Origin of the sequence: Vibrio sp. AH4, assembly GCF_030710545.1 — a bacterium.
In the GTDB taxonomy this organism is placed as follows: Bacteria; Pseudomonadota; Gammaproteobacteria; order Enterobacterales; family Vibrionaceae; genus Vibrio; species Vibrio metoecus.
Genome location: NZ_JALAIV010000001.1, coordinates 1 through 57671, shown reverse-complemented (window position 1 = coordinate 57671; position 57671 = coordinate 1). Strand labels below are relative to the sequence as shown.

58 protein-coding genes (1 of these 58 running past the window's edge) are annotated in these 57671 nt (G+C 47.0%); 33 read left to right on the top strand and 25 right to left on the bottom strand.

The annotated features are described in order from the left end of the window. Nucleotides 1-1084, top strand: the final stretch of a protein-coding gene (gene adhE / locus MKA69_RS00290; protein WP_305847338.1) for a bifunctional acetaldehyde-CoA/alcohol dehydrogenase. The gene continues 1601 nt to the left of window position 1, outside the view; 1084 of the gene's 2685 nt are visible here — the last part of the coding sequence; its start codon lies off the left edge, out of view; it ends in the stop codon at nt 1082-1084. A 164-nt stretch (nt 1085-1248) separates the two neighbouring features. Here adhE and MKA69_RS00285 read toward each other — a convergent pair whose 3' ends face one another. From MKA69_RS00285 to rne, 3 genes are all read right to left on the bottom strand, one after another. Then, complete coding sequence (locus tag MKA69_RS00285) at nt 1249-2124, bottom strand: DMT family transporter (protein ID WP_055065032.1); 876 nt, start codon at nt 2122-2124, stop codon at nt 1249-1251. Nucleotides 2125-2241: 117 nt separating this feature from the next. Continuing rightward, nucleotides 2242-3801 carry a SulP family inorganic anion transporter gene (locus tag MKA69_RS00280; RefSeq protein WP_055032937.1) on the bottom strand — a complete coding sequence of 520 codons (1560 nt, stop codon included), beginning with the start codon at nt 3799-3801 and terminating at the stop codon, nt 2242-2244. A 293-nt stretch (nt 3802-4094) separates the two neighbouring features. Beyond that, complete coding sequence (gene rne / locus MKA69_RS00275; RefSeq protein WP_305847337.1) at nt 4095-7196, bottom strand: ribonuclease E; 3102 nt, start codon at nt 7194-7196, stop codon at nt 4095-4097. Between the two features lie 610 nt (nt 7197-7806). Between rne and rluC the strand changes: the two genes are divergently transcribed. Then, nucleotides 7807-8754: a 23S rRNA pseudouridine(955/2504/2580) synthase RluC gene (gene rluC, locus MKA69_RS00270; RefSeq protein WP_055029982.1), complete on the top strand. Its 948-nt coding sequence runs from the start codon at nt 7807-7809 to the stop codon at nt 8752-8754. Between the two features lie 51 nt (nt 8755-8805). Here the strand turns inward: rluC and MKA69_RS00265 are convergent, their stop codons facing one another. After that, a complete protein-coding gene (locus tag MKA69_RS00265; protein WP_305847336.1) occupies nt 8806-9387 on the bottom strand; it encodes a nucleoside triphosphate pyrophosphatase in 582 nt (193 codons plus the stop codon). A 147-nt stretch (nt 9388-9534) separates the two neighbouring features. Between MKA69_RS00265 and yceD the strand changes: the two genes are divergently transcribed. The 15 genes from yceD (at nt 9535) to MKA69_RS00190 (ending at nt 22608) form a co-directional block, all read left to right on the top strand. Continuing rightward, entirely contained in the window at nt 9535-10059 is a 525-nt protein-coding gene (gene yceD / locus MKA69_RS00260; RefSeq protein WP_001174444.1) for a 23S rRNA accumulation protein YceD, read from the top strand. 34 nt (nt 10060-10093) lie between these two features. Next, nucleotides 10094-10264 carry a 50S ribosomal protein L32 gene (rpmF, locus tag MKA69_RS00255; RefSeq protein ID WP_000290732.1) on the top strand — a complete coding sequence of 57 codons (171 nt, stop codon included), beginning with the start codon at nt 10094-10096 and terminating at the stop codon, nt 10262-10264. A 9-nt stretch (nt 10265-10273) separates the two neighbouring features. Further along, complete coding sequence (plsX, locus tag MKA69_RS00250) at nt 10274-11299, top strand: phosphate acyltransferase PlsX (protein ID WP_055027827.1); 1026 nt, start codon at nt 10274-10276, stop codon at nt 11297-11299. A gap of 5 nt (nt 11300-11304) precedes the next feature. Next, nucleotides 11305-12255 (top strand): beta-ketoacyl-ACP synthase III, encoded by a 951-nt coding sequence (locus MKA69_RS00245; protein ID WP_055027826.1) that lies wholly within the window; start codon nt 11305-11307, stop codon nt 12253-12255. 69 nt (nt 12256-12324) lie between these two features. After that, nucleotides 12325-13248, top strand: a complete 924-nt coding sequence (gene fabD, locus MKA69_RS00240; RefSeq protein ID WP_055044368.1) for an ACP S-malonyltransferase — start codon at nt 12325-12327, stop codon at nt 13246-13248. Nucleotides 13249-13275: 27 nt separating this feature from the next. Continuing rightward, nucleotides 13276-14010 carry a 3-oxoacyl-ACP reductase FabG gene (fabG, locus tag MKA69_RS00235; RefSeq protein WP_055027837.1) on the top strand — a complete coding sequence of 245 codons (735 nt, stop codon included), beginning with the start codon at nt 13276-13278 and terminating at the stop codon, nt 14008-14010. Between the two features lie 232 nt (nt 14011-14242). Continuing rightward, the gene (acpP, locus tag MKA69_RS00230) at nt 14243-14479 is read left to right on the top strand and encodes an acyl carrier protein (RefSeq protein WP_000065130.1); all 237 of its coding nucleotides are present in this window, start codon (nt 14243-14245) and stop codon (nt 14477-14479) included. 88 nt (nt 14480-14567) lie between these two features. Beyond that, complete coding sequence (fabF, locus tag MKA69_RS00225; protein ID WP_000044696.1) at nt 14568-15812, top strand: beta-ketoacyl-ACP synthase II; 1245 nt, start codon at nt 14568-14570, stop codon at nt 15810-15812. A 77-nt stretch (nt 15813-15889) separates the two neighbouring features. Then, entirely contained in the window at nt 15890-16693 is an 804-nt protein-coding gene (gene pabC / locus MKA69_RS00220; RefSeq protein ID WP_000289952.1) for an aminodeoxychorismate lyase, read from the top strand. Beyond that, complete coding sequence (gene mltG / locus MKA69_RS00215) at nt 16690-17706, top strand: endolytic transglycosylase MltG (protein ID WP_055029987.1); 1017 nt, start codon at nt 16690-16692, stop codon at nt 17704-17706. The genes pabC and mltG overlap by 4 nt, the downstream gene beginning before the upstream one ends. After that, nucleotides 17703-18341, top strand: coding sequence for a dTMP kinase (gene tmk, locus MKA69_RS00210; protein WP_055034726.1), 639 nt, complete (start codon nt 17703-17705; stop codon nt 18339-18341). The genes mltG and tmk overlap by 4 nt, the downstream gene beginning before the upstream one ends. A gap of 1 nt (nt 18342) precedes the next feature. After that, the gene (locus MKA69_RS00205) at nt 18343-19308 is read left to right on the top strand and encodes a DNA polymerase III subunit delta' (RefSeq protein WP_371131790.1); all 966 of its coding nucleotides are present in this window, start codon (nt 18343-18345) and stop codon (nt 19306-19308) included. After that, nucleotides 19299-20066, top strand: coding sequence for a TatD family hydrolase (locus MKA69_RS00200; RefSeq protein ID WP_305847334.1), 768 nt, complete (start codon nt 19299-19301; stop codon nt 20064-20066). The genes MKA69_RS00205 and MKA69_RS00200 overlap by 10 nt, the downstream gene beginning before the upstream one ends. A 443-nt stretch (nt 20067-20509) precedes the next feature. Continuing rightward, a complete protein-coding gene (gene ptsG, locus MKA69_RS00195) occupies nt 20510-21940 on the top strand; it encodes a PTS glucose transporter subunit IIBC (RefSeq protein ID WP_055029990.1) in 1431 nt (476 codons plus the stop codon). Between the two features lie 269 nt (nt 21941-22209). After that, nucleotides 22210-22608, top strand: a complete 399-nt coding sequence (locus MKA69_RS00190) for a hypothetical protein (protein WP_001053544.1) — start codon at nt 22210-22212, stop codon at nt 22606-22608. 44 nt (nt 22609-22652) lie between these two features. Here the strand turns inward: MKA69_RS00190 and MKA69_RS00185 are convergent, their stop codons facing one another. The 3 genes from MKA69_RS00185 to MKA69_RS00175 form a co-directional block, all read right to left on the bottom strand. Then, on the bottom strand, nt 22653-22745 hold the full coding sequence (locus tag MKA69_RS00185) for a MetS family NSS transporter small subunit (protein WP_000155613.1): 93 nt from the start codon (nt 22743-22745) through the stop codon (nt 22653-22655). Further along, nucleotides 22745-24205 (bottom strand): sodium-dependent transporter, encoded by a 1461-nt coding sequence (locus tag MKA69_RS00180; protein ID WP_000818000.1) that lies wholly within the window; start codon nt 24203-24205, stop codon nt 22745-22747. Before MKA69_RS00180 ends, MKA69_RS00185 begins: the two co-directional genes overlap by 1 nt. A 490-nt stretch (nt 24206-24695) precedes the next feature. Next, nucleotides 24696-25286 (bottom strand): outer membrane beta-barrel protein, encoded by a 591-nt coding sequence (locus tag MKA69_RS00175; RefSeq protein ID WP_055029993.1) that lies wholly within the window; start codon nt 25284-25286, stop codon nt 24696-24698. 136 nt (nt 25287-25422) lie between these two features. Here MKA69_RS00175 and MKA69_RS00170 point away from each other — a divergent pair, with 136 nt between their 5' ends. Beyond that, a complete protein-coding gene (locus MKA69_RS00170; protein WP_141237765.1) occupies nt 25423-25512 on the top strand; it encodes a YnhF family membrane protein in 90 nt (29 codons plus the stop codon). A gap of 18 nt (nt 25513-25530) precedes the next feature. Continuing rightward, complete coding sequence (locus MKA69_RS00165; protein ID WP_055034725.1) at nt 25531-26676, top strand: patatin family protein; 1146 nt, start codon at nt 25531-25533, stop codon at nt 26674-26676. Nucleotides 26677-26727: 51 nt separating this feature from the next. Here the strand turns inward: MKA69_RS00165 and pyk are convergent, their stop codons facing one another. Then, nucleotides 26728-28173, bottom strand: coding sequence for a pyruvate kinase (gene pyk, locus MKA69_RS00160; RefSeq protein ID WP_055032943.1), 1446 nt, complete (start codon nt 28171-28173; stop codon nt 26728-26730). Nucleotides 28174-28483: 310 nt separating this feature from the next. Here pyk and MKA69_RS00155 point away from each other — a divergent pair, with 310 nt between their 5' ends. Further along, nucleotides 28484-29701, top strand: coding sequence for an ROK family protein (locus tag MKA69_RS00155; protein ID WP_055029996.1), 1218 nt, complete (start codon nt 28484-28486; stop codon nt 29699-29701). A gap of 98 nt (nt 29702-29799) precedes the next feature. After that, nucleotides 29800-30744, top strand: a complete 945-nt coding sequence (locus MKA69_RS00150) for a chemotaxis protein CheV (protein ID WP_000017254.1) — start codon at nt 29800-29802, stop codon at nt 30742-30744. Between the two features lie 53 nt (nt 30745-30797). Here MKA69_RS00150 and MKA69_RS00145 read toward each other — a convergent pair whose 3' ends face one another. The 9 genes from MKA69_RS00145 to gap all read right to left on the bottom strand — a co-directional run bounded on the left by MKA69_RS00145 (nt 30798) and on the right by gap (nt 37757). Beyond that, a complete protein-coding gene (locus MKA69_RS00145) occupies nt 30798-31088 on the bottom strand; it encodes a putative quinol monooxygenase (protein WP_095458593.1) in 291 nt (96 codons plus the stop codon). 19 nt (nt 31089-31107) lie between these two features. Then, on the bottom strand, nt 31108-31503 hold the full coding sequence (locus tag MKA69_RS00140; RefSeq protein ID WP_000163720.1) for a VOC family protein: 396 nt from the start codon (nt 31501-31503) through the stop codon (nt 31108-31110). 102 nt (nt 31504-31605) lie between these two features. Continuing rightward, nucleotides 31606-31923, bottom strand: coding sequence for a ribbon-helix-helix domain-containing protein (locus MKA69_RS00135; protein ID WP_305847333.1), 318 nt, complete (start codon nt 31921-31923; stop codon nt 31606-31608). Between the two features lie 123 nt (nt 31924-32046). Beyond that, complete coding sequence (locus MKA69_RS00130) at nt 32047-32403, bottom strand: hypothetical protein (protein ID WP_305847332.1); 357 nt, start codon at nt 32401-32403, stop codon at nt 32047-32049. A 139-nt stretch (nt 32404-32542) separates the two neighbouring features. Continuing rightward, entirely contained in the window at nt 32543-33463 is a 921-nt protein-coding gene (locus MKA69_RS00125; protein ID WP_305847331.1) for a ChaN family lipoprotein, read from the bottom strand. Between the two features lie 77 nt (nt 33464-33540). Further along, nucleotides 33541-34359, bottom strand: coding sequence for a 23S rRNA (guanine(745)-N(1))-methyltransferase (gene rlmA, locus MKA69_RS00120; RefSeq protein ID WP_305847330.1), 819 nt, complete (start codon nt 34357-34359; stop codon nt 33541-33543). Nucleotides 34360-34501: 142 nt separating this feature from the next. Further along, nucleotides 34502-35497, bottom strand: coding sequence for a DUF2860 domain-containing protein (locus MKA69_RS00115; RefSeq protein WP_305847329.1), 996 nt, complete (start codon nt 35495-35497; stop codon nt 34502-34504). A 229-nt stretch (nt 35498-35726) separates the two neighbouring features. Beyond that, a complete protein-coding gene (locus tag MKA69_RS00110) occupies nt 35727-36617 on the bottom strand; it encodes a D-hexose-6-phosphate mutarotase (RefSeq protein ID WP_305847328.1) in 891 nt (296 codons plus the stop codon). 144 nt (nt 36618-36761) lie between these two features. After that, a complete protein-coding gene (gene gap, locus MKA69_RS00105; protein WP_055027818.1) occupies nt 36762-37757 on the bottom strand; it encodes a type I glyceraldehyde-3-phosphate dehydrogenase in 996 nt (331 codons plus the stop codon). 338 nt (nt 37758-38095) lie between these two features. Here gap and msrB point away from each other — a divergent pair, with 338 nt between their 5' ends. Next, nucleotides 38096-38500 (top strand): peptide-methionine (R)-S-oxide reductase MsrB, encoded by a 405-nt coding sequence (gene msrB / locus MKA69_RS00100; protein ID WP_305847327.1) that lies wholly within the window; start codon nt 38096-38098, stop codon nt 38498-38500. Between the two features lie 45 nt (nt 38501-38545). Here the strand turns inward: msrB and MKA69_RS00095 are convergent, their stop codons facing one another. Beyond that, on the bottom strand, nt 38546-39364 hold the full coding sequence (locus tag MKA69_RS00095) for a DUF2989 domain-containing protein (protein ID WP_305847326.1): 819 nt from the start codon (nt 39362-39364) through the stop codon (nt 38546-38548). Between the two features lie 103 nt (nt 39365-39467). Between MKA69_RS00095 and MKA69_RS00090 the strand changes: the two genes are divergently transcribed. Further along, on the top strand, nt 39468-39755 hold the full coding sequence (locus tag MKA69_RS00090; protein WP_000381014.1) for a YeaC family protein: 288 nt from the start codon (nt 39468-39470) through the stop codon (nt 39753-39755). Nucleotides 39756-39849: 94 nt separating this feature from the next. On the opposite strand, the gene ansA is transcribed toward MKA69_RS00090, so the two are convergent. Together ansA and sppA are read right to left on the bottom strand one after the other, a co-directional pair. Beyond that, nucleotides 39850-40863: an asparaginase gene (gene ansA / locus MKA69_RS00085; protein ID WP_000101382.1), complete on the bottom strand. Its 1014-nt coding sequence runs from the start codon at nt 40861-40863 to the stop codon at nt 39850-39852. 116 nt (nt 40864-40979) lie between these two features. Beyond that, nucleotides 40980-42830: a signal peptide peptidase SppA gene (gene sppA / locus MKA69_RS00080; RefSeq protein WP_000838313.1), complete on the bottom strand. Its 1851-nt coding sequence runs from the start codon at nt 42828-42830 to the stop codon at nt 40980-40982. A 229-nt stretch (nt 42831-43059) separates the two neighbouring features. Here sppA and MKA69_RS00075 point away from each other — a divergent pair, with 229 nt between their 5' ends. Beyond that, entirely contained in the window at nt 43060-45060 is a 2001-nt protein-coding gene (locus tag MKA69_RS00075; protein WP_305847325.1) for an NADPH-dependent 2,4-dienoyl-CoA reductase, read from the top strand. A gap of 73 nt (nt 45061-45133) precedes the next feature. On the opposite strand, the gene purU is transcribed toward MKA69_RS00075, so the two are convergent. Continuing rightward, a complete protein-coding gene (gene purU, locus MKA69_RS00070) occupies nt 45134-45967 on the bottom strand; it encodes a formyltetrahydrofolate deformylase (protein WP_055065019.1) in 834 nt (277 codons plus the stop codon). 272 nt (nt 45968-46239) lie between these two features. On the opposite strand from purU, the gene MKA69_RS00065 reads away from it, so the two are divergent. From MKA69_RS00065 to rnd, 8 genes are all read left to right on the top strand, one after another. Then, nucleotides 46240-46443 carry a hypothetical protein gene (locus MKA69_RS00065; RefSeq protein WP_000356700.1) on the top strand — a complete coding sequence of 68 codons (204 nt, stop codon included), beginning with the start codon at nt 46240-46242 and terminating at the stop codon, nt 46441-46443. A 91-nt stretch (nt 46444-46534) separates the two neighbouring features. Then, complete coding sequence (locus MKA69_RS00060; RefSeq protein ID WP_055030006.1) at nt 46535-48475, top strand: ATP-dependent DNA helicase; 1941 nt, start codon at nt 46535-46537, stop codon at nt 48473-48475. Next, nucleotides 48472-49170: a tRNA (adenosine(37)-N6)-threonylcarbamoyltransferase complex dimerization subunit type 1 TsaB gene (tsaB, locus tag MKA69_RS00055; protein WP_305847324.1), complete on the top strand. Its 699-nt coding sequence runs from the start codon at nt 48472-48474 to the stop codon at nt 49168-49170. Before MKA69_RS00060 ends, tsaB begins: the two co-directional genes overlap by 4 nt. A gap of 45 nt (nt 49171-49215) precedes the next feature. Then, a complete protein-coding gene (locus tag MKA69_RS00050) occupies nt 49216-49521 on the top strand; it encodes a hypothetical protein (protein WP_000253642.1) in 306 nt (101 codons plus the stop codon). Between the two features lie 16 nt (nt 49522-49537). Then, nucleotides 49538-50095: a Slp family lipoprotein gene (locus tag MKA69_RS00045; protein ID WP_305847323.1), complete on the top strand. Its 558-nt coding sequence runs from the start codon at nt 49538-49540 to the stop codon at nt 50093-50095. Further along, nucleotides 50092-50946, top strand: coding sequence for an alpha/beta hydrolase (locus MKA69_RS00040; RefSeq protein WP_055030008.1), 855 nt, complete (start codon nt 50092-50094; stop codon nt 50944-50946). The genes MKA69_RS00045 and MKA69_RS00040 overlap by 4 nt, the downstream gene beginning before the upstream one ends. A 118-nt stretch (nt 50947-51064) precedes the next feature. Continuing rightward, a complete protein-coding gene (gene fadD / locus MKA69_RS00035) occupies nt 51065-52765 on the top strand; it encodes a long-chain-fatty-acid--CoA ligase FadD (protein WP_000360597.1) in 1701 nt (566 codons plus the stop codon). 110 nt (nt 52766-52875) lie between these two features. After that, nucleotides 52876-53997, top strand: a complete 1122-nt coding sequence (rnd, locus tag MKA69_RS00030) for a ribonuclease D (protein WP_161803489.1) — start codon at nt 52876-52878, stop codon at nt 53995-53997. A gap of 122 nt (nt 53998-54119) precedes the next feature. On the opposite strand, the gene rrtA is transcribed toward rnd, so the two are convergent. Next, nucleotides 54120-54677, bottom strand: a complete 558-nt coding sequence (gene rrtA, locus MKA69_RS00025) for a rhombosortase (RefSeq protein WP_305847322.1) — start codon at nt 54675-54677, stop codon at nt 54120-54122. Between the two features lie 3 nt (nt 54678-54680). Between rrtA and MKA69_RS00020 the strand changes: the two genes are divergently transcribed. Next, the gene (locus MKA69_RS00020; protein WP_000092442.1) at nt 54681-55283 is read left to right on the top strand and encodes a tRNA-uridine aminocarboxypropyltransferase; all 603 of its coding nucleotides are present in this window, start codon (nt 54681-54683) and stop codon (nt 55281-55283) included. Here MKA69_RS00020 and MKA69_RS00015 read toward each other — a convergent pair. The 3 genes from MKA69_RS00015 to MKA69_RS00005 all read right to left on the bottom strand — a co-directional run. Continuing rightward, nucleotides 55277-56602, bottom strand: coding sequence for an anti-phage deoxyguanosine triphosphatase (locus tag MKA69_RS00015; RefSeq protein WP_305847321.1), 1326 nt, complete (start codon nt 56600-56602; stop codon nt 55277-55279). The genes MKA69_RS00020 and MKA69_RS00015 overlap by 7 nt on opposite strands. A gap of 56 nt (nt 56603-56658) precedes the next feature. After that, nucleotides 56659-57243: a 5'-deoxynucleotidase gene (gene yfbR / locus MKA69_RS00010; RefSeq protein ID WP_305847320.1), complete on the bottom strand. Its 585-nt coding sequence runs from the start codon at nt 57241-57243 to the stop codon at nt 56659-56661. 152 nt (nt 57244-57395) lie between these two features. Next, a partial coding sequence (locus MKA69_RS00005) for an aminotransferase class I/II-fold pyridoxal phosphate-dependent enzyme (RefSeq protein WP_371131789.1) occupies nt 57396-57671 on the bottom strand: 276 nt, incomplete at its 5' end.

The window sequence follows — 57671 nt, the reverse complement described above, 5'->3', positions numbered from 1 at the left end:
CCAACCAGATGTGATTCTCGCTCTAGGTGGTGGTTCACCAATGGATGCGGCGAAGATCATGTGGGTAATGTACGAGCACCCAGAAACTCATTTCGCAGAACTGGCTATGCGCTTTATGGACATCCGTAAACGTATCTACAAGTTCCCTAAAATGGGTAAAAAAGCTGAGCTTGTGTGTATCACTACCACTTCAGGTACGGGTTCAGAAGTAACACCGTTTGCGGTTGTGACTGACGACAAGACTGGCGCTAAGTACCCACTGGCAGACTACGAACTGACTCCTCAAATGGCGATCGTAGATGCGAACCTAGTGATGAACATGCCTAAGTCTCTGACTGCTTTCGGTGGTTACGATGCAGTAACTCACGCACTAGAAGCTTACGTATCTGTTCTTGCTAACGAATACTCAGACGGTCAAGCTCTGCAAGCACTGAAGATGCTGAAAGAGTACCTACCTTCTAGCTACGCGAATGGTGCAAAAGATCCAATCGCTCGTGAGAAAGTACACAACGCTGCTACTATCGCTGGTATCGCATTCGCTAACGCTTTCTTGGGTGTATGTCACTCAATGGCGCACAAAATCGGTGCTGAGTTCCACCTACCACACGGTCTGGCGAACGCTCTGCTGATTGCTAACGTGGTACGTTACAACGCAAACGACAACCCAACTAAACAAACAGCATTCTCTCAATACGACCGTCCACAAGCACGTCGTCGTTACGCAGAAGTGGCTGACCACCTAGGCCTGAGCCAAGCTGGCGACCGTACTGCACAGAAGATTGAGCGTCTGCTTGCATGGTTGGATGAACTGAAAGCGAACCTAGACATCCCAATGTCTATCCAATCTGCGGGTGTAAACGAAGCTGACTTCCTAGCGAAAGTTGATGCGCTAGCAGTTGAAGCGTTTGATGACCAATGTACTGGTGCAAACCCACGTTACCCACTGATTGCTGAGCTGAAAGAAGTTCTGCTGGCTTCTTACTACGGTAAACCATTCGTAGAAGGTCAAACTTTCGAAGGCACGACTGTTATCGTAAAGAAAGCAGATCAAGAAGCCGCGAAAGCACCAAAAGCGAAAAAGTAATGTGATTGGTTTTCGCTAGCACGAAACAAATCGGGAAATACAAACCCTCCGCAAGGAGGGTTTTTTTATGCCATCAGTTTAGAGAAGTGACTTTAAAGCGGCGCTTTATTCAAGCTACATCGAAGAGGAAGTAAAAGCCTCACATTTAATGTTCCGCTTTTGAGCTAAGTCCACATTACCAGAATGGCTGCGAGTGCGACTAAAATGAGTCCTAAGCCATCTTTAATTCGTACTTTCTGCTGCAGCCAAAATACAGAGATCAACATAGTAAAAAAGATTTCTACCTGACCGAGTGTTTTAACATAAGGTACAGCCTGCAAAGACATGGCACCAAACCAGCCAATTGATCCTAAACAGCTACTGGCACTTGTGAGCATCACTAGTTTTGGGCGTAGCCAAAGTCGCTGGAGTGTTGGCGGATCTCGATAAAGGAGGAATCCAACCAGACAGAATGTTTGGATTGAAATGACCAACAATAAAACCCACGCTGCACTATAGGGAAAGGTCAGTTGAGAGGCGAGGCTCGCTTCACGAACCCAAAGTGACGTCAGTGCAAAAGCACTACCACTGCCTAAGCCAAGCAGTACGGTTGGCAGTGAAAGTTGTCTAAAGCCTCCATGGCTGCTCAGCATAAACACCCCGACACCCCCAATTAGCACACCAACCCAGCCTAATAGCGTGAGTTGAGTGCCGAAAAAGAGCATACCCAATATCGCGGCGACTAACGCTTCACTTTTGGCCAGACCCGCCCCGACGGCGTAATTATTGTATTTGAAGAGTTTGACCATTAAGGCTGTGGCAAGGATCTGCATGAATGAAGCGCCCACAATATAGCCCCAAAATGCAGTGGAAAAAGTCGGTAGCGCGGCAGGTTGCCACTGATAGAGCGTTATCAGATACACCGCCGCAAGTGGGCTAGCCCAGAGAAAGCGCGCGAGGGTAACGCCTACCGTAGAAACCTCGCTAGATAGACGACTTTGAAAAGCGTTGCGCCAAGATTGCATAAAGGCCGCGAACAGCGTGAGAAGAATCCATGTCATAGCAAACTCCTAAAAACAACAGAAGCTCTATGCTAGGGAATGGCTAAATTATCAGCAAGATAAATCATTGGTGATTTGAAAGGGTGAGCAAGGCAGCGCAAGGCTGCCTTAGTCTCGTTATCCCGCCAACACATCGCTGGCGACTTTGTAAGTGGGATCTTCTTTGATGTTTATTTCAACCAAACTGCCTGCTTTATGCAGTAGAGCGCGGCAATCTTGGCTGAGATGGCGCAGATGTAACGTTTTACCCACAGCGGCATAGCGTTCCGCTAAGGTTTCTATCGCATCAATCGCGGAATGGTCTGCCACGCGTGAGCGTGCGAAATCGACAATCACTTCTTTAGGGTCATTGTGTGCATCAAACAGTTCAAGAAAGTTAGCGGCGGAGCCAAAAAAAATCGGCCCATGAATTTGATACTCTTTGTGTCCGTCGGCATTGATATGGCTAGCCGCGTAGATATGTTTGGCATGTTCCCAAGCAAACATTAAGGCTGAGGCGATCACACCGACTGCGACAGCAATCGCCAGATCGGTAAACACAGTGACCACTGTCACCAGTACGATGACGAAGAAATCTTGTTTCGGAACTCGGCGAGCTAACTTAAACGTGGCCCATTCAAAGGTTCCAATCACCACCATAAACATCACTCCGACTAAAGCGGCGAGTGGGATCATCTCAATTAAAGAGGAGGTGAAAAGGATAAAGCAGAGCAAGAGAACCGCAGCCACAATGCCCGATAGTCGTCCTCGACCACCTGAGTTAACGTTGATCATCGACTGACCAATCATGGCGCAGCCACCCATCGCCCCAAACATGGAGCAAGTGATGTTAGCGAAACCTTGTCCTACGCATTCACGGTTGGATTGGCCACGTGTGCCGGTCATTTCATCCAAAACGGTCAGCGTTAACAGTGATTCAATTAACCCAATTGCAGCCAGAATCAAGGCATAAGGGAAGATGATCTGTAAAGTCTCCCAGGTCATCGGTACCGCAGGGATCGCGAAAGAGGGCAGAGTACCTGCGAGAGTCGCCGCATCATTACCTGACATGGCGCGTAGGAAATCCACGACAGTTCGGGTTTCTAAACCTAACCCTTGGACTAACAGTGTAATGGTAACAATCGCTGCGAGTGAAGAAGGAACAGCCGTCGTCAATTTAGGTAGGAAATGGATGATCGCCATGGTTAACGCGACCAAACCTAACATCAAAAGCAATTGATCTTGGGGTAACCAAGTGAGCACGCCATTCAAGTCAGGTGCTTTGAATTGGCCAAGTTGAGCAAGAAAAATCACGATCGCGAGTCCATTAACAAAACCGATCATCACAGGATGAGGCACCATACGAATAAACTTGCCGAGCTTGAATAAACCGGCGGCGACTTGAAGTAAGCCGGTGAGAAGAATCGCGGCGAATAAATATTGCACACCATGGCTAGCAACCAAGCTCACCATCACTACTGCCATAGCTCCTGTCGCACCCGAAATCATGCCGGGGCGGCCACCAAAAATGGAGGTAATTAACCCAACAATAAACGCCGCATAAAGGCCAACCATAGGGTCTACTCCCGCCACAAAGGCGAAAGCTACTGCTTCTGGAACCAAGGCTAACGCAACGGTTAGACCAGATAACACATCATTTTTTACCGAGTGATGAGAGAAAGAGGGAAATTCAAACATAGGGAAAACGGTATTCCATCGTTGTGTTGCCCATGAACTATGAGCATGAAGTGAACCGAACCGCTTCGTTAAAATGATGACATCAAAGTGTGACTAAGCGGGTTAATTTTGAACCGGGCATGCTACAGAAATGAACGATGAGGTGCAATCATCAATTGTTGATAGTTTAGCTATAACAAATGCTGATGATTATTTTGAGAGGCGTACTGGTCGTGGTTGAAAGTAAAAGTGGTAACAATAGGCCGCATAAAAAAGGGCTGCATGAGCAGCCCTTTTTATCGGCGATTAAACCGTTACTCGCTTTGCGGCTTAGCCATCGCTGAGCTCGCTTGATTACGCGCGGCTTGGCTACCCGCACCGCGAGCCTGATAACGCTCTGTGCGTAATGGCGCGGCGTTAACCAACACTTCACGGATCTCTTGTGAGCCAGAAGCTTTAGTCATTGGTGACGAGGCACTTGGTTGCTTGATAACCGCTTTTGCTGTGAGTTTTTTGCTGTCTGCGCTGACAGGCTTCACTACTTTAATTTGTTCAGCCGGTTTCTCAATAACCACATGATCTTCACCCACTGGTTGTACTGCAGGCGCTTCTACGGCTTCAATTACAGCAGGAATAGCAATCTCAACGGCAGGGGCTTCAATCACTTCAACCACAACAGGCTCGACAATCGTTTCAATCATCGGCTCGGCCACGATCACAGGCTCTTGTTCAACTCGTTGAGGTTCAATCTCAGCTGGCTGACGTCGAACGATCACTTTACCCATTGCCATTTCAGGGAAAGCTACGCCACCTAAAGTACGCGGAGTTTCTACGGTTACACTTTCTACCGCAACCGATGGAGTTACGTGTGTCACATGTTGAGCCACTTCAGTGTTTTCATGACGCGATTGTGGGCGTGGTGCTAAATCGTAGCGAGGCATCACTTTACCCATCGCCATCTCAGGAGAGGCAACTCCACCTTTACGTAGGCGGAACGGGTTAGGACGACGATCACGACCACGACGACGACGCTGACCACTCGCGCGTAGATGGCGTGGAGAACGACGGTTACGGCGCTGTTTCTGATCATCTTCGTTATCGTCTTGAGCTGAGTCTGCGTAATCTTCTGTTGCTGGCAGATTAACCGATGCAGGCGCTTCAAACTCATTGCTGATAGGTGCAGTTTGCAAAAGGTCTAGCTCTTCAGTTGCCACTTGATCTTTCACGCGAATTTGCTTAGTCAGCTTACGGCGTTGACGACGCTCTTTCACAACAGCCGCCTTTTCTTCTTTTGGCTCTGTCGTTTTTACGTTTACGTCTTGTTGCTGAGCCTCTGCCGCTAATTGACGGCCTTGCTCTAGCAGCTTAGCGGTTTTGCTTTCATCACGCTTGTTGCGGCGATCTTGGCGTTCTGGACGATCCGTTTCTGGGCGTTCAGTACGCTCACCACGTTCTTGCTTCGGTTTACGATCTTGCGGCTTACGTTGATTGCTTGAGCCTTCTTTATCGTTACGATCACTACGTTCATTACGTTCGCCATTTTCCTCATTACCACGACGGCGGTTTCTATCACGAGGGTTACGACGACGATCATTGTTACGTTCGTTGCGTTCACGACGAGGTTTCTCAGGTTCACCCGTTTGTACAACCGGAGTCTCGGTTTGTGCTGTAACTGGTGCTGAAGAGAACAGGTTCGCAATCGCTTTAAACAGACGACTAAACAGACCAGGTTGTGCAGGCTTCACCACTTCAGTAACGATTTGTGGCTCAGCTTTTGGCTTAGGTGCTGGAGCTGGTACGGCTTCTGCTGGTGCAGCAAAACCTTTCAGTACAGGTTCTTCAATGCGTTTTGGTTTCAGATCAACATCTAAAACTTCTTTGCCTTCCGCTTCTTTCATCGCTTCCAGCTTTTTCGGGATCAGGTAAGACAGGATGTCCTGTTCTTCACCGTCACGCACGCGGATCACTTCAAAGTGTGGCGTTTCCATATCGGAATTAGGCACGATAGTGATACGAACTTGTTGTGCTTTTTCAATGTGGTTGATTGAGCGACGCTTTTCGTTTAACAGATAAGAAGCAATAGACACGGGTACCACCGCAAGTACTTGCGAGGTGTTGTCTTTCAGTGCTTCTTCTTCAATTAAGCGCAGAACCGACAGTGCCAAAGATTCGTTATCACGAATCACCCCAGTTCCTGTACAACGAGGACAGATGTGGTGGCTAGCTTCTGCCAGAGACGGGCTCAAGCGTTGGCGTGACATCTCAAGCAGACCGAAGCGTGAAATACGGCCGATCTGAACACGAGCGCGGTCAACGCGTACGGCTTCACGTAGACGGTTTTCTACTTCACGTTGGTGGCGCACAGGTGTCATATCGATAAAATCGATAACGACTAGGCCACCTAAGTCACGTAGACGCAGTTGGCGTGCGATCTCATCAGCAGCCTCAAGGTTGGTATTGAGAGCGGTCTCTTCAATATCGCCACCTTTGGTTGCGCGTGCAGAGTTGATATCGATAGACGTCAAGGCTTCCGTTGGGTCAATAACGATTGAACCACCAGAAGGCAGGCGAACTTCGCGTTGGAAAGCCGATTCAATCTGGCTTTCGATTTGGAAATGGCTGAACAGCGGCACTTCGCCATCGTACTTCTTAACACGGTTAACGAAGTCAGGGCGCACCAAACGGATGTGCTCAAGAGCACGTTCGTAAATGCTGGTGCTGTCGATAAGAATTTCACCGATATCACGACGCAAGTAATCACGGATCGCACGAACAATCACGTTACTTTCTTGGTGGATAAGGAACGGTGCAGGGTTTGAATCAGACGCTTGCTTGATGGCACCCCAGTGCTTAAGTAGTACATTTAAGTCCCACTCTAACTCTTCGGCACTTTTTCCAACGCCTGCAGTACGGACGATAAGACCCATACCTTGTGGTAGTTCAAGTGAGCTGAGTGCCGATTTTAGTTCAGTGCGTTCATCACCTTCAATACGGCGAGAAATACCGCCAGCACGAGGGTTGTTGGGCATAAGAACAAGATAGCTACCCGCTAGAGAGATAAAGGTGGTGAGTGCCGCCCCTTTACTACCGCGCTCCTCTTTTTCGATTTGCACGATCACTTCCTGACCTTCGTTCAAAACATCTTTGATGTTTGGACGACCTTGGTAGCTGTAACCATCAGGGAAGTATTCGCGAGCAATTTCTTTGAGAGGGAGGAAACCGTGTCTTTCAGCACCGTAATCAACGAATGCGGCTTCTAGACTAGGTTCAATACGGGTAATGCGGCCTTTATAGATATTTGCTTTTTTCGATTCGTGCCCCGGACTTTCAATATCCAGATCGAACAGACGTTGGCCATCGACCAACGCGACACGCAACTCTTCTTTTTGAGTTGCGTTAATTAACATTCTTTTCATTTAGAAATCTCATTTTCTTAATATAGTTTTGATTCTTTTTTGTTGCCGTGTTTCGTTTTCACGGTGCCTGATCCCATGGCTTATTCGGTACAGCCTCCCGGCTGGAGGGGATGCTCTGGGGCACAACAGTATTCACAAGCATACGATTGCCTGTGATCCGCTATAAAGGCGGTGGGTACTCAACATGAAAAGGCGATGAGTAGAGCAACAAAAAGCCTCAAACTGTGTGTCTTACGCCGTGTGCTGCACTCAATTTTTCGACTGACTACTCATTAACTTGCTAGAAATTGAACGGTAAAGAACAAAATGCCACCAGTTCAGCTCTTGCAGCTGTGAACTATAGCAGTGACAGTGAACGTCAGCAATCAGCTTTGCTATGTAGCGCGAATTATTTGCGGGAGATTACAAAAAGTGCTGGTGGTAACTTATTGTTAAGTAAAGATAATGGTGACTAAGAGTACTTTGCATAGCAAGGATGCATTCAGATTGTACAGCAGCCCTGATGTCAGCAGGGTTAATTTGCCAACAAATCGCGGTTAGGACGCATGAAAAATGTCTTTTTGTTTCTAAGAAAATGTGACTTTAACAAGATTCCAGATAGAATAGCGGCATGAACGAAATCAGAACTCAAGTCCAGTTCATCGACATTGATGAAGACATGGCTGGTCAGCGCATTGATAACTTTTTGCGCAACCAATTAAAAACAATTCCGAAAAGCGTGGTTTATCGAATTCTGCGTAAGGGTGAAGTGCGCGTGAACAAAAAACGCGTGAAAGCCGAATATAAACTAGAAGCGGGGGATGTGGTGCGCGTTCCACCGGTGACGGTTGAAGTAAAAGAAAATGAAGCAACACCGCCCAGTACCAAGCTCAACAAAGTGGCGGAGTTGGAACACTGTATTGTTTATGAAGATGATCATCTGCTGATCCTAAATAAGCCATCGGGTACAGCAGTTCATGGTGGTAGTGGTTTACACTTTGGTGCGATTGAGGCGTTGCGCGCTTTGCGACCCCAAGCTCGTTTTCTGGAGTTAGTACATCGTATTGACCGTGATACCTCTGGCATTTTACTGGTCGCTAAAAAGCGTTCAGCGCTGCGCCATTTACAGGCTCAGTTTCGTGAGAAAACAGTACAGAAATACTACTACGCCTTAGTGATGGGGCATTGGGATGCAGAGTGCAAAGTAGTCAATGCGCCGCTGCTCAAAAACGAAGTCAATAGCATTGTAAGAGTCAACCCTAACGGTAAACCGTCTGAAACGCGATTTCGTATTCTGGAGAAGTTTACTGAAGCGACCTTGGTACAAGCGAGTCCTGTGACTGGGCGCACTCACCAAATTCGTGTACATACTCAATACATGGGGCATCCGATCGCGTGGGATGACCGTTACGGCGATCGTCGGTTTGATGCTTACACGGCAAAGTTTGGTATTGAGCGCTTATTCTTGCATGCGGCCAACATTCAATTTGTTCATCCGGCCAGTGAGGCAAAAATGGAGATTCACGCTCCGCTTGAGGCGCATCTTGAGCAAGCTCTTGCTAAAATGCGTCAGGCTTAAAGCATTATTCAAAAGGGCGAGATATCGCCCTTTTGCTTATCCAGCACAAAATCAGATGACGTTTAGGCCTTCCTGTTCAAGTAGTTGGATCAGCTTAATCAGCGGCAAGCCGATGAGCGAATTGGGGTCGTCGCCTTCCAAGCGCTCAAACAAGGCAATGCCTAATCCCTCACTTTTAAAGCTACCTGCGCAGTGCAGTGGTTGCTCAGCCTCGACATAACGTCTAGCCATACTCTCGGATAAGGTTCGAAAATGTACCGTAAAGGTATCGCAAAGCACCTGCGTTTGCTGAGTTTGGTTGTTAAAAAGCGCTAAGCCAGTATAAAAGGTAATTGCTTGACCACTTTGGCGTAAAAGTTGTTCAACGGCTTTTTCAGTAGTTAAGGGTTTACCGATGATTTGGTCATCGATCACGCAGACTTGATCTGACCCAATCACTAAGCTCGGGTCTGCTAAAAAGCAGCTACGCGCTTTGTTTTCAGCTAAGCGCATCACTAAGTGTTCGGGGGTTTCTCCGATTAACGGCGTTTCGTCGCAATCGGGTTTTGCAGTGACGAAAGGCAGCTTTAATTTCGCCAGAATTTGTTGGCGAAATGGAGAGGTAGAAGCTAAAACTAGTTGGTAATTTTGCATTTTACTTTACAATCATCGCGTGTTTGACAGCAGCATAACGTATCCTAATGCGCTGTTCATAATGCTCTCTGTGGAAAGGGAAAAAAAACCAAGTTTTTTGCCTTTTTCTTTGACTAAATCTGTTTTGGAAGATAATATTCGCGCCCTATGCAAAAGGTAAAAATACCGCGAACGGTTGATCCGGCTAAAGCCGCTCAGAAAAGATTAGACTTTGATGGCATCATCCAAGTTAATTTGTTCAAGCGCTTAGAGGAGTCAGTCGCAGGCGTTAAACGCGACGCTGAAGTTTCATTGTCATTTGAGATTGATGAACAGCAACTGGTTGTTATCTCTGGTAAAGCTAACATCGAAGTTGATTTAGAGTGTCAGCGCTGTAACGAGGTTTTCGCACACGAGTGTGAAGTTGAATTCACTTATACCCCTTACTTAGGTCGTAAAAGTGAAGAAGACGCCCCAGACGAGTATGATTTGGTAGATCTAAACGAGTTTGGTGAGGTTGACCTAGTTCAGTTAGTTGAAGACGAGTTCATCTTAAATTTGCCTCAAGTAGCAATGCACGACGAAGCGGATTGTAGCGTTGATTCAGACAATTTGGTATTTGGTGAACTTCCGGAAGAAGTTTTGGAAGAGAAGCCGAATCCATTCGATGTTTTAAAAAGCTTGAAGAAGTAATTCGCTAAGCATTCTTAACATAGGAGTAGGGTCCATGGCCGTACAACAAAACCGTAAAACACGTTCAAGACGTGGCATGCGTCGTTCACACGATGCGCTAACTGCTGCAGCGCTATCTGTAGACGCAACTTCAGGTGAAACTCACCTGCGCCACAACGTAACCGCTGAAGGTTACTACCGTGGTAAAAAGGTTATCAACAAGTAAGGTTGACCTTTGCAAAATTTAACCGTTGCACTTGATGCAATGGGCGGGGATTTCGGTCCACGCGTTACAGTGCCTGCCGCCGTGCAGGCACTGTCACATTTCCCAGAGCTAAAAGTGATCTTAGTGGGTGATCGTCATCAGATTGCTCAACAACTCTCTCTCCTAGGTTACTCACCCAATACTCGTTTAAGTATTGAGCACAGTGACCGTGTCATCTCCAACTCCGAAAAACCCTCGCTCGCGCTGCGTCACAGTGCTGGTAGCTCTATGGGTATTGCGATAGATCTCGTTGCTGATAATCAAGCGGATGCGTGTGTCAGTGGTGGAAATACCGGTGCGCTGATGGCGCTATCGCGTTTTCGTCTCAAACTTCTTCCGGGTATTGATCGTCCCGCGCTGGTTTCAGCATTGCCCACCGTATCCGGTCGTAAAACCTGGATGCTTGATTTAGGGGCCAATGTCTCAAGTGATGCCGACTCTCTGTTTCAATTTGCCGTGATGGGTGCCGCGCTCGCTGAGCAGCATTTGCAGCAAGCTCCACGTGTTGCGATTTTAAACATTGGCGCGGAGGAGATTAAAGGTAACGATCTGGTTAAGCGTTGTGCAGAAATGCTGACTCAAACTCAAGCGATCAATTTCATTGGTTACATTGAGGGTAATCAGCTGTTAACCGATGCGGCAGATGTGATAGTGTGCGATGGCTTTGTCGGGAATGTTTGCCTTAAAGCGTGTGAAGGAACGGCGCAACTCTTTATCGATAAGTTAAAAAAGTCACTTTTAGGCTCATCCATAAAGGGTTGGATAGCAAGAAAACTGTTTTCTGAGCTTTTTACTGAATTAAAAACCCTGAACCCCGACCAGTATAACGGCGCAAGTTTGCTAGGATTGCGCGGCATTGTCATTAAGAGTCATGGAAGTGCTGATGTATCCGCTGTCGTGAATGCGATTTCTGAAGCGGTACATGAGGTGAAACGACAAGTACCCAGCCGTATAAGCGATCGTTTGGAAGCGGTTTTACTCGAGAGGCATTATTAGTCTTCATGTATAGCAAAATTTTAGGTACTGGCAGCTACCTGCCATCTCAGGTGCGTACTAACGCAGACTTAGAGAAAATGGTAGAGACCAGTGATGAGTGGATTGTCGCTCGTACTGGTATTCGCGAGCGTCGCATTGCTGCTGAGAATGAAACTGTTGCCGATATGGCCTTCTATGCCGCACAAAATGCCATAGAAATGGCGGGAATCGATAAAAACGACATCGACATGATTATTGTGGCCACGACCAGTGCAAGCCACACTTTCCCGTCAGCGGCCTGCCAAGTGCAAGGTAAGCTGGGGATTAAAGGTTGTCCTGCGTTTGATTTAGCTGCCGCTTGTTCTGGTTTTATGTATGCCTTATCGATTGCGGATCAGCATGTAAAATCAGGTGTTTGCAAAAATATTCTCGTGATTGGCTCCGATGCACTATCGAAGTCTTGTGATCCTACGGATCGTTCAACCATTATCTTGTTTGGTGATGGTGCTGGCGCAGTGGTGATTGGTGCAAGCAATGAGCCGGGCATTCTTTCTACTCACATTCATGCGGATGGTGAGTATGGTGACTTACTCAGTCTTGAAGTGCCAGTTCGTGGTGGTGACAGTGATAAGTGGCTACACATGGCAGGCAATGAAGTCTTTAAAGTTGCGGTGACTCAGTTGTCGAAGTTGGTTGTTGATACATTAGAAGCCAACAACATGCACAAATCTGAGCTCGATTGGCTGGTACCGCATCAAGCCAACTATCGAATTATTTCTGCGACAGCGAAAAAACTGTCGATGTCGTTGGATCAGGTGGTGATTACCTTAGATCGTCACGGCAATACCTCGGCGGCGACCGTTCCAACAGCGTTGGATGAAGCGGTACGCGATGGTCGTATCCAGCGTGGGCAGATGCTACTGCTCGAAGCCTTTGGTGGTGGTTTCACGTGGGGCTCTGCTCTGGTGAAATTCTAAACGCACAATGAATTTTGACTTTAAGGGGTCTTTGGACTCCTTATCCATTCTTAGATGAAGGAAAGATTGATGAGTAAGTTTGCTATCGTATTCCCAGGTCAGGGCTCACAAGCGGTAGGTATGCTAGCTGATCTTGCGCAGCAGTATGACGTTGTAAAACACACATTCGCCGAGGCTTCAGAAGTGCTTGGTTACGATCTGTGGGCATTGGTTCAAGATGGTCCAGTGGAAGATCTTAACCAAACCTTCCGTACTCAACCGGCTTTGCTAGCGGCATCAGTAGCGATTTGGCGTGTATGGCAGCAGTTGGGCCTTGAGCAGCCTGTGGTTTTAGCGGGTCACAGCTTGGGTGAGTATTCAGCATTAGTGTGTGCTGGCGTGATCGATTTTAAACAAGCGATCAAGCTAGTTGAGCTGCGTGGTCAATTGATGCAACAAGCTGTGCCAGCAGGCACGGGTGCAATGTACGCGATCATTGGTCTAGAAGATGACGCGATTGCCAAAGCATGTGCAGATGCGGCGCAAGGTGAAGTGGTTTCTCCCGTAAACTTTAACTCGCCAGGCCAAGTGGTTATCGCAGGTCAAAAAGACGCGGTTGAGCGTGCTGGTGTTCTGTGTAAAGAAGCGGGAGCAAAACGTGCTCTGCCTCTGCCCGTTTCCGTACCATCACACTGCGCGTTGATGAAGCCTGCTGCCGATGAATTGGCAAAAACTTTAGCAGAGCTTGAATTCAATGCACCACAAATTCCAGTCATCAATAACGTTGATGTCGCGGCTGAAACGGATCCGGCAAAAATTAAAGATGCGTTGATTCGTCAACTCTACAGCCCAGTTCGTTGGACTGAGTGTGTTGAACAAATGAGCGCGCAAGGTGTCGAAAAGCTGATTGAAATGGGGCCGGGTAAAGTATTGACTGGTCTAACAAAACGTATTGTAAAAACCCTTGAAGGTGCCGCGGTAAATGATGTGGCTTCTTTGGATGCGGTGAAATAACAACAGGAAAAAAACATGAGTCAATTCATGAATCTAGAGGGCAAAGTTGCTCTTGTGACTGGCGCAAGCCGCGGCATTGGTAAAGCGATTGCTGAACTGTTAGCTGAACGTGGTGCCAAAGTGATTGGTACGGCAACCAGCGAAAGCGGTGCGCAAGCGATCAGTGACTACTTGGGTGACAATGGCAAAGGCATGGCCTTGAATGTGACCAATCCTGAGTCGATTGAAACGGTTCTGAAAGCGATTACCGATGAGTTTGGCGGCGTGGATATTCTGGTGAACAACGCCGGTATCACTCGTGATAACCTGCTGATGCGCATGAAAGAAGAAGAATGGTCAGACATTATGGAGACCAATCTGACTTCCATTTTCCGTCTGTCCAAAGCTGTGCTACGTGGCATGATGAAAAAACGCCACGGCCGTATCATCAACGTTGGCTCTGTTGTTGGCACCATGGGTAACGCAGGTCAAGCCAACTACGCGGCAGCAAAAGCGGGCGTAATTGGCTTTACAAAGTCAATGGCGCGTGAAGTTGCATCGCGTGGTGTGACCGTCAACACAGTTGCACCAGGTTTTATCGAAACTGATATGACAAAAGCACTGAATGACGACCAACGTACTGCTACACTAGCGCAGGTTCCAGCAGGTCGACTGGGGGACCCTCGTGAAATTGCGTCTGCAGTTGCTTTCCTAGCATCACCAGAAGCGGCATACATCACCGGTGAAACACTGCATGTGAACGGTGGTATGTACATGATCTAACTTTTTTGCCTCGTAAATCTTATCTATTCGGTGAGAAATGAGGCAAATTTGTGTGAAAAATGTTGGTAGCATGCACAATGTTTATGCATGATTTATATCAAAAATGGTGTGAATTTCGGTTAAAATCGCCTAATTTGTGGTTAGACCAGAAACCTCACGCTTGCAACTTTCCCTAGTTCGAATAAACTACGGAATCATCGCATTAGGCGAAATCTGTAAAGGAAAAGAAAAAATGAGCAACATCGAAGAACGCGTAAAGAAAATCATTGTTGAACAGCTAGGTGTAGACGAAGCAGAAGTAAAGAATGAATCTTCTTTCGTTGAAGACCTGGGTGCTGATTCTCTTGACACTGTTGAGCTAGTAATGGCTCTGGAAGAGGAATTCGATACTGAGATTCCTGATGAAGAAGCAGAGAAAATCACTACTGTTCAAGCTGCGATCGATTACGTAACCAGCAACGCTCAGTAATCTCTCCTCAGGCGGCTCACTGGCCGCCTGAATTTTTATAAGCTCTCAAACCTCTCTCATTTCAATTTCAATTCCGGAGAATATTATCGTGTCCAAGCGTCGCGTTGTTGTCACTGGCATGGGTATGTTGTCACCGGTAGGCAACACTGTAGAGTCATCTTGGAAAGCCTTGTTGGCAGGCCAAAGCGGCATCGTCAATATTGAGCACTTCGACACTACCAATTTTTCTACTCGTTTCGCAGGCCTAGTAAAAGGTTTTGACTGCGAGCAGTACATGTCAAAAAAAGATGCCCGCAAAATGGATTTGTTTATCCAGTATGGTATTGCTGCGGGTATTCAGGCTTTGGAAGATTCAGGCCTAGAAGTTAATGAAGAAAATGCTGCACGCATTGGTGTAGCCATTGGTTCTGGTATCGGTGGCCTTGAGCTGATTGAAACCGGACATCAAGCGTTAATGGAGAAAGGCCCACGTAAGGTTAGCCCTTTCTTCGTACCATCGACCATTGTGAATATGATTGCGGGTAACCTGTCTATCATGCGTGGTCTACGTGGTCCAAACATTGCGATCTCAACGGCGTGTACCACAGGCTTGCATAACATCGGCCATGCAGCTCGCATGATTGCTTACGGTGATGCAGATGCTATGGTGGCGGGTGGTGCAGAAAAAGCATCGACACCACTGGGTATGGCTGGCTTTGGTGCGGCAAAAGCACTGTCAACTCGTAACGATGAGCCACAAAAAGCGTCTCGTCCTTGGGATAAAGACCGTGATGGTTTTGTTCTGGGTGACGGTGCTGGTGTGATGGTACTCGAAGAGTATGAACACGCGAAAGCACGTGGTGCGAAAATCTACGCTGAAGTTGTCGGCTTTGGTATGTCGGGTGATGCGTATCACATGACGTCACCAAGTGAAGATGGTTCTGGCGGCGCGTTGGCGATGGAAGCTGCAATGCGTGATGCCGGCGTGACGGGTGAGCAAATCGGCTACGTTAATGCACACGGCACTTCGACACCTGCGGGTGATGTTGCTGAAGTCAAAGGCATTAAGCGTGCTTTGGGTGAAGCAGGTACTAAACAAGTGCTGATTTCATCGACTAAGTCGATGACGGGCCATTTGTTAGGTGCGGCAGGTTCTGCTGAAGCGATCATTACCGTGATGTCTTTGGTTGACCAAATCGTCCCTCCTACGATCAATTTGGATAATCCAGAAGAAGATTTGGGTGTGGATTTGGTACCTCATGTAGCACGCAAAGTTGAGAACATGGAATACGCCATGTGTAATTCATTCGGCTTTGGCGGTACTAACGGTAGCTTGATTTTCAAACGCATGTAAAAACTTCATCAGTCTTTACTTGAGTTCAGACGGCTTGATGCATAGCATTGAGCCGTTTCTTTTTATGGAGTGAGATCATGTACTGGGTTAACGGTAAGCGGCTCAATCAGGTGCCGATTAATGATCGATCTTTTCAATATGGTGATGGCGGTTTCACCACTATTTTGACCCAGTACGGGCAAGTTCAGCACTGGCCGCTGCACCAGCTACGATTACAAGTCTGCCTCGATGCGTTACATATCACTCAACCTGATTGGATTTTAGTGCAAGAAGGTCTGCAGGCTATGGTTCTGCCTGATGCCAAAGCGGGGCTCAAAATACACATTAGCCGAGGGGCTGGTGGTCGTGGTTATAGCCCTACTCAAGTCAGCGAAAGCAGTGTTACTATTAGCGCCTTTGCTTTTCCGGCGCATTATGAACAGTGGCGCCAGACTGGGGTGGCATTAGGAATTTGTGAACAACGTATGGGATTGAATCCTATGCTAGCGGGTCATAAACACAATAACCGACTTGAGCAGGTTTTACTTAAGCGTGAGATGGAACAGGCTGGATTCGATGATGGTATTTGTCTCGATCTTCAAGATAGGGTGATTGAAACAACCGCCGCCAACGTATTTTGGTGTAAAAATGGTAGTGTTTTTACACCTTGTTTGAAAAATGCTGGAGTCGCAGGCATCGCGCGACGACGCGTGATGGAAATAGCAAAACGTTTAGGATGGCCTGTGGTAATTGATGAGTTCGAGCTTGCGTCTTTGCTGGCTGCGGATGAAGTTTTCATCACTAATGCGCTGCTTGAAGTTGCTCCAGTAAAGCAAATTGGTGAACAACAATATACGATAGGTAGTATGACGCGACGAATTCAGGAGAGTAGTAATTCGTGATTAAAAAGCTGGTATTGGTTTTTGTTGCCCTGATCTGTGTTATTGCAGGTGGCTATTTTTATTTTGTCAATCAGATGGATAAGTACCTTGCTCAACCACTAGGGATTGAGCAGGCGCAGCTTGTCACGATTGCCCCAGGTACAAGCCTAAGTCGTGAACTTATCGTATTGACGGAACAAGAATGGATTAAAGGCAGTTTTGTGGCTGACTGGGTGCGTCGTTTCCATCCTGAACTGTCCAAGATTAAGGCGGGGACTTATAAACTGCTACCCGAAATGAGCTTAGAACAAGCTCTTGCTTTACTGGTTTCAGGTAAAGAACATCAATTTTCAATTACTTTCGTCGAAGGTAGTCGTTTTCAAGAGTGGCGAACCATTATTGAAAATAACGAAAATATTGAAAAACAGCTGACTGGGCTGTCTGAAGTTGAAATCGCTAAAGTTTTAGGGCTTGAACAAGAGAAGCTAGAAGGGTTATTTCTAGCTGAAACGTATCATTTCACTAAAGGCACAAGCGATGTCGAGATCCTGAAACGAGCCAATCAAAAATTGGAAAAGTTTCTACAAGTAACCTGGGAACACCGCCAAGAGGGTTTGCCAATCCAAACCCCTTATGAAGCCTTGATATTGGCCTCGATCATCGAAAAAGAGACCTCGATAGCGGAAGAGCGTGAACGTATTGCCGCTGTCTTTATCAACCGTTTGAACAAACGAATGCGGCTACAAACGGACCCTACAGTGATCTACGGGATGGGAGAAATGTACGATGGCAATATCCGTAAAAAAGATTTACGTGCGCGTACACCCTACAACACTTATGTGATTAGCGGCTTACCCCCGACACCGATTGCTATGCCTGGTGAAGCGTCGATATATGCGGCGCTCAACCCAGAGCAAAGCAATTACCTCTATTTTGTGGCGAGCGGAGAAGGTGGCCACACCTTTTCGAAATCGTTAGCGGATCACAATCGCGCCGTGCGGGCTTATCTTAAAAAACTTAGAACGAAACAATGAACGCAAAATTTATCGTAATTGAAGGGCTTGAAGGGGCAGGAAAAAGTACCGCTATTCAAGTCGTCGTTGAAACCTTACATCAACATGGTATTGAGCAAATCACTCGTACACGTGAGCCAGGCGGCACGGTATTGGCTGAAAAGCTGCGCACTTTAGTAAAAGAAGACCATCCGGGTGAAGAGCTAAAAGACATCACAGAGCTACTCCTGGTTTATGCTGCGCGCGTGCAGTTAGTTGAGAACGTGATCAAGCCGGCGTTAGCAAAAGGGCAATGGGTAGTTGGTGATCGCCATGATATGTCTTCTCAGGCGTATCAAGGTGGAGGTAGACAGATTGCTCCCAGTACCATGCTTAGCCTTAAGCAGACTGCTCTAGGCAATTTTAAACCCGATCTGACGTTGTACTTGGACATTGATCCTAAGCTAGGGTTGGAGCGTGCTCGTGGCCGTGGTGAGCTGGATCGTATTGAAAAGATGGACATCAGCTTTTTTGAGCGTGCTCGTCAACGCTATCTAGAATTGGCGGATGAGGATGATTCAGTCGTGCTAATTAATGCGGCGCAGTCTGTTGAACAAGTGGCAACCGATATTCGCCATGCACTCACCACGTGGCTAAGTTTGGTTGCTTGTGACTAGTATGAGTGCGCTTTACCCTTGGTTAGTGCCAGTTTGGCAACCCTGGCAAGCTAGACTGATGGCAGAAAAGTTATCGGCGGCGACTTTAATTCAAGCGCCTGAAGGTTCTGGGGTTGAAAACTTAGTGGACTATATGGCTCGCACTTTAATGTGCACGAGTCGCCAAAATGAACCATGCGGTTTTTGCCATAGCTGTGGGTTGATGCAAGCTGGTCATCATCCGGACTTTCATATCATTGCCCCTGAAAAAGTGGGCAAGTCGATTACCGTCGATCAAATTCGTCATATAAATCGAATTGCCCAAGAGTCATCACAACTGTCTGGTTATCGTTTGATCGTGATTAATCCTGCGGATGCGATGAATGAATCGGCAGCGAATGCGCTATTGAAAACTCTTGAAGAGCCTGCTGCTGATTGTGTATTCATTTTAGCTACCGCACACGTGCATCATTTGCTACCAACGATTGTGAGTCGTTGCCAAAAGCTCATGGTTACCGCGCCATCCACGCAATTGGTATTGGCATGGTTACAAGAGCAAGGCATTACAGCTCCGGCTTATGCTCTCCATCTTTGTGCTGATTCGCCCCTCAAGGCTCGTGCGTTTATGCTTGAGGGAGGAGTGGAGAAATACCGTGAGATTGAATCACAATTGGTTGCCGCAGTCGCGGGAGACATGAGTGCCCAACTCAAGTGTATCTCTCTTATTGATGCCGATTTAATGAACCATCTAGATTGGATTTGGTGTGTGCTGACCGATGCTCAGAAAATCCAATTTGGGGTGCAGGAAGCGTATTTCACCCCCGCTAGTGCCTTACTAGCAAAGCGTTTTCACTATCATAAACTTTACGCACAGACCGCCGCTCTTGAAGCATTGAAGGAACAGTTGAGTCAATTTACAGGATTGAATTCAGAGTTGCTGCTGCTGCAATGGTTTAACCAATTTATTACTGAGGAAACATGTTTGTAGACTCACATTGTCATCTGGACAAGTTGGATTACCAAGAACTGCACACGGATGTGAGTGATGTGATTGCCAAAGCACATCAAGCAAAAGTTGAGCATTTGTTGTCCGTGGGCGTCACGCTCGACTCTTTCCCTAATATGTTGCAGATGATTGATCCTTATCCGCAAGTGTATGCCTCTTGTGGTGTTCATCCATTGGATGTTGAGAGTGAATTTTCTCTCGATCTGTTCCATCAGTATGCGCAGCATCCTAAAGTGGTTGCGATAGGTGAAACAGGCTTAGATTATCACTATCAACCTGAAACTGCCGACTTACAAAAATTGCGTTTTCGACAGCAAATTGAAACCGCGGTCGCACTGAATAAGCCGCTGATAATCCATACCCGTAATGCTCAACAAGACACTTTGCAACTGTTAAGAGAGGGGCATGCAGAGCGCTGTGGTGGTGTGATCCACTGTTTTACCGAAGATTTGCCTTTTGCACAGGCCGCGATGGATTTGGGCTTTTATATCTCAATCTCTGGGATTGTTACATTTCGTCAGGCTACAGAGTTGAAAGAAGTGGTGAAAACCTTACCACTTGAGCGTTTATTGATTGAGACTGACTCGCCTTATTTAGCTCCCATTCCTCATCGGGGAAAAGAGAATCAACCCGCGTATGTGGTAGAAGTCGCAGCCTATATTGCCCAGCTAAAAGGGGTGTCTCTCACCGAGATTGCTGAAAAAACCACCAATAATTTCAAAGATCTTTTTTTGCGATAAAAATCATAATTAGATAAAAAAGCGAGCATTTGCTCGCTTTTTTATTCGCCAAATAAATAAGAAATTACAAATAAGCGAGTGTTTACTCTATCTGTTGAAAATTAGAGCTAATTTAATGGAAATGTAATTTTGTTACTAAAAATAACATGCGTGCTTATTTTATTTACCCAGTAAAATTAATGCTATCAATTATTAATTTTATATAAAACATGTAGTTATTGTCATTTTTTGGTTGGAAAATGAGGTCCGCTGATTGTGATCTAATTAGTAATTTGAAACTTAATTTCTTCGCAAACTAGAAAATTTGAGGGTTATCAAGATATATTTAGAGCCGGAAAATATAATGCAAAAAGTGGTTACATTTTCACTGGGTGCTAACATTTAGGCTACGGGGGTATGCCGTTAGCCCCAGCAATTCTAATAACTTAATCAGGAGCATAAACATGTTTAAGAACGCTTTTGCGAATCTGCAAAAGGTCGGTAAGGCGCTGATGCTGCCAGTATCAGTATTGCCTGTCGCCGGTATTTTGCTGGGCGTTGGTGCCGCTAACTTTAGCTGGCTGCCAGAGGTTGTATCAAATCTTATGGAACAAGCGGGTGGTTCAGTCTTCGGTCAAATGGCTTTGCTGTTTGCGGTAGGCGTAGCACTTGGCTTTACTAACAATGACGGCGTATCAGGTCTTTCTGCTATCGTTGGCTACGGCATTATGGTTGCTACACTGAAAGTGATGGCAACAGTAATGGGCGTTGATAATATCGAAACAGGCGTACTGGGTGGTATTTTAGCGGGTGGTGTAGCGGCTTGGTCTTTCAACCGTTTCTACAAAATCCAACTGCCTGAGTACCTAGGCTTCTTCGCGGGTAAACGTGCAGTACCTATTATTACTGGTTTCATTTCAATTGCACTGGGTGTGGTTCTGTCATTCATTTGGCCACCAATCGGTTCTGCTATTGCGACTTTCTCTGATTGGGCAGCAAACCAAAACCCGGTAACCGCATTTGGTATTTACGGTATTGTTGAACGTTCTCTGATCCCATTCGGTCTACACCACATTTGGAACGTACCTTTCTTCTATCAAGCAGGTACTTGTGTGAATGGTGCTGGTGAAACTGTTCACGGTATCATGACTTGCTTCCTGACTGCAGATGATGCATCTCGTGCAGCAGGTAATGGTTTCGGTCAACTTGCGGGTGGTTACCTGTTCAAAATGTTCGGTTTGCCAGCAGCGGCTTTTGCTATCGCTCATTGTGCTAAACCAGAAAACCGTGCCAAAGTAATGGGTATCATGGCTTCTGCAGCTCTGACATCATTCCTGACCGGTATTACTGAGCCAATCGAGTTCTCATTCCTGTTCGTTGCTCCAGTTCTGTACGCTATCCACGCTGTTCTTGCTGGTCTAGCTTATGTTCTGACTAACGCTCTGGGCGTGGTTCACGGCCATACGTTCTCTAACGGTTTCATCGATTTCGTTGTTCAATCACCACGCGCAGACAACATGCTGCTACTGGTCGGTTTGGGCATTGCTTATGCAGCACTGTACTACGTAGTATTTACTTTCGTGATTCGTACTCTGAACCTGAAAACTCCAGGTCGTGAAGACGAGAGCGCTGACAGTACAATGACTACTGGTAATGAGCTAGCTGGTGAACTGGTTGCTGCATTTGGTGGCAAAGCCAACATCACTAACCTAGATGCTTGTATCACACGCCTACGTGTATCAGTAGCGGATACTGCTCTAGTGGATCAAGACAAGCTGAAAAAGCTTGGTGCAGCGGGTGTTGTGATGGTTTCTGGTGGTGTACAAGCAATTTTCGGTACTAAATCAGACAACTTAAAAACAGACATGGATGAGTGGATCCGTAACCACGGCTAATCTCATTCTTCCCCCTAGAGAAAAGGAGACCACTGGTCTCCTTTTTTATTGTCATCCCTAAACTACCGCTTTTAGCCGCGGTGATTGTTTATTCAACTGGTTGGGCTTGGCGTTGAGAGTGAAGCGATCGTAGTGCATCAGCATTTGAATGAGTCGCCCGCTTTCTCGTTTTTTGTCAATAAGACTCTTCGGTTAACACCCGCTTGACACTTTTTTCAGTAAGCCAAGTAAATTTACGCTTCATTTTTTATCAAGGACAGGAATGTATTGTGAACTTGAGATTGATTGTTTTAGGGGCGTTGTGTGTTTCAAACGCTGCATTTGCCAATTCGAATAATGTGGCTGTGGGTATGGCAGTAGATCAAGGATTGAGTGCTGTTGTTGAGTTAGGGCAACAATATCGATTAACGGTGGGTAATGACGGTATGGCTGCTGATTACCTGTTTAAACGCGGCGATTTATCGTCATCAACGCCGCTAAGTTGGTATGTCGGTGCAGGTGCATGGGCTGAGTGGGATGATGAATTTGGTGTTAGGCTACCAATTGGGCTCGATTGGACTGTGGTACCTAACGTTGATCTATACGGACAACTGAGTCCACAAGTGAATTTTTACAGTGGTGCAGAGCTACAGCTAGGCGCAGCTGTCGGTGTGATTTACCGTTTTTAAATAAAATAGGCCAGCATGAGCTGGCCTTGATATAAGGCGATGAATTATTTATTCATGGCTTTTTTAATACAGATGGCAGCACCACCCCATGTGATCCCTAGACCGATGATCATCATAATAATTGCACTGATTGTCATTAGTATGCCTCCTTGCGTGAACCTGCATTGATAAGAACTCCAATCACCAAGAGTGCCGCGATAATGGCCCAACCCAGTGTTAAATCATAACCACCATAGCCTTCGGTAAACAGCGTTTGCAGTTTTGTCGCCACAATAATAGCCAGAATGACGGGGGATACGAAGCGCAGGCAAATATCAAACCATACACCGATGTTGAAGTCTGAAATACTGTTCACGTACTTACGTACATCTGAAATTTTGAGCAGCCAAGTCATGAGGATCAGCTCTACTAAACAACTCGCCATAATACCGACGTTGTTGGCGAAATGGTCAACCAGATCCAGCAGTAGTAAGCCTCCATTGGTTGCAAAGGCCATCGAAACGAGTACGCCTGTACCAATCACCACGTTTGCTGCTTTTTTACGACTCCAGCCCAGTTTATCGATAATCGCAGACGTTACGGCTTCCATGATTGAAATGTGAGAGCTCAAACCCGCTACAACAAGAGCGAGGAAGAACAAAGGACCAAGGATATAGGGGATAGGAAGTAAGTTAATCGCCGCTGGTAAAGTGACGAACGCAAGACCTACACCCGCAGAAACCACTTCAGTTAATGGTTTTCCTTGTTCTTGAGCCATGTAGCCCAAAACAGAGAAGATCATGATACCTGCGAGCACTGAGAAGCCACAGTTGATAAGCACCGTCATGAAGGCATTGTTTGTGATGTCTGATTTCTCAGGCAAATAGCTTGAATAAGCCAGCATGATGGCAAAGCCAATACTGAGCGTGAAGAAAATCTGTCCGTATGCCGCTGCCCACACTTTCACATCCCAAATTTTGCTGAAATCAGGTTGGAACATGTAGTTCACACCATCTAAAGCACCAGGGAGGAAAATCATTCGAGCAATAAGAATAAGTACCATGATAAACAGAACGGGCATCATGATTTTCGATGCACGTTCAATCCCTTTTTTCACACCACCTACAATGGCTGCATAAGTGATCACCCAGGCGATGAGCATAGCAAATGCAATTTGCCACTGAATTCCGCCAAGATTGGTCGGTGAGTTATCCCCTAACTTTAGATATTCACTAAAGAAAAAAGCATTGGTATCACTGCCCCAACTTTGGGTAAACGACATTCCGAAATAAGAGATAGCCCAACCAATAACGGCGACGTAGTACACAGCAATGACAGCAGCAATGCCTACTTGGAACCAACCAAGCCATTCAAATTTAGAATGAATTTTGGCTAGGGTCGTGGGTGCAGAACCACGATGCTTTTGCCCCATGCCAAACTCGAGGATCATAAACGGAATACCCGCGGTGACCATGGCAAACAGGTAAGGAATAAAAAAGGCACCCCCACCATTTTCATAAGCCATGTAAGGGAAACGCCAAATATTACCAAGACCAATCGCCGAACCTACGGCAGCTAATACGAATCCAACACGGGATCCCCATTGTTCTCGCTTCATAAACAACTCCTTGCAATATCCTAGGGTATGAAGCTTTTCGTCAGCGGTCGCTGAATCTGAGGATGGAAAAACAAGTTATCCGTACTGTTTTTGTGCGGTGAACTTTTGCTCTATCATCCATGATTCTGCAAAAAGTTAGTTATATATATTGATTGCTGAGCGAAAACCTAGGATTTTATTCTTAGTTACGCGATGTGTGTTTGCGGAATCTGAAATAATCAGCTACGCAATGATTCGAGACTACCGTTTTATTTTTTTGGTGGCAATAGATTCTATAGGTTAAAATATTGTTGTTGATGGGTTGTATTTTTTGTTTTTCTGTCGATTTTTCGATGAATATTGCGTGTACGGTAAATATGTTAGTGCATACAACTGGAATGAAGTTTTTCACTGATAGAACTATCTAATATAAAGCGAAGAGTGTCTGTCTAAAAAACAGACAACTCGTAGGGGATAAATCCAGTTTTGCGACTTTGTTAAAGTTTTGTGGTCAGAAGCGAATCGTGATACCAATCTGAGCGGAAGCTTGATTAAGCCAGTCAGAATTAAATTTTACGATACAGCTTTCTGATGACGGCAATGTACAGGCTGCAGTGGAATCGCTGTCTACCATTGTGCCTAGCCAACGTAGCTGAGCATTTACTGCAATATGTGATGCGATTTGGTATTCGAACCCGCCAAAGGCACTGGCTGAAAAACCATATTTTTTATCAGCCCAACTGACATCCGTATACGCCCCACCAAGGCCAAGACCTATGAAAGAAGAAAATTTGTCTGAGATAGGGTAGTAGATGCTACTTTGAAAATGTAAATAGTGAATGTTTGCATCTTGATTGACGAGGGTTTCGACTTGAGTTGGCTGAGCAAAATAAAACAGACCGACACGTCCTTTTTGGTAAGGGGTTTCAATGGCTAATGCGTAACTACTTGAACTTTCTAGATCGTATTGAGTGCCAGTTTGATTAAGCACTGTGCCGCCTATGGTATAGCCCATCGATGGTGTTACCATCCAATCTGCGGTGCTAAAAGGTGAGAAAAATAAAAGTAACACACTGAGAATTAAAATATTTATCTGACGCATCTTGAGTTCCTAGCCAAGTTTTTGACGATGAGAGTTATTGTGATAGTAACTGCATAATTGTGCACAAAAAAACGGCAAATCTTGAAGATACTTCACACCGATGTTATTACTTTGTTATGTCACCAAGGAGGTTGCTATGGAACAAGATCTGAAGTTTGCGTTGGTTATTGTTGCGATCACGTTTACTGCGTTGATCAGTTTTGGAGTGATTGCAATTACATACTAGTCTTGGGTGGTCCTGCATATGAATAGTGGTGGAATTGTTTCTGATGCATGGACGAAGCTCGATACTCAGCGCTTAGCGAAATACATCGGTGGTAAACATGCTTTGGTCGCCCAAGGGGGAGGCCAGAGAGGAATATTTACTGCTGGTGTATTAGACGCTTTTCTTCTCTCTAACTTCGACCCCTACCATGAGTTTTACGGTACCTCTGCTGGCGCCATGAATTTGTGCGCGTTTTTGTCCCGTCAAACGGGGTTAAGTAAAGCCTTTATTTTAGAACTCACCACTCAACCTGAGTTTTTCCATTTGTTTGGCTATATTCGGCGTAAGCAATACATGAATATGCAGTGGGCATTGGATCGTATTTGTGAATATCCCTACCGTTTAGATTTAGGAATGGCGCGTCAAGTGTTGGGTAAGCGAAAAGCTTATGCTGCCGTTACTTCTGCAGATGATCTGCAAGATGCCTACTTTCCGATGTTAGGTGGCGATTGGCAGCAAGTGTTACTGGCAACGTGTGCTATCCCTGGTCTTTACCCTGAACCTGTCACTCTTGCGGGTAAACCTTATATTGATGGGGGTGTTTCAGCTTCGATCCCTGTGCAAGAAGCGTGGCGTAAAGAGGCGCGCTTTATCACCGTTATCCGCACAGAATATACGCCACTAGAAGAAAAGGGTTCATTGCCGATGAGCATCGAGTCTCCTCATTGGCTACCCGAGTCATTAAGTTATCTCCAACAGCAATGGCAGCATAAATGGTCGGGATGGCGTCAGGAATGGAGTGAGTTTTTCCAGCAGCAGAAGCTGCGAGCAAGGGAGCAGAAAAAAGATCAGAAGAATTTGGATGCTCTCAATGGCGGTCGATGGCTCTTTGGTGCCGATGATATTTACCGCCTTAGTCACTTAATGGGGAGTAAATTTGACGCAGGTTTAGCGGATTTATTAATGGTGCATTATCAGACTTATGCGCTAACCAGTGAATTTCTTGATGCTCATCACGACGATACTTTTATTACGCAAATCATGCCTAGTGAGCCGCTTCATTCCAATTCCTTACTGAGTTCATCAGAAGATCTTGAATATGACTACGAGCTTGGCGTTAAAGCGGGGTATCGCTTTTTAAAGGCGTATAGTGAAGCAGGGGAGTTGCGTAAGAAACTCCTCTAGTCTTGGCGACAAAAAAGGAGGCCATGCCTCCTTTTTGCGTAATACGACAACTTAATAAACGGGGAGTATTCTCATGCAGTTGGTGGAGCCTTCTACGCCCATAATGTCGCCTTGGGTAATGATGACTAAATCGCCTTCTTCGAGTAGCTTTCTCTCTTTGAGTGCATCTAACGCTGCAATTGCCGCCTCAAGACCACTGGCTTGTTTGGTATCGAAGTAAAAAGGGATAACTCCTCGTAATAGTGCGCAGCGATTGAGTGTGGCTTGGTTGGCCGACATCGCAAAGATGGGGAATACGGAGTTTAGGCGTGAGGTCATTAATGCGGTGCGTCCAGATTCGGTCAGTGTCACCATGGCTTTGACGCCTTCCAAATGGTTTGCCGCGTAAATGGTCGACATCGCAATCGCTTCTTCTTCAGTGACGAACACACTTTTTATTCGATAGTTTTGTTCATTCGACTCAATCATTTTTTCAGCGCCGACACAAACTTCAGCCATTGCTTTAACGGTTTCGACAGGGTATTTGCCAGCTGCGGTTTCCCCTGAAAGCATGACCGCGTCAGTCCCATCGAGAACCGCATTCGCCACATCCATCACTTCCGCACGTGTTGGCATCGGGTTAGTGATCATGGACTCCATCATCTGCGTCGCAGTAATGACAACCCGATTCAGCTTTTTTGCCCGTGAAATCAGCTTTTTCTGGACGGCAATCAGTTCAGGGTCACCGATTTCAACCCCGAGATCGCCCCGAGCGACCATAATCACATCTGAGGCACGCACAATATCATCAATGTTTTCATCGCAAGACACGGTTTCCGCCCGCTCAACTTTAGCCACCATACGAGCATGCAATCCCGCTTCTTGGGCAAGCCGACGCGCATACTTCATATCTTCACCATTGCGAGGAAAAGACACGGCCAAATATTCCACCTGTATTTCTGCCGCGAGTCGAATATCATTTTTGTCTTTTTCTGTTAATGCATCGGCGGATAATCCACCGCCTTTTTTATTGATGCCTTTATTGTTGGAAAGCGGTCCGCCAACCAGCACGGTGGTATGAATTTTATTGGCTTCTACACGTATCACTTGCAGTTGCACACGACCATCATCAAGCAACAAGATATCGTCTTGGCGGACATCTTGAGGGAGTTTTTTGTAATCAATCCCGACACTTTCTATCGTTCCTTCCCCTTTAGCTAAGTCGGCATCAAGAACAAAAGATGCTCCTTCCGCTAAGATGATTTTTCCTTCTTTAAAGGTCGATACGCGAATTTTGGGTCCTTGCAAATCTCCGAGCAGGGCGACATGGCGACCTAATTTAGCCGCAATCTCACGTACTTTTTGAGCTCTATTTTTATGATCTTCGGGTGTACCGTGTGAGAAATTCATTCTCACGACATTGGCTCCTGCACGAATGATGGCTTCTAAAATTTCGGGGCTTTCTGTGGAAGGACCTAAGGTGGTGACGATTTTTGTTCTACGTAAAGTTGAGCTCATATCAAGGTTCCTTAGATTTGAAAGTATTAGCGAGGCTTATACTCAGTATAGTGACTCAGAAAAAGTTAGATCGTTTTTGCTGTGAAGTAAGTGTTTGAACTGGGATATCACTCCTATGATGACTTTGGGTTTGTTCGGTTTTGGTATACCGTGCGAATCGATGAAAGAGGGAAATAAAGCCTAATAATTGGATATAAAACACAAACTTCTAGGGATATGCGTGATATTTGTCACGCCTATCTGACAAAGAACTTCACAATTACTTCGCAAAGTAAAAAAATTGGTTTGTTGTTGAATTCCGGAGCGTCGCATGTACATGGCTCAACCCGGCCACATTGATCACATTAAGCAGATCAATGCCGGTCGCGTATATAAACTCATAGACCAAAAAGGGCCAATCTCTCGCATCGACTTGTCGAAGGAGAGTGAGCTTGCGCCAGCCAGTATTACCAAAATTACGCGTGAGTTGATTGACGCTCACTTAATTCATGAAACGACGGTTCAAGAGGCGATCAGCCGAGGTCGTCCTGCGGTTGGGTTACAAACCAACAATATGGGATGGCAATTTCTTTCTATGCGTCTTGGCCGTGGTTATCTCACGATTGCCCTACACGAACTGGGCGGGGAAGTGTTGATCGATACCAAAATCGATATCCACGAAATCGATCAAGATGATGTTCTCGCTCGTTTATTGTTTGAAATTGAAGAGTTTTTCCAAACTTATTCCGCACAATTAGATCGGGTAACTAGCATTGCCATTACGTTGCCGGGATTAGTCAATTCTGAGCAAGGTATTGTGCTGCAAATGCCGCACTACAATGTAAAAAATTTAGCATTAGGCCCAGAAATATATAAAGCCACGGGGTTACCTGTTTTTGTTGCTAATGATACAAGGGCATGGGCATTGGCGGAAAAATTGTTTGGTCATGCTCAAGATGTTGATAATTCAGTACTCATTTCAATCCATCATGGACTAGGGGCCGGGATTGTACTCGACGGACGAGTATTGCAAGGCCGGCATGGCAACATTGGCGAGTTAGGCCATATTCAAATCGATCCCAAAGGTAAGCGTTGTCACTGTGGAAATTACGGTTGTTTAGAAACAGTGGCGTCCTCACAAGCGATACGAGATCAGGTCAAAGCTCGAATTATGGCTGGAGAAACCAGTTGCCTTGCCATAATCGAAGATATTTCTATCGAAGATATTTGTGCAGCCGCTGCGGATGGAGATCCACTGGCGGTGGACGTAATTCAGCAGCTTGGGCGTTATTTAGGTGCTGCGATTGCGATTGTGATTAACCTATTTAACCCAGATAAGGTCTTGATCGGTGGCGTAATTAATCAAGCAAAAGCGATTTTATACCCCTCGATTGAGCAATGTATTCGCGAACAGAGCCTACCGGTCTATCATCAGGATTTACAGTTGGTCGAATCTCGTTTTTATAAACAGGCGACAATGCCGGGTGCTGCTTTGATTAAGCAGGCGCTCTATGATGGTCTACTCTTAATGAAAGTGGTCGAAGGATAATCGATAACTTCATTAGTAAGAATTTCAGCCTTGCTTACATTTACATTTATACCTAGGGGCTATACTGTTACCAAGGTATTCATTTAACGGAATTTCGTATGTCAGGTGTTTTGAACACGGTAGACCAGCGTACTAATCTGGTCGGCGAAAACCGATTGGAGCTGTTACTGTTTAGCCTCAATAGTCGTCAAATTTTTGCGATAAACGTTTTTAAGGTCAAAGAGGTCATCAAAGTACCCCAATTGACTAAAATGCCGGGCTCGCATCCACATATTACTGGCGTGGCATCCTTACGTGGTGAACCCGTGCCGGTGATTGACTTACGCTCTGCTATTGGTTTTCCTCCTCGTCGAGCTCAGGACACTGAACAAAATCTGATCATCACCGAATATAACCGTAGTGTGCAGGGCTTTTTGGTTGGGCAAGTACGTAACATTATTAATACGGCATGGACCGAGATCCAACCGCCCCCTAAATCAGCGGGAAGGGCTAACTACCTGACGGCGATTACCCATGTTAAAGAACAAGGCAATACCCAGATCGTTGAAATCATCGATGTTGAGAAAGTGCTAGCAGAAATCGTTCACTACGATGTCTCTATCTCGGAAGAGGTGCTGGATCATGAACTGCTAGATGACATGACTGGGCGTACAGTGTTGATCGTTGACGATTCCTCTACGGCAAGAAATCAGGTCAAAGATACGCTGTCACAGCTTGGTTTGAATATTATTGAGTGCCGCGACGGGTTGGAAGCTTTACACCTTCTTAAATCTTGGTGTGATCAGGGCAAAAATATCTACAAAGAATTGCTGATGATGATCACTGATGCTGAAATGCCAGAAATGGATGGGTATAAGTTAACTCATGAAATCCGTAATGATCCACGTATGAAAGATCTGTACATCACGCTTAACACTTCACTTAGTGGTAGTTTTAATGAAGCAATGGTACAGAAAGTCGGGTGTAACCGTTTTATTTCTAAGTTCCAACCGGATTTGTTGGTGCAAGTTGCACAAGAGCGCTTAAGAGAAGTGCTCTCTTAGTCAATCCTGTCGTGGTGATGCTATTGAAAAGGCACTCGTTGAGTGCCTTTTGCTTATTCGCTTAATGAGGAATAGAACTGAATCTCAGGTTCAGCCATTAATAAGCCAGCAAGGTCTGCAATGAACTGTTGAAAATATGAGCTTTGACAATGGTGCTCAAAAGCGGCTTGATCAACAAATTGTTCCTGAAATAGAAACACGCCTTGCTTGGATTGCTGTTCAAACAGATCGTAACGAAGACAACCTGCTTCTTGTCGAGTCGGCATTAGCATGCCTTGAGCTAATCGGCGAACCGTTGGGATGTGGGTAGTTTTAGCATGCAATATTGCGGTTAAGTGGATCAAAATTATTCCCTCGGTATTGTTATAGGTAACGTCCTTGACGTTGCAAAAACTCAATTTTGTAACCGTCGGGATCGGTCAGAAAAAAGAAGGTAGCAAGATGTTGTCCGTGATGGTCCAGTGCCTTTATCTCACTGGGTTCTAAGCCTTTTTTCATGAGCTGTCGGTGGGTGGTATCGATATCTGACACACTAACGGCAATGTGCCCATACGCGTTGCCCAGAAGGTAAGGTTCAGATTGATGGTGATTAAACGTTAGCTCTAACTCTACCTCTGTTTCATCATTGCCAAGATAAGTGAGCGTGAAGTTATCGAAAGCGTATTGAGCACGAACATCCAGTTGTAGTGCTTGCTGATAGAAATGAATCGAGCGCTCTAAGTCATGAACGCGCAACATAGTGTGGATGAGTTTGGTCATGTATCCTCCAATAATGTGGAGTAGATATTAATGACTCGATCTTATGATGTGGTAGTAGATGAGTACGACAAACCAATTTCTCTGATAGTAAGGCCGACTCTTTTAGGCGGTCGGAGAGTGGTTTTCGAATAATTGATGTCGGACATGAGCCATCACATCAGTGGGGTCACGCAAATAGATAAGGCATGCACAACGCAGCAAAGAGGCAAAATTGGTGATATCACCAGTGTATTCGAGCGCCTCACGGTATATAAGACCAATGAAACGCGGCAGGGGCATCTCTTGAGCTTGCGCGATTTCTTCTAGAATTTGCCAGAAGCTGGCTTCGAGCCTCACACTGGTTGCATGGCCGTCAATACGCACTGAACGAGTGATAAATTGGTAGTTGTCTTTAGGTTGGTTGGCAAAAATTTCACACATAGCTTTCGTTTAGGCAGATTAAAACCCAAGAATCTTGGTGATTTTTAGTGGTTGAGTCAACCTGCTTTGTTGATTTGTGGCAGAGTATCACTGCCACAGTGCATGCTTGTTCAACGTGACAATTTACAATACGGCGAGAAGAATGCCACCTATGGTTGCCGCAGCGGAAAGATATTGCCCTGCTGAGTAGGAGGTGTCTTCAACTTCTTTCACTTTTTCTGGATGATCCATGCCAAGAGCTCCATAAGTGAAGGATTCGACTTTGTCTCCTACCGTTTTATCTTTATTTTCAGTCGTTTTACCTTCTTTCTCAATCTCTTGCAAAGCGGCAAGCAATGCCTTGCCTTCCTCAGATAGGGTAACTTTATTCTGCTCCACTTTCAGCGGAGCTGGGGCCGTATCTGGCTTAGCAGGTGCTTGATATTTCACCGTTTGGTGGGATGGCAATGGTTGCACTGCTCCTGCGCCTATTGGGTTCATACATCACTCCTAAGTCATTACTCTGATCAGTTATCGACCGCAAACTATAAAACTTGTGCTCTTTTTACACTTTATGTGCGAAAAACAGGCAAGCAAATGCTGTGCCTGTTTTGAGTATCTGACGAGTTTTAGGATTGAATTATTCGCAAACGAGATCTGTGTTGCGATTTTTCAATGCGTTAATCGCTTCTGCTTGATGCGCTTTTTGCACATAGCGCACTGGGGGAGTGAGGACCTGCAGTTGATAATCATCACTTTGTGGCGAAATTTCACCGACAGGAGTGATGATGACAACTTTGAGATTTGGGTTGCGACGCAAAATCGATGCCGCCGTGCCTAAACCCTGCTGAGTATGGAACATGCCGGCGATGTGTAGAACTTTGCGTTCAGGATTCGCGGCGAGATAGCGAACAATGCTCTCGGCCATGGTTTCATCCCACGTGATTTGCGCAGCATATTGCTTTTCATTTTGAGCGGGGTTGCCGTGGTGCATAGAAGCCATAAACATATTTTTGTATGGTGAATCTTGCGTATTGATTTCGGCTGCTATCCATTGACGCTGCTCAGGTGTTAAGCGATCGATATATTCCATTCCAACTCTACCAATGCAACGTACGATAGGTTTAGGGGCATTGGCGGCAATGACGGGAAGTTGTTGGCTTTTCGCTAACTCGACTAAAGGGCGATAATCACTCTCGTAATTGGGCCATGCATTACCTTTTTGGATCAGATACTGCTCACCAATTTTCCCAGTGAGATAGTCATCCACCAAGGGCTGTGTATCACGGGTAAACTGTTCCATCGACAATGCCATCGGATGGCCATTTTCCGTCATCTGCTTAAGCAAATCAGTCTGGAAACGGTGGATACCTGCGTGGGTATGCCATTCACCGACCAGGATCACGTCAGCGTTTTCGATTTCAGCAGGCAATCTTTGTAGGCTGATCCGCTCACCAGTTGGCGTCGCCAATTGATAGTCATAAAAGGTACTAACTTGCGTTGGAGTGGCTGAGCAGCCGAGTAAGCTGAAAGAAAGGAAAAGTGCCGCAATAGTGCGCATAAGAAAGGCCTCCATAAAAATTGCGCTCATGGTAATGGAGGCGACTGACTTATGCAATCAATGAGAATCGTTATCAGTTATTTTCTGCGATACACTCGGAGCATAAAATCGGCTTCACATTCGAAAATGTTACTTTGACTGACTTGCTCTTTAAATTCTTCACTGGCACGCCATGCGAATGGGGTCATTTGCAGTAAGTCGGCCGCTTCCGCTCCGTTGAGTACCATAGGGTAGTGGAGTTTGTACTCTTCAACCAATTCAAAGCCGGATAGGTTTTCTGGTTGTTCTTCATGTAAACGCACCTGCTCGTAGATGCCTTGTTTAAATTGATAGAGATGGCGAGCGGCAGGCGTTACGGTAATCACCACTCCGCCCATTTTTACACAGCGCTGCAATTCCGTGTTTTTGCAAGGTGCGTAAATGCGGATCACCCCATCGAGACTTTGTTCTGAAAACGGTAATCGATGGCTAGATGCTACAGCAAATTGGCATTCCGGGTAGCGTTTAGCGGCATAGCGTATGGCGATTTTGGAAATATCTAACCCAAAGGTTTGAGCTTCACTGTCTTGCTGGCGCAAAGTATGGGCAAAAAAGTCGGTGTAATAACCTTCACCACAACCGATATCAAGCAGTGTTTGTTGGTGGCCAGTGAGGTATTTTTGGCACAATTCTGCCACTTTTTCACGCATTGGAGCGTAATGGCCAGTGTGTAAAAAGCGACGACGTGCTTGAGTCATCTCTTTATTGTCACCGGGATCTTTGGAGCGTTTGTGCTGAACTGGCATCAAATTAACATAGCCTTCTTTCGCGACATCAAACTGGTGGCGATTGAGGCAGGAATAAGTGTTCTGGTTAAGCGTTAGTGGATGCTCACAAAGGGGGCACAAAAAGGTCATAGTGGACTCGAACAACGAAATAGAAGCGTAATTTTAACGGCACCAGCATGAAATAAAAAGCTAAGCGTAGCATTGAGTCTATCTATGTTGTTATGGTGAGGCCGCTTAACAGGCAAGCAGCCTCCATGTTGAAGTTCAACCACTAAAAATCAAAGGCGACACCGGTTGAAAGAAAAGTCGATTGTTGGTCAAAAAAGGTCACCACATCATCGGTTTCACTGATGCCAGCCATCGCGTTGATCGAGACATTTTTCCAACCAAAAGGTGCTCGGTAAACATAAAGAGCAAAAGCGCTCCAATGATCAGCATCGCGGGTCTGAGCAAAAATAGGGTGTGAAGTATCATATTCCTCTTGACCATAATTGAGAGTCAAAAACAGGGCTTGTGGTCCAAAAAAGGTATTAATGCCCAGTTGATAATCTAGCGCCGCAAAATCAAAAGCATCCCCTTGTGCATCACGCTGGGTATAGCTGATTTTCGGAACGAAAGACCAAGAGCGGCTCAGTGGTAAAGAGACTTCCGCGGAGACTTGTTGGTACTCACTATTTCGATCCAATAATGCGATCTGTGCGCTCGTTAATCCGGATGTTGTACCACTTCGCTCTTCATCCACTTGGTAATCTAAATAGGCGTAACGCAGTGTCAGAGGTAAAGCGAATGGGGCAGTATAAGCCAAACGTCCGCCTTGGGCGCTAATGTCAGTTGCCGATCTTGTCGTTTGGGTGAGATAGGGATCGCGCCACGTTTCATTCACTCCAGGCAGTGAAGGAAAATAAGCCAACGTGAATTCCCCAAGCCTATCGAATCGATGTGTGATGCCGATCTCTGCTTGTAATTGACCTTCGATGACTTGGTCAGAACTTTGTCCTGCAAAAATTTGAGTGTTTCCAGAGGCAAAGGTGTATTGCACATTTCCCAGTGGAGCAAACAGAAACTCAGAAGTGGTTTGCCCTGATTGCTGTAAATTGGCCGTTACGGCATTGTCATCATTGGTATTTAACTGGGATTGGGTGTGTATATAAAAGCTGTTAAGGCTGAGTGTGAAGTCCCAACCCGGTTGAGTTTTATCAGGCCCTTGAGCTGCGTATGTTAATGGTACGACGAATAGGGCGGTAAGCCAGGGGTAAACAATTTTCATCAGGCATCCTTACCAAATTGTGTGTTGAGCATCAGAGAGTATTTTGCATAGCAAGGCACAATTATACCTAGCAAAACCTTGAACGCCATGAAGAAAGTGTGAACGAAATGTTAAGTCAATAGGGGCTGAGCTGAAAAGGAGGGCGACTGTCAGAAAATACGCAGCACGAGCCTTTTAAGGTTACGGTGATTATCATCGTAACCTTACAGAAGTACGTGCTGCTTTGGGTTTAATGCGCGTGGCTAGAGATGAGCGTCACTAACTTATGGTTTTCCCCTGGCTGTAAGGTTTTACCTGTAGCCAGTGATGATGCATGCAGGGTTGATTCAACACACAAAAATTGCAGATACCCGTCATCATTCATATCCGCCATCGCTTGTGCACCTTGTTGCCAAGGGTTCCACAGAACGGCAGAGTTGTGGCCTTGATTCTCTACGATGAGTGTGCGGTTGAGTGCGGAATCTTGCACTTTGATCGCAGCTTCAGGTTGGGTATAAACACGGTCGATAGTGTCAGAGAGTGCCAATGGCCCGGTACTAGAACAAACGCGGCCCTCTTGTAGGCTGTCAATATATTCTGCACCAATACCGGTAGTGTGAGTTTTACGAATATCCCTTACGTGCAAGTAAGAGTGTAAAGCACCGGAGAAAGTCCATGCTTTATTATCCGTATTCGTGATATCGAGTGTCACTTTCAAACTTTCACTGATTTCAACGTACAAACGAACATCAAACAGATAAGGCCAAATGGCGATGCTTTCTGGTGTGGACTTCAAGCCTAAAGTAACGATAACACCTTGTTCATTTTCACGGTGTTCAATCAATTCCCACTCTTGGCTGCGTGCAAAACCATGGGCTGGAGCGGCAATGCGACCAAACCATGGCCAACACACAGGAATGCCCCCACGCAGCGCCGCTTTACCATCGTAAATCGCTTGCGAGCTCATCCACAACAAGTCGGCTTCGCCCTTCGGCTGAAAGGAAAGGACATGACCACCGTGTAGTGAGATTGCGGCACAGGCTTTATCATGAATCACACGCACGATTTTAACTTGATCTTGCTGAACAATCGTTACGCAATCAGACAGTGCAGTGACGGTATTCAGAGAGTATAAATCCATCTTAATTTCCTTGATTCTGCGTTTCAGCTTGACCTGAGTTTGGTATGCCTAGTAAAAATCGTCAGCAATACCAAAACCCAGATACCAAAAAGGCGACCCTAGAGTCGCCTTTTTGTTTAACGAAATTCTTCGCTAATCACTACATTACTTAGAGATGTGAGCGATCAGGTCTAGAACTTTGTTTGAGTAACCGATTTCGTTGTCGTACCAAGATACCACTTTAACGAATTTGTCAGTCAGTGCGATACCAGCGTCAGCATCGAAGATAGAAGTGCGAGTGTCACCGTTGAAGTCAGTAGAAACTACTGCATCTTCAGTGTAGCCTAGAATACCAGCTAGTTCGCCTTCAGAAGCTGCTTTCATTGCTGCTTTGATGTCGTCGTAAGACGCTGCTTTTTGCAGGTTAACAGTCAGGTCAACTACAGAAACGTTAGCAGTTGGTACGCGGAAAGCCATACCAGTCAGCTTGCCGTTCAGTTCTGGAAGAACAACGCCTACTGCTTTTGCTGCGCCAGTTGAAGATGGGATGATGTTTTGAGAAGCACCACGACCACCGCGCCAGTCTTTCGCTGAAGGACCGTCAACTGTTTTTTGAGTAGCAGTTGTTGCGTGAACAGTTGTCATAAGGCCAGACTCGATACCGAAGTTGTCGTTCAGTACTTTAGCAATAGGAGCCAGACAGTTAGTAGTACAAGAAGCGTTAGAAACGATGTCTTGACCAGCGTAAGTTTTGTGGTTTACGCCCATTACGAACATTGGAGTCTTGTCTTTTGAAGGACCAGTCAGAACAACTTTCTTCGCGCCTGCTTCGATGTGTTTACGAGCAGTTTCGTCAGTCAGGAACAGACCAGTTGCTTCAGCAACAACGTCAACACCGATTTCGCCCCATTTCAGGTCAGCTGGGTTGCGTTCTGCAGTTACACGTACAGTTTTGCCGTTAACGATCAGGTTACCGTCTTTAACTTCAACAGTACCGTTGAAACGACCGTGAGTTGAGTCGTACTTCAGCATGTAAGCCATGTAATCTACGTCGATCAGGTCGTTGATACCTACAACTTCGATGTCAGCACGCTCTTGTGCTGCACGGAAAACGAAACGACCGATACGGCCAAAACCGTTAATACCTACTTTGATAGTCATTATAGTTGCTCCACAACTTAATTTCTGATTAAAGATAACTGGTAGTAAAATTACAGAATCCAGTTAAAAGCTGCAACAGATAATCGGACTTAACTTGTTTAAAGTCAAAAAAAAGCGTCGCTTTTTTTCACAATCGTTTGCAACTGATTAACTTTTAAACTTGAACCTGCTTTTTATACTGACCAATTGACATAGAATGTAACTGAGCCTAAGCCCAATTTACATCAGGAATTCTGGTTCAAAATAGAGTGAAAAAGTATGTGCCACAAACTCAACAATAAGCAAGTTTTTCGCTAAAAATGGTTGGCTAAACGTTAATTCAAAAGGAAATCGCAACTGTGAAATTTGCATCAAAAGAACCGCTAAAGCCTGATGATTACTGGCGTGAACGTTTGACGGAAGATCAATATTATGTGTGCCGTGAGCAAGGTACAGAAGCGCCTTATTCAGGTACGCTATTACACAATAAAGAGACAGGTTTTTACCACTGTACGTGTTGCCAAGCTGCGCTTTTCAGCTCAGAAAATAAATACGATTCCGGTTGCGGCTGGCCAAGTTTTGATGCCCCGATTGATGAGCAAGCGGTGTGCTATTTGGAGGACTTGAGCCACGGAATGGTACGTACAGAGCTCCGTTGTGCTGGCTGTGATAGTCACCTTGGGCATGTTTTTGAAGATGGCCCTAAAACGACGGGGTTACGATTTTGTGTTAACTCAGTGTCGTTAATTTTCAACAAAAAGTGAAAAAGCGGTGAGAATATCACCGCTTATCGTTAAGACCTTTCATCATTATTTCAGTTGAGGAATGAGTGATTGGGTATAGTTGCCGTCATGAATGGCTTTGATGATGGTTTCTGCCGTTCTATCCAGTTCAGTAAATTGTTCTGGGCTAAAACGGTATAGTCGTTTCATTTCGGCTTCAGAGGCAACAGGAACCCCAAACGCTTTTCCTACCATTGCCCACAGGTAAGCCTCTTCTTTATCGTTGAGTGCGTGATAATTACTCGCTAAGGCTTTCAGTATTTCGGTATTAAGGGGGTTGCCATTTCCCAACTCCAGCGATTTATGCAATAGCTGGATGGTTTTAGCTTTATCACGGTCGGCATAAAAAGTGGCTAACGCGTATTGCATCTCGGCGGTGTCGAGTTCAGGTTTTCCTTCTAGCTGCAAAAAGGCGCGGCGCGCACTGTGATCGCCAATCTGGCTCCATAAGAAATACAGAACCAGTGGGGAGTGAGATTGTTTGAGCTCGGCAACGATACGCTCTTGCTCTTTGCCCATATTCACTAATGCATTAAAACGTTTTTCTTTCAGCTTGGTTTGATCAATAGCTTGAATTTGCGATGCGAGTTCGAGGCATTTTCGATATGCGCTAACTAACTGATATTCTTTGATTACTTTATCATCACTGGGTGACTTTAGTAGTTCGTAACGATGCCAAATCAGGTCGGTACGCGGGATCCTGCATTGCCCATCATCTAAGTTCAATTGTTCACAGCGTAGATTAGGGTTGTCTACACAGAGTTTTTCAGTGTTTTTGCGATTCTCGAAGCAACCATTTAACAGAGTGAGGCTGGTGAGAATGAGTAATGGTTTAGTCAAATTCATGGTATCGGCTTGTGATCAAATACACTTATTTATTTAGCTGTTCTTGACGCAATGCGCTAGCCCGTTATGTTGACGCCACATCACTTTTAAGCAGGACGAGATCATGGACACACAACAATTGATTAATGCAATTACGCCTGAGGCTTATCAGCGTTTGCTGTACGCCGTGGAAACGGGAAAGTGGCCTGAGGGTACACCACTTTCACAACAGCAGCGAGACTCCTGTATGCAAGCTGTGATGTTGTATCAATCTAAGCATAATACCGAAGCGGATCATATGTCGGTTGGCGTGGGTGGCGAAGTGGTTTTCAAGTCGAAAGCGGAACTTAAAAAGCGGTTTACAGCCGGGGAAGAAGACATCTTGCGTATTAACCCAAACCAAGAGAGGTAAGAGGCGGTAAGCATAAAAAAGCCCCGCACAGTGCGAGGCTGGTTGCGAAGTGAGCTGAATGGACTACACCGACTTCAGCTCTTGTCACTGGAAATTACAGGGTCATTTCACCACGTAGTACTTGCTGCATCTTTGCTTTCACTTCTTCATATGAAAGGTTCTGGCTGAGCAGATAATGCAGTTTGGCGAGTGCCGCTTCAGGCGTCATATCATAACCACTGATCACGCCGGAATCAGCGAGTGCACAGCCTGTCGCGTATCCCCCCATATTCACCTTGCCCGCAAGACATTGTGTGAGATTCACGACGATGACTCCACGCTCTGACGCTGCTTTGAGCTGAGCCAATAATTCGGGATTTTGTGGTGCATTGCCCACACCAAAGGTGAGCAGAATCATCGCATTAACGGGTTGCAGTAACGTGTTGCGAATCACCTCATGGGAAATCCCTGGGTACATGGTGATCACGCCAATCGGTTGAGGAGTGATGGGGTTGACTTTGAACTCACCATCCGGCTTTTCATCTACTTTGACGTTAGTGCTCAGTTCAATATTAATCCCCGCTTCCAAAAGTGGTGGCAGGTTGGGTGAACTAAAAGCACTGAAACCATCGGCGTGTGATTTACGGCTGCGGTTTCCACGCATCAAACGGTTATTGAAGAACAGCGTTACTTCATTGATTGGGTAGTTGGCTGCGATGTGTAGCGCATTGAGCAAGTTGGCTTGACCATCTGAGCGCAGATCAGCCAGTGGGATTTGTGAACCCGTCACAATGACCGGTTTACCCAGATTTTCGAACATAAATGACAGTGCTGAGGCGGTGTAAGCCATGGTATCCGTACCGTGGAGGATTACAAAACCGTCGTATTTGTCGTAGTTCGCGGCGATATCATCGGCGATGAGTTGCCAATCGGCAGGGGTCATATCCGAAGAATCCATTAAAGGATCGTATTCGTGAATGGTAAACAGAGGCATTTCTGGGCGGTGAAACTCGGGCATGCTGGCGAGTTGTTTTTCCATAAAACCTGCGACAGGGACGTAGCCGTGATCGGATTTTTTCATGCCAATGGTGCCGCCAGTATAGGCGATATAAATATGTTTTCTTGCCATAGCGAGAAATCACTCAGTGTAGGGAACAGAGCGGGGATTATAGCGAAAACTCTTGCAATAAAAAGAGGCGCTTCCTGCAAAGCGCCTCGGTATATCAAGGGTTGTGACCTCGTAGACTATTCTACTTGGCAGGGCAAACAGAATGCGTACTGCCCTTTTGGATCATTCAACTGATTGAGTAGTGAGGTTTGTTGTTGCCACTCCACTGCCAACGGTTGCAGTGATTTTGGCAACAGGGTGGAAACATCCAAACCTAAGCTAACGTGTACTTGGCCTAGCAGATCTTGCAAGAACTGCTGCGCAGGTGTGAGCGGCTCTTCAACCCAATACAGATTGTATTGATCTAATTGTGCAAGGGTCGCTGCCAAGTGTACGGCATCATCGAAATCACCGAGTTGATCGACTAAGCCTAGGGTTTGTGCATCTTGCGCAGTCCAGACTCGGCCTTGGGCAATATCGTCTACGGCTTTTAGCGTCATGCCCCGTTTCTCTGCAACCAAAGAAATAAAGCGCTGATACCCATGCTCGATACCGAGCTGAATGGCATCTTTCGCCCCCTGAGTGAGTCCCGTGGTCACACCTTGTCCAGAGAAAGGTGTAGTACCGACACCATCGGTGTAAATACCAAGGTTATTGAGACCTTTCTCGAAGGTGGTGATGACACTGAAAATACCAATTGAGCCTGTGAGTGTGGTTGGTTGGGCGACAATTTTGTCAGCGCTCATGGATATCCAATAACCGCCAGAAGCGGCAAGGCTCGACATTGAAACCACCACAGGTTTCCCCGCCGCTTTCAGTGCTTCAATTTCGTTGCGGATCACTTCTGAGGCAAATGCGCTACCTCCTGGGCTATCCACACGCAGTACGACCGCTTTCACATTGCTGTCGTTACGTGCTTCGCGCAGTAATCCGGCCACAGTATCGCCACCCACAGTACCACGTGGTTGTGAGCCATCCATAATCGCACCGCTGGCAACCACAACGGCAATATCGCTAGCATTGGGAAGCGTAGTCGGGGAGATACTGGCTTTATATTCGTAGTAGCTGACCGCGTTATAGCTGTCTTTGCCATCGCTACCAAAAGTTTCCGCGAGGGTTTGACGAACTTGTTGACGAGTCGCCAGTTCATCGACAAGGCCAACTTTTTTGGAAAGTGCGGCTAAGTCACCATTCACTTCTTTCAACTGCGCGACAAACTCCTCCATGCTTGGCGTAAGCGTTTTGATCTCAATTTGGCGATTGGCCGCCACATCATCGACGTAGGCACTCCACAACTGAGTTAGCCAACGAGATGCGGACTCACGCGCAGCGTCAGACATATCATCACGTACAAACGGTTCGATGGCCGATTTGTACGTTCCCACTCGGAAAACGTGAGTGGTGACATCGAGTTTCTCAAGCAGGGTTTTGTAATACATGGAATAGGCGCTATAACCTTTCAGTAGCACAGCCCCATCCGGAGCGAGGTAGATTTTGTCAGCATAACTTGCCAAGTAATATTGGCTTTGATTGTAAAAATCCCCAACTGCGAATACAGGTTTACCCGATGCCTTGAACTCGTTGATTGCTTTAGCGATGTAACGCAGCTTGGTCAAATTGGTTTCAGGCATATCTCCTAACGCCAAAACTAGCCCTGTAACATTGTTGTCATTCTTCGCGTGGCGTAAGGTTTCGACAATATCAAATAGCACATTTTCACGTGGCAGTTCTTCACCAAACACAGAGCCTGCGAAAGAGTCCATTGGGTTAATGTGTGTGCTCTGCTCAACAATCGGGCCTGATAGATTCAGAACCAGAGCCGAAGACTTATTGATTGTCGGCAGTGGGGCATCGGCATGAATATAAATAAAATAAATGATGCCGATACTGAGCAAGAAAATAAGATTAGTTAGTGCTAACCGTATGAAAGTGATGGCTTTCCAAATCCCTTTCAAAAATAGGCCAACAAAACGAAACAGTGATTTCATGGTATCTCCAGACCAACAGAGTGGCACTCCACTCCAAAGCTTCAGATTTCTCGTGCAAATTAGCGCACAGCGAATCACATCCTACGTTATCTGATCTAGGCAAACAACAACCTTGCAAATCAGTGTAATCTTGATCGCTGTTACACAAATGTAAACGCTTGTTTGATTTTTGTAATCGCCAAGAATATTCTGGTCAGACCATATCAATAATAAGCAAAGTGAAGTCGCTATGTACCCAAATCTGTTTCAGCCTCTCGATCTTGGTTTTACTCAGCTCAAAAATCGTGTGTTGATGGGCTCTATGCATACTGGCTTAGAGGAAAATAAAGAAGGGCTGCACAAGCTGGCGGCCTTTTATGAAGAACGTGCCAAAGGGGGCGTTGGTTTAATTGTTACGGGGGGCTTTTCGCCTAACTTGCGCGGCCGTCTGCACCCATTCAGCGCTGAATTTAGCAAAACTAAGCATGCCAAAGCCCATAAAGTGGTGACAGAGGCGGTGCATCGCCATGGCGCTAAAATTGCGTTGCAACTGCTGCATGCGGGTCGTTATGCTATGCATCCTTTTGCACAAAGTGCCTCAGCGATTCGAGCTCCGATTGCCAAGTTTGCTCCGAGTGAAATGAGTACACGCCAGATCCGCAATACGATTCAAGATTTCGCTAGCAGCGCAGAGTTGGCCCAGTTGGCTGGCTATGACGGCGTAGAAGTGATGGGGTCAGAAGGCTACTTGCTTAATCAGTTTATCTGTAAACGGACGAACATGCGTTATGACGAATGGGGCGGCAGTTATCAAAACCGTATTCGTTTCCCAGTTGAAATTGTCAAAGCGATTCGCGCCGCAGTCGGTAAAGAGTTCATCATTATCTTCCGTCTATCGATGCTCGATTTAGTGGAGCAGGGCAGCACTTTTGAAGAAGTGGTGGTACTTGCCAAAGCATTAGAAGAAGCAGGTGTTACCATCATTAATACTGGGATCGGCTGGCATGAAGCGCGGATCCCCACAATTGCTACTCAAGTGCCGCGCGCGGCATTCAGTTGGGTAACCGAAAAGATCAAACCTTACTTAAGTGTGCCGGTGGTGACCTGTAATCGCATTAACACGCCGGAACAAGCCGAGAAAATTTTGGCGAGTGGTCAGGCGGATATGGTGTCGATGGCACGCCCGTTTTTAGCCGATGCGGATTTTGTGCGCAAAGCACAAGAAGGGCAGAGCGCGTTCATCAACACCTGTATTGGTTGTAACCAAGCCTGTTTGGATAACGTGTTTCGTGGCAAGCGTGCGAGCTGTTTAGTGAACCCGCGCGCCTGTTATGAAAGCGAGATTGTGGTCAAGCCCGCGCAGAGCAAAAAAATTGCGGTTGTCGGTGCTGGCCCTGCTGGTTTAGCGTTTGCAACGACCGCCGCAGAGCGTGGCCATCACGTCGACCTATTTGAGCGAAATGATAGAATCGGTGGCCAATTCCGTCTTGCGATGCAGATCCCCGGCAAAGAAGAGTTCCGGGAAACCATTCGCTATTTTGCTAACCGGATTGATCAAACTGGCGTGAAGTTGCATCTCGGTTGCGAAGTACAGTTCAGTGATTTGCGTGGTTACGATGAAGTGGTGATTGCCACGGGCGTGACACCTCGCAAAATCGCCCTAACAGGGCTCAATGAATCTGCAAACGTGGTTGATTACCAAACCTTAATTCGCGAAAAGACACCCGTAGGCCAAAAGGTCGCGATTGTCGGCGCAGGCGGTATTGGTGTGGATGTGGCGAGCATGCTGACCGAACCGAAAGATCAAACATTGGATGATTGGTTGTATGAGTGGGGTATTGATAAAACCATCGAACATCCTGGCGGTTTATACCCTTATCCTGAGACAACCAGTGAACGTGAAGTCTGGTTGCTGCAACGGCGCAAAGGTGCGGTGGGCAAAGGGCCGGGAAAAACCACGGGCTGGATCCATAAGCGCACGTTAGAAAAACGCGGTGTGCATTTGGTTGGTGGTGTGCAGTATCAGAAAATTGATGAACAAGGCCTACACATTGAGCGTGATGGCAAGCCAGAGCTGATTGAAGCAGACAGTGTGGTGATTTGCGCAGGTCAAGAATCCGTGCGTCCTTTTGAGGCGCAGTGGGCTGAGCTGGGTGATAAGCTGCATGTGATTGGTGGGGCCGATGTGGCCGGAGAGTTGGATGCCGCGCGCGCGATTCGTCAAGGCGTAGAATTGGCTATACGTTTGTAAGCTATTAAGTTTAAGCCATTAACCACAAAGGGCACTGAAGTGCCCTTTGTTATTTTCTGTTGCTGAAGGCTCGTTACAAAATGACGGTCTTATTGCCGTAAACAAACACATGGTCATTCAGCACTTTATTGAGCGCCTTACTGAGCACATTTTTTTCCACATCACGTCCTGCTTGCGCCATGTCTTGCGCGCTGAAGGTGTGATCAACCGGAATCACGTCTTGCTTGATGATCGGCCCTTCGTCGAGATCATTCGTCACGAAGTGTGCTGTCGCCCCAATGATTTTCACGCCACGGTCATAAGCCTGTTGGTAAGGTTTTGCGCCAATAAAAGCGGGTAAAAAACTGTGGTGGATGTTGATGATTTTATGATGGAAACGCTCAACAAAACCTGAGGTTAATACCCGCATGTATTTAGCGAGTACCAGATAATCCGGCTGATATTGATCAACCACCTCTAATAGCGCTTGTTCATGCTCTTCACGAGATAAACCTTCATGGGAAACACAGTGGTAAGGAATATCAAAACGCTCGGTCAAACGTTGCAACGTGTCGTAGTTGCCCACTACAGCCGCAATATCCACATCCAAGCTGCCATCATAATTCTTCATCAGAATGTCGCCCAAACAGTGCGCTTCTTTGGTTACGAGCACAACAATGCGTTTGCGAGTTGAGTTGATCAGTTTGCGGCGTGTACCTTGTGGTAGCGCATGGTCAAGATCCGCCAATAGCGTGGCATCGTTGAAATAACCTTCCAACTCAGTACGCATAAAGAAGTGACCGCTGGCATTATCCACGAATTCATTATTGTGAATGATATTGAGTTGATGCTTATAACAAATATTGGTGATCTTGGAGATCAGTCCCGGCGCATCAGGGCAATGCGTCAGCAGGGTTTTTTTTTCCATTGATAACTACTTCCATGCAAAAAAGAAATATGCCCTATCTGCTTGAAACCACAGTGATGTTTATGGTGATGACGAGCGGTTGGGGGCTAGCGAATTTTTTCATTCTAAAAAACAAATCGGCGGCTGCTGAACGGTGATGCAGCCCGCAAATACGCACCTATAATTAATCTATTATCAAGACAGATTCAATCGCTTTAGCCAAGTAATACTTAGGTTTATTTAGCATTGAATGTGTGGTTTTCTTATTAATGAGAGTAGTAAGGTGGTCGTATATGGATAAAGAACTTCTCGCACGTAAATTATATGTCGAGCGGGTAGAGGCACTGCTCGGAGATCAACCCATGGATGAGCATATTTTGGAAGAAATGTGGGAAAACCGAGCTTCTCCATCTGAAGCGGCCAAAGCGATGACCATCGCACCTGCAACGGGGTATGATGCACCTCCTTGGCTTGCCCGTTATCTGAATCGCAAGTAACGTTTCCTCTGCGGTGTGAGTGAGATTGTCATTCGCACCGCTGCTTAAAACCTGCCATAATCGCGCCATTTCCGTTGTACATAGAATTGGCATGATTGAAAAAACCTTTTCCCAGCAAGGCGCATTAGGCCAAGCCATTCCGGGCTTTCAACCCAGACAAGCACAAGTGGATATGGCGAAAGCTGTTGCCAGTGCCATTGCCAATCAATCTCAGTTGGTGGTTGAAGCGGGTACGGGTACCGGAAAAACCTTCGCGTATTTGGTTCCCGCTTTGCTCAGTGGCAAAAAGGTCATTATCAGTACCGGTTCTAAAAACCTGCAAGAGCAGCTTTTCCATCGCGATTTGCCTTTGATGGTCAGTGCCTTAGGCTTTTTCGGCCAAGTGGCACTGCTTAAAGGCCGTGCGAACTATCTCTGCCTTGATCGCTTAAGTCGTCAAATGGTGGAAAGCCATACTGCAGAAGCGGATCCTGCATTGCTCACTCAACTGGTGAAAGTGCGCAGTTGGGCAGCTAGCACGCAAAGTGGTGATTTAGGGGAATGTGACGATCTGGCCGAGGACAGCCTGATCATTCCCACCATCACTTCGACCAATGACAACTGCTTGGGCAAAGAGTGCGCCAGCTACCAAGACTGCTTTGTTTCCAAAGCGCGCCGCCGCGCGATGGATGCCGATGTGGTCGTGGTCAATCATCACTTGTTTTTGGCCGATTTGGCGATCAAAGAAACCGGCTTTGGTGAGTTAATTCCTGAAGCAGAAGTGTTCATTTTCGATGAAGCGCACCAACTGCCGGACATCGCGAGCCAATATTTTGGTCAGTCGGTATCGAGCCGCCAAGTGCAAGAGCTGGCGAAAGATATCGAACTCGGTTATCGCACCGAAGCGAAAGACATGCGCCAGCTACAAAAGGTGTCGGATAAGCTAGTGCAGGCTGCGATGGATTTGCGCATTGTGCTTGGCGAGCCGGGCTATCGTGGCAACTGGCGTGAAGTGCTGAAAGTACCCACGGTGGCAAGGGAAGTCGAACGGCTCAATGAAGCGCTGCAATTTGCCTTGGATGTACTCAAGTTAGCTTTGGGTCGCAGCCAGCTTCTGGATACCGCGTTTGAACGTGCCACACTGATTTTAGGCCGCATTCGCCGTGTGTGTGATGTCTCCATTACTGGTTATTCCTATTGGTATGACACCACGCCACGTCATTTCAGTTTGCACATCACGCCGCTGTCTGTGGCGGATAAATTTCGTGAGCAGATTGAACAAAAAGAGGGCGCGTGGATATTCACTTCCGCCACCTTGGCGGTCAACGATGATTTCAGCCATTTTACTGAGCGACTCGGGTTAATCCCGAGCGCGCAGTTTTCACTGGTCAGCCCGTTTGATTATCAACAACAGGCCGTATTGTGTGTGCCTCGTTATCTGCCAGAACCGAATAGTCCCGGACTGGCCGATAAACTGGTGCGTATGCTCGCGCCCGTGATTGAGCACAACCAAGGGCGCTGCTTCTTTTTGTGTACCTCGCACAGCATGATGCGTGATTTAGGTGAACGTTTTCGTGAACGTTTAACCTTACCGGTTTTGATGCAAGGGGAAACCAGCAAGCAGAAAACGCTGGCCGAATTTATGGAGCTGGGCAATGCGCTCTTGGTCGCCACTGGCGCGTTTTGGGAAGGGATTGACGTTAGAGGCGATACCTTAAGCTGTGTTATCATCGACAAACTTCCGTTTACCGCACCCGATGATCCGTTGCTCAAAGCTCGCATTGAAGACTGCCGCCTGCGTGGTGGCGATCCGTTTGCTCAAGTGCAACTGCCGGAAGCGGTGATAACCTTAAAGCAAGGTGTGGGTCGTCTGATCCGCGATAAAAACGACAAAGGCGCGTTGATCATCTGTGACAATCGATTGGTCACGCGCGATTATGGCGGGGTGTTCCTCGCCAGTTTACCGCCGATTCCGCGCACGCGGGATCTGGACGTAGTCACCACTTTTCTACAACAATTAGCTGTAACTGAAATCAATCAGAGAGACTCATGAGCGTAAAAATTCTCGCCTTAGATACCGCCACCGAGCGCTGTTCCGTCGCGCTACTCGTCGGCAATACCGTTTATTCACGCAGTGAAATCGCCCCGCGCGATCACACCAAAAAAGTATTGCCAATGGTGGATGAAGTATTAAAAGAAGCAGGCGTAACGCTACAAGAATTGGATGCTTTGGCTTTTGGCCGTGGCCCCGGTAGTTTTACTGGGGTACGGATTGGCATTGGAATTGCACAAGGTTTAGCCTTTGGTGCGAATCTGCCGATGATTGGCATTTCCACCTTAGCGGCAATGGCGCAGGCAGCGTATCGCCTACAAGGCATGACCCATGTTGCCAGCGCTATTGATGCGCGCATGGAAGAAGTGTATTGGGGTCGCTATTTGCGTCAAGAAGATGGCAGTTGGCAAGCCGCCGAAGCGGAGTGTGTGATTGCGCCTGCGCTGTTGGTGCAGACCTTGACGCAAGACGAGCAGGTTTGGGGCAAAGCCGGTACAGGATGGGAGGCTTACCCAGCACTGGCGGATCTACCACTGCAAGTGCAAACCAGTGAAGTGCTTTACCCAGATTCGCAAGATATTGCTTATTTGGCTCAGTTTGAATTGGCGCAAGGCAATACCATGAGTGTTGAGCAAGCAAGCCCAGTGTATCTGCGTGATACTGTGGCTTGGAAAAAGCTGCCTGGCCGAGAGTAAGGCAGATGATGAGCGCTCACTCACTCGCTAATCGATAGGAACAGTATGGTTTCAATTAATGGATTACCTCCGGCGCGGCTGCCCGGCACCAATAAAACTTCTAAAACGGGGAAAAAGGGCGAAGTTAGCCAGAGCGAGAGTGGCAAGAGCGTTTCATCGACCAGCAAAGTTGCAACGGCGGTGGCGGAATCGATTCGTCAAGTCAGTGAGTCGGATATTCACCGAGCACAAGTGCAGTACGATTTACCCGAAGGGCGTGCTCGTAAAGCGATGGAAGAGTATCTGGATGTGATGAACCAAGCGCGTAAAGAGGAACTTGCGCAGCTGCTTGGGGTCGATATCTACATCTAACTATGGGATCAATTTGATGAAGATGCATTTTCTGAAACTGCTCGTACCCACCATCGCTCTACTGCTTTCTGCTTGTGCGAATTTACCGCCAGAGTTGGGGAATCCCGATGATAAAAGCGTGGTGACTCAATACTCGGCTTGGCTGGAATTGGATCCTGCTGCACAATCACCCGTTCGAATGGGTGGTGTCGTTGCCAATATCAGCAACCAAAAAGATCGTACCCGCGTTGAATTGGTCAACCTGCCAATCGACAGCGCTGGGCGTCCCAATATTCATCAAGAACCGCAAGGTCGCTTTGTCGCTTACGTGCCGGGCTTTTTAGATCCCATCACTTTTGGTGAAGGACGTTTACTTACCGTGTACGGTACGACTGCCGAGCCAGAGCAAGGTAACGTGGGTGAGTATCAACACCGTTATCCGGTAGTGAATGCTCAAGGTTATCATTTGTGGCGCGTTGAAGAGCGAGTACAAATTGATGACATCGGCCCATATATGTTCCCTTGTCGTGGTTTCCATTGCTGGCCGCGAACGCTGCCAGATCGTGACGGGAAGGTTATTCAAGAAGTCAAATGAAGCTGATTGAAACCACATACTCGCTTGAGCTGGGGCAACTCGCTGCAGTGGAAGTGGGCGATGCAAAAATGGCCGAGGTATCGGTCATTTTTATTCATGGCTGGCTTGATAACGCCGCGAGTTTTTTCTCACTCATGCAGGCACTACATCATCTGTGCCCCGATTTGCATTTGTGTGCCATTGATTTACCTGGGCATGGTTTATCTAGCCACAGAGCGGGTTACTACCCATTTCATGACTATATCGACGATATTGATCAGCTTTTGCTCAACTTATCGCCAAACAAACACGTGTTGGTAGGCCATTCGCTTGGTGCTTTAATCGCAAGTTGTTATAGTGCCGCCTTTCCTGAGCAGGTGAACGGATTCGTGCAGATTGAAGGCTTTGGCCCACTGTCTGAGCCTGCCACAGAGAGTGTCACACGCTTACGGCAAGGGGTACACTCGCGCCATGCGTTACGTAACGTCAAACCTCGCGGTTATTCGAGCTTCGATCATGCGCTGCGCCATCGTGCTTTGGTCAATCAGTTGTCAGGAGAGTTGTTGCGCCCATTGGTGGAACGTGGCACTTACCAGCATGATGAACAGTGGTTCTGGCGGCACGATCCCAAGCTCAAAGCGGATTCGTTGTATCGTATGACACAAGAACAAGCGATGCAGTTTTGCCTGCAAATAGGCTGTCCGCAGCAGGTCATTTTAGGTGCACAGGGTTTTGATTCACTCCTATCGCGAGTGCAAGACGAACGTTTCTCGTCAATTCCCATCACCACTGTATCGGGTGGTCACCACTGCCATTTAGAACAGCCACAATCGGTCGCTGAATTGATCTTTGGCTTAGTTAACAAAATTTAAACAAGTGTTTGAGAGTTACGTGCTCAACCACTTTGGCTGTGCTGTAATAGCGGTCAGCAATTGCATGACAACTGCATGACAACAAGAATAGCGCCAGCCAATAACGAGGAGTATTACCGTGGATAAACCTTGGCTTTCACGTTATCCGAAAGATGTACCGGAAACCATTAACCCTGATCAGTACCCATCTCTGGTCGAAATGTTTGAACAATCGGTACACAAGTATGCGGATCAGCCAGCCTTCATGAACATGGGCTCGGTGATGACTTTCCGTAAACTGGAAGAGCGCAGCCGCGCTTTTGCCGCTTACTTACAAAACGATCTGAAGCTGAAAAAGGGCGATCGAGTCGCTTTGATGATGCCAAACTTGCTGCAATACCCAGTTGCGTTATTTGGTATCTTACGTGCTGGTATGATTGCGGTGAATGTTAACCCGCTCTATACACCGCGTGAACTCGAACATCAATTGAACGATGCTGATGCACGAGCGATCGTGATTGTGTCTAACTTTGCTAACACCTTAGAGCAAATTGTTGCCAACACTCAGGTGAAGCATGTGGTGCTGACCAGTCTTGGACAGATGCTGCCACGCGCCAAAGGCACGATTGTCGATTTTGTTGTGAAATACGTCAAAGGCATGGTTCCTAAGTACGATCTACCGGGCGCGATTTCGATGCGTAAAGCGCTGCACAAAGGCCGTCGTCAGCAATATGTGAAGCCGTTTATGTCCGGTGAAGACATCGCTTTCCTACAATACACCGGCGGTACAACGGGTGTGGCTAAAGGCGCAATTCTGACGCACCGCAACATGGTCGCAAACGTGCTGCAAGCCAAAGGCGCTTACGGTCCTGTGCTACAAGAAGGCCGCGAGTTGGTGGTTACGGCGTTGCCGCTGTATCACGTGTTTGCTTTAACGGTAAACTGTCTACTGTTTATTGAAATGGGTGGTAGCAATCTCTTGATCACCAACCCACGCGACATTCCTGGGTTTGTCAAAGAGCTGCAAAAGTATCCATTCACCGCGATTACCGGTGTGAACACCCTGTTTAACGCACTGGTCAATAACGAAGATTTCCACGAGCTCGACTTCAAAAACATGAAGTTAGCCGTGGGTGGCGGTATGGCGGTACAACGCGCCGTTGCCGAGCGTTGGAAAAAGACTACCGGTGTCCATTTACTGGAAGGCTATGGCTTGACCGAATGTTCGCCATTGGTGACGGGTAACCCATACGATTTGACCGACTACACGGGCGCGATTGGCTTACCTGTTCCTTCCACCGAAGTGCGTATTGTCGATGATGCGGGTAATGTACTGCCTAACGATCAAGTCGGTGAGCTGCAAGTGCGTGGTCCGCAGGTGATGCAAGGTTACTGGCAGCGTCCTGAAGCGACCAAAGAAGTGCTGAATGCCGACGGTTGGCTATCAACGGGTGACATCGTAAAATTTGATGACCAAGGTTTGATCCACATTGTTGATCGTAAGAAAGACATGATTCTGGTTTCAGGCTTTAACGTATATCCGAATGAAATCGAAGATGTGGTGGCGCTGCACGGCAAAGTGCTGGAAGTGGCGGCGATTGGTCAAGCGAACGAAGCGTCAGGTGAGTTGGTGAAGATTTACGTGGTGAAGCGTGATCCGAGCCTAACTAAAGACGAAGTGATTGCTCACTGTCGTAAACATCTGACCGGTTACAAAGTACCGAAATTGGTCGAGTTCCGTGACGATCTACCAAAAACCAACGTCGGAAAAATCCTGCGCCGTGTGCTGCGTGAAGAAAATGACGCACAATTAGCAGCAAAGGCGAAGCAAAGCGCATAAGCTGTATCCAGCTGCGAGTGTTTTTTAATGTTAGAATGCCGGCCTTAACTGCCGGCATTTTTATTTCAAAAGAGGTGTCTCTTCTTTTGAGCAACAACAGCGAGTTATCTGTGAACTATCAAATTATTAGCCAACTTGGCGATCTACAACGAGTTTGTCTTGCCGCCCGTGATGCGGATGTGGTGATGCTGGATACCGAATTTGTCCGCACCCGCACTTTCTTTCCGCAATTGGGATTGATCCAGATGTTTGACGGGGAAAACCTGTCATTGATTGACCCGACGGTCATGGATGAGATGACACCGTTTGTCGAGTTATTGCAAGACACATCAGTATTGAAAGTGCTGCACGCTTGTGGCGAAGATTTGGAAGTGTTCCAGAACGCGTTTGGCTGCACACCTTTTCCGATGGTGGATACCCAGATCATGGCCGCGTTTTTGGGCTACGGTTTATCCACCGGATTTGCGGCGTTAGTGCAAGACCAACTGCAAGTTGAGTTAGATAAAAGCGAATCACGCACCGATTGGTTAGCGCGCCCTCTAAGTGACAAGCAACTGGAATATGCCGCGGCCGATGTGTTCTATCTGCTGCCGATGTACGAAAAACTGGTCGAGCGAGTGACGCAAGCCGGCTGGTGGGAAGCCGCATTGCAAGAAAGTGAGCTACAAGTCGCCAAGCGCACCAAAGTCAGCAACCCAGAGCTCGCTTATCTAGATATTAAAGGGGCTTGGCAGCTTAAGCCGAAAGAACTGGCGATCCTCAAACCCTTAGCCACGTGGCGTTACCATGAAGCAGTGAACCGAGATTTGGCGCTGAACTTCGTGATTAAAGAAACGGACTTACTGACCATTTCGCGTTTGGCACTCCGCAGCCCGAAACGCATGGAAGAAGAGGGGGTTGATCCGCATGCAATTCGCCGTCACAGCAGCAAAATTATCGCTATGGTGAAGGCGGCGCTGGAAACGCCAGCCGATGCTTACCCGCCAGAAATCGTACCGATCATGGAATACCCAGGTTACAAGCAGTTGTTCAAGCGTTTGAAAGATGAAGTAAAGAGCGTTTCGAACACCAGTGGCCTTGCGACCGAATTTTTGGCGTCGAAAAAACAGCTTAACCAACTACTGAGTTGGGTGTGGAAACGCGATCGCGACCCAGCACGCTTGCCTGATTTAATGCAAGGGTGGCGTTTGCCGCTACTGGGTGAAAAGCTTAATACGCTCGTCTCGAAATAATCTCCTTCCTACTTGGCGCTGCAGCGTCAAGTCGTTTGAGGCTAGGCGTTTTATTCGCTTCCCTACCGCGCCAAGTGGTTTTGAAGATAAATAGCTAAACGATGTAGGTGCGAATTGAAGTTCTAGTCTTTTTTTCGCACTCTCTTTCGCCAGCTAAACAGCATGATGCTGAGCAACAAACCGCTGATTAAACCTGCCAAGTGGGCTTCGGTGGCTACTCGTGCGCCAATCAATTCTGCGGTACTGGCTGATGCACCAAACCACTGCTCCCATCCCACTTTACCGACAACGCCAAGCACTAACAGCCAACTGTTGCGCCGTCCATTCAGGGCTTCATTCAGCGCGTAGTAGGCAAATAGACCATGCAAGGTGCCAGAGAGCCCAACATAAAACTGCATGCCGGAGGCTAAAATCATCCCCCCCACCGCAAGGCTGATCAGTAGCAGTGGGATCAGCAGCTGACGAGCCGTGGGTTTAAACACAAAACTGATGATCCACAAAGCGGCAAGGTTCATCGCCCAGTGGGCAAAGTTGGTGTGTGCGAAGTTTCCTGTTAGGATGCGCCACCATTGACCTTGTTCTATGGCGCTGAAGTGCCACAGAGTCAGCTCATGCAGTGGTGGCCACTGCAGACTTAAACTCAACAGGCTTATAGCCAATAACAGCAGGTAAAGATTCACGTCATGTCCCGTTATTGTTCAGAGTGTGGTAAAGCGCGTAAAGCGTGCTTGTGTCCGTCAATTGTCGCGCTGGAAAGTGCGGTTGAGCTTATCATTCTTCAACACCCAACGGAACAAAAGCGCCCACTGGGTACCGCGCGCATTCTCAGCTTGTCATTGGACAATTGTCGGCTGTTAGTGGGTGAAGATTTTCGTGAGCATGACGAGTTAAACCAACTGCTGGCAGAGCCGGATGTGGATCACTATGTGCTTTACCCGAATGAACATGCGCAAGAATGCACCGAGATAAGCCTTGCGACAGCGCGCAAAAAGCGGGTGATTTTGCTCGATGGGACGTGGAAAAAAGCCTACAAGATGTGGCAAATCAACACTCAACTGCATGATTTACCGAGTCTGCGTTTGCCGGTCGAGTGTGTTGGGCATTACCGAATTCGCAAAGCGCCGGATGATACAGCGCTTTCTACTGTGGAGGCGGGGTACCATCTGCTCCAGCAGTGGCAACCTGAGCGTGACTTTTCGCCACTGCTTAAGGTGTTTGATGCCATGATTCAATATCAGATCGATCAGATGCCGGAAGGCGTTTTCGAGCGAAATTACCGTCAGTAATGACTCTGTGCCGAGAAGAGTTGCTGATGCAGTCGCTGCGCATATGCATCGGTCATCGCCGCAATGTAATCACAGATCACGCGCATGCCTTCCTCTTGCTCTTGGGCTTTGCGCCACTTTTCACCAGTGGCTTGTGGCAGTAGGCGCTCAGGGTCTGCGCTTAATGCTTCAAACAAATCCATGATCAGTTGCTGGCCTTTGTATTCAAAGCGCTGTACCTGCGGAATTTGAATCACGTATTGGCTCACAAAGTGTTTGAGCACTTCAAGCGCATTGCTCATGTGCGGCTCGATATAAGCATTGAACGCCAACAGTTCATTATGAAATGGCGCTTCAACTGGCTTCACGCTGATACTGGTTAAAAGCGCATTTACAATGCCACCAATCGCATCTTTGCGCACATAGTGTTTGCCAGAAAACAGCATCTCGCTCAGCTCGGCAATATGCTCTTCAAACCACGGGTCACCGCACTCGGCAAGCTGCGCCGCTGCGGCTTCTTGCCACTGCGCGCGGGTGACCATACCCAGCACAATCGCATCTTCCAGATCATGCACGCCGTAAGCGATGTCATCCGCCAGTTCCATGATCGAGCAATCGAGCGATTTAAAGCGGGTTTTACGATGCACTTTGGGTGAGTTGGGTTCCGCGCGCATTTGCCCCAGCAATTCACGATCACTTTGACACAAAGGATCCAGCACCCAGTCCAAGCTCGCGAGATCGCAATCGTAGATGCCTTTCGCGGGCGACCAATCTTTGGCTTTCAGTTGGCGTTGGTGGGCGACTGCGGGCGGCGGTGTTGCAGCGCGCGTGGCACTCAGCAGAGCTGGGTATTTCAAAAGTCCCAGTAGCGTGCGGCGCGACAGGTTCATGCCGTGATGTTCAGTGTAAGGTTCTAAGCTGGTGACGATACGGAAAGTCTGCGCATTGCCTTCAAAGCCACCGTGATCGCGCATCATATAATTGAGGGCAATTTCACCGCCATGCCCGTAAGGAGGATGGCCGATATCGTGCGCAAGGCAGAGCGAATCAATCAAGCTGTCAGAGGGTAATAGCTCACGAAATTCCGGCTGTTTGAGCTTGATTTGTGCAACGATGCCCGTACCGATTTGCGCCGCTTCCAGTGAATGGGTGAGGCGAGTGCGATGAAAGTCATTCAAGCTCGTTCCGTGGACTTGGGTTTTGGCTTGCAAGCGCCGAAACGCCGCCGAATGGAGGATACGCGCTCGATCGCGCTGAAATGGACTGCGATGATCGTTGCGGCGAATTTTGTGCTCATCGTTGTTACGAGCTAACCACTCAGGGTTTAGGGATACTTGCATCGCGTTACTCCTTGCACAGTTTTGTTTTAACTTACAATGTCTTAAGTTATAGCGACTTAGCTGATTTCGTCCAGTGTTAATTCAAAACTCGGGGCAAAGGTTTGCAGAAAATAGTCCATCTCCTCACTGTGCCGTTCGCGCAACGTCACATCTAGGCGTTTTTTCGCTTGAGCGTATTCGTGGTTACCTGCGCTGAGTTCTTCCAAACATTTCAAATACGCGCAAATCGCATCGGCTTGCTTAACGATGGCACTCTCTTGCGGGTCGGCAGCGTTAGACACCAGAAACGGGCGAAAATCGTCGCGCAGTTCTTCTGGGAGCATCTCTAATAAACGCAGCTCTGCCGCCGCTTCGATTTTTTTGTACTCTTTGGCGATCTCGGGATTGAAATATTTGATCGGCGTTGGCAAATCACCCGTCAGCACTTCGCTGGTATCGTGATACATGGCGAGAATTGCAATGCGCTCAGGGTTGAGCGTTCCACCAAACTTTTTGTTTTTGATCACCGCCAGCGCGTGAGCGACAAAGGCAACTTGCAGGCTGTGTTCAGAAATGTTCTCACTGGAGATGGAACGCATTAATGGCCAGCGCTGAATCAGTTTCATGCGCGCGAGGTGGGCGAAAAAATGGCTCTCTTGCATAGCACACTCACTTCCTTGCTGATGGATTGGCTTTTCAGCGGCCAATGGCGCTGAAAAGAAGATAAAAAAATAGGCTCTCTTCAGTGTACCGAAAGAGAGCCTGCTTCGCCTACCCACGACCACAAGTCATTTTGCGACTTGCTGCCAATCTATTATTGGCTGTAAGTCGTGATAAAGCGTTCAAAGCGACTGATGGCGATTTCCAGATCTTCCACATGTGGCAGAGTCACAATGCGGAAGTGATCCGGTTTTGGCCAGTTAAAGCCACTGCCTTGTACCAGCAGAACTTTTTCTTGCACTAGGAAATCGAGCACCATTTTCTGGTCATCTTTGATCGGGTACATCTTAGTGTCGATTTTCGGGAACAAGTACATCGCGCCTTTCGGCTTCACGCAAGAAATGCCTGGAATTTGGTTAATCATCTCCCA

Bases quoted from the DNA above. Each gene is read 5' to 3' on its own strand.
- MKA69_RS00015 (WP_305847321.1), bottom strand. From the start codon at position 56,602: ATGCAAGTATCCCTAAACCCTGAGTGGTTAGCTCGTAACAACGATGAG.
- tmk (WP_055034726.1), top strand. From the start codon at position 17,703: ATGAACGCAAAATTTATCGTAATTGAAGGGCTTGAAGGGGCAGGAAAA.
- pabC (WP_000289952.1), top strand. From the start codon at position 15,890: ATGTACTGGGTTAACGGTAAGCGGCTCAATCAGGTGCCGATTAATGAT.
- MKA69_RS00175 (WP_055029993.1), bottom strand. From the start codon at position 25,286: ATGCGTCAGATAAATATTTTAATTCTCAGTGTGTTACTTTTATTTTTC.
- fabD (WP_055044368.1), top strand. From the start codon at position 12,325: ATGAGTAAGTTTGCTATCGTATTCCCAGGTCAGGGCTCACAAGCGGTA.
- rlmA (WP_305847330.1), bottom strand. From the start codon at position 34,359: ATGACCTTTTTGTGCCCCCTTTGTGAGCATCCACTAACGCTTAACCAG.
- MKA69_RS00045 (WP_305847323.1), top strand. From the start codon at position 49,538: ATGAAGATGCATTTTCTGAAACTGCTCGTACCCACCATCGCTCTACTG.
- MKA69_RS00095 (WP_305847326.1), bottom strand. From the start codon at position 39,364: ATGAATTTGACTAAACCATTACTCATTCTCACCAGCCTCACTCTGTTA.
- MKA69_RS00075 (WP_305847325.1), top strand. From the start codon at position 43,060: ATGTACCCAAATCTGTTTCAGCCTCTCGATCTTGGTTTTACTCAGCTC.
- acpP (WP_000065130.1), top strand. From the start codon at position 14,243: ATGAGCAACATCGAAGAACGCGTAAAGAAAATCATTGTTGAACAGCTA.
- MKA69_RS00130 (WP_305847332.1), bottom strand. From the start codon at position 32,403: ATGAACCCAATAGGCGCAGGAGCAGTGCAACCATTGCCATCCCACCAA.
- MKA69_RS00040 (WP_055030008.1), top strand. From the start codon at position 50,092: ATGAAGCTGATTGAAACCACATACTCGCTTGAGCTGGGGCAACTCGCT.
- rpmF (WP_000290732.1), top strand. From the start codon at position 10,094: ATGGCCGTACAACAAAACCGTAAAACACGTTCAAGACGTGGCATGCGT.
- yfbR (WP_305847320.1), bottom strand. From the start codon at position 57,243: ATGCAAGAGAGCCATTTTTTCGCCCACCTCGCGCGCATGAAACTGATT.
- MKA69_RS00140 (WP_000163720.1), bottom strand. From the start codon at position 31,503: ATGACCAAACTCATCCACACTATGTTGCGCGTTCATGACTTAGAGCGC.
- MKA69_RS00245 (WP_055027826.1), top strand. From the start codon at position 11,305: ATGTATAGCAAAATTTTAGGTACTGGCAGCTACCTGCCATCTCAGGTG.
- MKA69_RS00050 (WP_000253642.1), top strand. From the start codon at position 49,216: ATGGTTTCAATTAATGGATTACCTCCGGCGCGGCTGCCCGGCACCAAT.
- MKA69_RS00060 (WP_055030006.1), top strand. From the start codon at position 46,535: ATGATTGAAAAAACCTTTTCCCAGCAAGGCGCATTAGGCCAAGCCATT.
- MKA69_RS00180 (WP_000818000.1), bottom strand. From the start codon at position 24,205: ATGAAGCGAGAACAATGGGGATCCCGTGTTGGATTCGTATTAGCTGCC.
- MKA69_RS00065 (WP_000356700.1), top strand. From the start codon at position 46,240: ATGGATAAAGAACTTCTCGCACGTAAATTATATGTCGAGCGGGTAGAG.
- MKA69_RS00265 (WP_305847336.1), bottom strand. From the start codon at position 9,387: ATGCAAAATTACCAACTAGTTTTAGCTTCTACCTCTCCATTTCGCCAA.
- sppA (WP_000838313.1), bottom strand. From the start codon at position 42,830: ATGAAATCACTGTTTCGTTTTGTTGGCCTATTTTTGAAAGGGATTTGG.
- purU (WP_055065019.1), bottom strand. From the start codon at position 45,967: ATGGAAAAAAAAACCCTGCTGACGCATTGCCCTGATGCGCCGGGACTG.
- MKA69_RS00200 (WP_305847334.1), top strand. From the start codon at position 19,299: ATGTTTGTAGACTCACATTGTCATCTGGACAAGTTGGATTACCAAGAA.
- yceD (WP_001174444.1), top strand. From the start codon at position 9,535: ATGCAAAAGGTAAAAATACCGCGAACGGTTGATCCGGCTAAAGCCGCT.
- MKA69_RS00170 (WP_141237765.1), top strand. From the start codon at position 25,423: ATGGAACAAGATCTGAAGTTTGCGTTGGTTATTGTTGCGATCACGTTT.
- MKA69_RS00185 (WP_000155613.1), bottom strand. From the start codon at position 22,745: ATGACAATCAGTGCAATTATTATGATGATCATCGGTCTAGGGATCACA.
- MKA69_RS00135 (WP_305847333.1), bottom strand. From the start codon at position 31,923: ATGTGTGAAATTTTTGCCAACCAACCTAAAGACAACTACCAATTTATC.
- MKA69_RS00205 (WP_371131790.1), top strand. From the start codon at position 18,343: ATGAGTGCGCTTTACCCTTGGTTAGTGCCAGTTTGGCAACCCTGGCAA.
- MKA69_RS00125 (WP_305847331.1), bottom strand. From the start codon at position 33,463: ATGCGCACTATTGCGGCACTTTTCCTTTCTTTCAGCTTACTCGGCTGC.
- MKA69_RS00115 (WP_305847329.1), bottom strand. From the start codon at position 35,497: ATGAAAATTGTTTACCCCTGGCTTACCGCCCTATTCGTCGTACCATTA.
- ptsG (WP_055029990.1), top strand. From the start codon at position 20,510: ATGTTTAAGAACGCTTTTGCGAATCTGCAAAAGGTCGGTAAGGCGCTG.
- ansA (WP_000101382.1), bottom strand. From the start codon at position 40,863: ATGGCAAGAAAACATATTTATATCGCCTATACTGGCGGCACCATTGGC.
- MKA69_RS00090 (WP_000381014.1), top strand. From the start codon at position 39,468: ATGGACACACAACAATTGATTAATGCAATTACGCCTGAGGCTTATCAG.
- rluC (WP_055029982.1), top strand. From the start codon at position 7,807: ATGAACGAAATCAGAACTCAAGTCCAGTTCATCGACATTGATGAAGAC.
- pyk (WP_055032943.1), bottom strand. From the start codon at position 28,173: ATGAGCTCAACTTTACGTAGAACAAAAATCGTCACCACCTTAGGTCCT.
- MKA69_RS00020 (WP_000092442.1), top strand. From the start codon at position 54,681: ATGTCCCGTTATTGTTCAGAGTGTGGTAAAGCGCGTAAAGCGTGCTTG.
- MKA69_RS00285 (WP_055065032.1), bottom strand. From the start codon at position 2,124: ATGACATGGATTCTTCTCACGCTGTTCGCGGCCTTTATGCAATCTTGG.
- MKA69_RS00165 (WP_055034725.1), top strand. From the start codon at position 25,531: ATGAATAGTGGTGGAATTGTTTCTGATGCATGGACGAAGCTCGATACT.
- MKA69_RS00280 (WP_055032937.1), bottom strand. From the start codon at position 3,801: ATGTTTGAATTTCCCTCTTTCTCTCATCACTCGGTAAAAAATGATGTG.
- MKA69_RS00155 (WP_055029996.1), top strand. From the start codon at position 28,484: ATGTACATGGCTCAACCCGGCCACATTGATCACATTAAGCAGATCAAT.
- MKA69_RS00150 (WP_000017254.1), top strand. From the start codon at position 29,800: ATGTCAGGTGTTTTGAACACGGTAGACCAGCGTACTAATCTGGTCGGC.
- gap (WP_055027818.1), bottom strand. From the start codon at position 37,757: ATGACTATCAAAGTAGGTATTAACGGTTTTGGCCGTATCGGTCGTTTC.
- MKA69_RS00110 (WP_305847328.1), bottom strand. From the start codon at position 36,617: ATGGATTTATACTCTCTGAATACCGTCACTGCACTGTCTGATTGCGTA.
- fabG (WP_055027837.1), top strand. From the start codon at position 13,276: ATGAATCTAGAGGGCAAAGTTGCTCTTGTGACTGGCGCAAGCCGCGGC.
- tsaB (WP_305847324.1), top strand. From the start codon at position 48,472: ATGAGCGTAAAAATTCTCGCCTTAGATACCGCCACCGAGCGCTGTTCC.
- rne (WP_305847337.1), bottom strand. From the start codon at position 7,196: ATGAAAAGAATGTTAATTAACGCAACTCAAAAAGAAGAGTTGCGTGTC.